The sequence below is a fragment of the Paraliomyxa miuraensis genome (assembly GCF_026337845.1).
Lineage (GTDB): Bacteria > Myxococcota_A > Polyangia > Nannocystales > Nannocystaceae > Paraliomyxa > Paraliomyxa miuraensis.
The window spans coordinates 1-57,671 of sequence record NZ_JAOVZF010000149.1; the positions used below are offsets into that span (position 1 = coordinate 1).

At 70.3% G+C, this 57,671-nt stretch carries 41 protein-coding genes (1 of these 41 running past the window's edge); 21 read left to right on the plus strand and 20 right to left on the minus strand.

Going from position 1 to position 57,671, the window contains the following annotated elements; translation table 11 throughout:
* Positions 1–144: 144 nt before the first annotated feature.
* The 3 genes from OEB96_RS15735 to OEB96_RS15745 all read right to left on the minus strand — a co-directional run bounded on the left by OEB96_RS15735 (position 145) and on the right by OEB96_RS15745 (position 12,427).
* The gene (locus OEB96_RS15735) at positions 145–1,539 is read right to left on the minus strand and encodes a tetratricopeptide repeat protein (RefSeq protein ID WP_266216665.1); all 1,395 of its coding nucleotides are present in this window, start codon (positions 1,537–1,539) and stop codon (positions 145–147) included.
* Positions 1,540–1,699: 160 nt separating this feature from the next.
* On the minus strand, positions 1,700–10,462 hold the full coding sequence (locus OEB96_RS15740; RefSeq protein WP_266216666.1) for a hypothetical protein: 8,763 nt from the start codon (positions 10,460–10,462) through the stop codon (positions 1,700–1,702).
* Between the two features lie 129 nt (positions 10,463–10,591).
* A complete protein-coding gene (locus OEB96_RS15745; RefSeq protein ID WP_266216668.1) occupies positions 10,592–12,427 on the minus strand; it encodes a peptidylprolyl isomerase in 1,836 nt (611 codons plus the stop codon).
* A gap of 430 nt (positions 12,428–12,857) precedes the next feature.
* On the opposite strand from OEB96_RS15745, the gene OEB96_RS15750 reads away from it, so the two are divergent.
* The gene (locus tag OEB96_RS15750) at positions 12,858–13,889 is read left to right on the plus strand and encodes a rod shape-determining protein (protein ID WP_266216669.1); all 1,032 of its coding nucleotides are present in this window, start codon (positions 12,858–12,860) and stop codon (positions 13,887–13,889) included.
* Positions 13,890–13,927: 38 nt separating this feature from the next.
* Here OEB96_RS15750 and OEB96_RS15755 read toward each other — a convergent pair whose 3' ends face one another.
* From OEB96_RS15755 to OEB96_RS15770, 4 genes are all read right to left on the minus strand, one after another.
* Positions 13,928–14,332 (minus strand): hypothetical protein, encoded by a 405-nt coding sequence (locus tag OEB96_RS15755; RefSeq protein WP_266216671.1) that lies wholly within the window; start codon positions 14,330–14,332, stop codon positions 13,928–13,930.
* Between the two features lie 115 nt (positions 14,333–14,447).
* On the minus strand, positions 14,448–15,629 hold the full coding sequence (locus tag OEB96_RS15760) for a hypothetical protein (protein ID WP_266216673.1): 1,182 nt from the start codon (positions 15,627–15,629) through the stop codon (positions 14,448–14,450).
* A complete protein-coding gene (locus OEB96_RS15765; RefSeq protein ID WP_266216674.1) occupies positions 15,626–17,035 on the minus strand; it encodes a hypothetical protein in 1,410 nt (469 codons plus the stop codon). The genes OEB96_RS15760 and OEB96_RS15765 overlap by 4 nt, the downstream gene beginning before the upstream one ends.
* Before the next feature lie 166 nt (positions 17,036–17,201).
* The gene (locus OEB96_RS15770) at positions 17,202–19,178 is read right to left on the minus strand and encodes a sigma-54-dependent Fis family transcriptional regulator (RefSeq protein ID WP_266216676.1); all 1,977 of its coding nucleotides are present in this window, start codon (positions 19,176–19,178) and stop codon (positions 17,202–17,204) included.
* Positions 19,179–19,379: 201 nt separating this feature from the next.
* On the opposite strand from OEB96_RS15770, the gene exaC reads away from it, so the two are divergent.
* From exaC to OEB96_RS15805, 7 genes are all read left to right on the plus strand, one after another.
* A complete protein-coding gene (gene exaC / locus OEB96_RS15775) occupies positions 19,380–20,900 on the plus strand; it encodes an acetaldehyde dehydrogenase ExaC (RefSeq protein WP_266216678.1) in 1,521 nt (506 codons plus the stop codon).
* A gap of 35 nt (positions 20,901–20,935) precedes the next feature.
* Positions 20,936–21,313 (plus strand): DUF779 domain-containing protein, encoded by a 378-nt coding sequence (locus OEB96_RS15780; RefSeq protein ID WP_266216679.1) that lies wholly within the window; start codon positions 20,936–20,938, stop codon positions 21,311–21,313.
* A 135-nt stretch (positions 21,314–21,448) separates the two neighbouring features.
* Positions 21,449–22,336 (plus strand): rod shape-determining protein MreC, encoded by an 888-nt coding sequence (gene mreC / locus OEB96_RS15785; RefSeq protein WP_266216680.1) that lies wholly within the window; start codon positions 21,449–21,451, stop codon positions 22,334–22,336.
* Positions 22,337–22,358: 22 nt separating this feature from the next.
* Entirely contained in the window at positions 22,359–22,904 is a 546-nt protein-coding gene (locus OEB96_RS15790; protein WP_266216682.1) for a hypothetical protein, read from the plus strand.
* Between the two features lie 10 nt (positions 22,905–22,914).
* Entirely contained in the window at positions 22,915–24,972 is a 2,058-nt protein-coding gene (gene mrdA / locus OEB96_RS15795; protein WP_266216683.1) for a penicillin-binding protein 2, read from the plus strand.
* Positions 24,969–26,087 carry a rod shape-determining protein RodA gene (gene rodA / locus OEB96_RS15800; protein ID WP_266216685.1) on the plus strand — a complete coding sequence of 373 codons (1,119 nt, stop codon included), beginning with the start codon at positions 24,969–24,971 and terminating at the stop codon, positions 26,085–26,087. The genes mrdA and rodA overlap by 4 nt, the downstream gene beginning before the upstream one ends.
* Positions 26,088–26,102: 15 nt before the next feature.
* Positions 26,103–27,791 (plus strand): AAA family ATPase, encoded by a 1,689-nt coding sequence (locus tag OEB96_RS15805; RefSeq protein ID WP_266216686.1) that lies wholly within the window; start codon positions 26,103–26,105, stop codon positions 27,789–27,791.
* Positions 27,792–27,801: 10 nt separating this feature from the next.
* Here OEB96_RS15805 and OEB96_RS15810 read toward each other — a convergent pair whose 3' ends face one another.
* From OEB96_RS15810 to OEB96_RS15830, 5 genes are read right to left on the minus strand one after another with little or no spacing between them, the layout of a single operon-like run.
* Positions 27,802–30,339, minus strand: a complete 2,538-nt coding sequence (locus OEB96_RS15810; RefSeq protein WP_266216688.1) for a CocE/NonD family hydrolase — start codon at positions 30,337–30,339, stop codon at positions 27,802–27,804.
* A 48-nt stretch (positions 30,340–30,387) separates the two neighbouring features.
* Positions 30,388–31,092, minus strand: a complete 705-nt coding sequence (locus OEB96_RS15815) for a DUF4336 domain-containing protein (protein ID WP_266216690.1) — start codon at positions 31,090–31,092, stop codon at positions 30,388–30,390.
* Positions 31,093–31,103: 11 nt separating this feature from the next.
* Complete coding sequence (locus OEB96_RS15820; protein ID WP_266216691.1) at positions 31,104–31,688, minus strand: hypothetical protein; 585 nt, start codon at positions 31,686–31,688, stop codon at positions 31,104–31,106.
* A complete protein-coding gene (locus OEB96_RS15825) occupies positions 31,685–32,257 on the minus strand; it encodes a hypothetical protein (RefSeq protein ID WP_266216693.1) in 573 nt (190 codons plus the stop codon). The genes OEB96_RS15820 and OEB96_RS15825 overlap by 4 nt, the downstream gene beginning before the upstream one ends.
* A complete protein-coding gene (locus tag OEB96_RS15830; protein WP_266216694.1) occupies positions 32,254–33,249 on the minus strand; it encodes a hypothetical protein in 996 nt (331 codons plus the stop codon). The genes OEB96_RS15825 and OEB96_RS15830 overlap by 4 nt, the downstream gene beginning before the upstream one ends.
* Before the next feature lie 383 nt (positions 33,250–33,632).
* Here OEB96_RS15830 and OEB96_RS15835 point away from each other — a divergent pair, with 383 nt between their 5' ends.
* Both OEB96_RS15835 and OEB96_RS15840 read left to right on the plus strand, forming a co-directional pair.
* Entirely contained in the window at positions 33,633–34,745 is a 1,113-nt protein-coding gene (locus OEB96_RS15835) for a diacylglycerol kinase family protein (RefSeq protein WP_266216696.1), read from the plus strand.
* Positions 34,746–35,059: 314 nt separating this feature from the next.
* Positions 35,060–36,415, plus strand: coding sequence for an MYXO-CTERM sorting domain-containing protein (locus OEB96_RS15840; protein ID WP_266216698.1), 1,356 nt, complete (start codon positions 35,060–35,062; stop codon positions 36,413–36,415).
* A gap of 131 nt (positions 36,416–36,546) precedes the next feature.
* On the opposite strand, the gene OEB96_RS15845 is transcribed toward OEB96_RS15840, so the two are convergent.
* On the minus strand, positions 36,547–37,017 hold the full coding sequence (locus OEB96_RS15845; RefSeq protein WP_266216700.1) for a DUF2062 domain-containing protein: 471 nt from the start codon (positions 37,015–37,017) through the stop codon (positions 36,547–36,549).
* Positions 37,018–37,144: 127 nt separating this feature from the next.
* Here OEB96_RS15845 and OEB96_RS15850 point away from each other — a divergent pair, with 127 nt between their 5' ends.
* The 4 genes from OEB96_RS15850 (at position 37,145) to OEB96_RS15865 (ending at position 40,334) form a co-directional block, all read left to right on the plus strand.
* Positions 37,145–37,804 carry a TetR/AcrR family transcriptional regulator gene (locus OEB96_RS15850; RefSeq protein WP_266216702.1) on the plus strand — a complete coding sequence of 220 codons (660 nt, stop codon included), beginning with the start codon at positions 37,145–37,147 and terminating at the stop codon, positions 37,802–37,804.
* Between the two features lie 82 nt (positions 37,805–37,886).
* A complete protein-coding gene (locus OEB96_RS15855) occupies positions 37,887–39,041 on the plus strand; it encodes a ferritin-like domain-containing protein (protein WP_266216703.1) in 1,155 nt (384 codons plus the stop codon).
* Between the two features lie 16 nt (positions 39,042–39,057).
* Complete coding sequence (locus tag OEB96_RS15860; RefSeq protein WP_266216705.1) at positions 39,058–39,687, plus strand: HAD-IA family hydrolase; 630 nt, start codon at positions 39,058–39,060, stop codon at positions 39,685–39,687.
* Positions 39,688–39,968: 281 nt separating this feature from the next.
* Positions 39,969–40,334, plus strand: a complete 366-nt coding sequence (locus tag OEB96_RS15865; RefSeq protein ID WP_266216706.1) for an HPF/RaiA family ribosome-associated protein — start codon at positions 39,969–39,971, stop codon at positions 40,332–40,334.
* Positions 40,335–40,459: 125 nt separating this feature from the next.
* On the opposite strand, the gene OEB96_RS15870 is transcribed toward OEB96_RS15865, so the two are convergent.
* The 6 genes from OEB96_RS15870 to OEB96_RS15895 form a co-directional block, all read right to left on the minus strand.
* The gene (locus OEB96_RS15870; RefSeq protein WP_266216708.1) at positions 40,460–42,691 is read right to left on the minus strand and encodes an EAL domain-containing protein; all 2,232 of its coding nucleotides are present in this window, start codon (positions 42,689–42,691) and stop codon (positions 40,460–40,462) included.
* A gap of 207 nt (positions 42,692–42,898) precedes the next feature.
* Entirely contained in the window at positions 42,899–44,221 is a 1,323-nt protein-coding gene (locus OEB96_RS15875; RefSeq protein ID WP_266216710.1) for a glutamate-5-semialdehyde dehydrogenase, read from the minus strand.
* A 23-nt stretch (positions 44,222–44,244) separates the two neighbouring features.
* A complete protein-coding gene (proB, locus tag OEB96_RS15880; RefSeq protein WP_266216711.1) occupies positions 44,245–45,420 on the minus strand; it encodes a glutamate 5-kinase in 1,176 nt (391 codons plus the stop codon).
* Positions 45,417–46,016 (minus strand): hypothetical protein, encoded by a 600-nt coding sequence (locus OEB96_RS15885; protein ID WP_266216712.1) that lies wholly within the window; start codon positions 46,014–46,016, stop codon positions 45,417–45,419. Before OEB96_RS15885 ends, proB begins: the two co-directional genes overlap by 4 nt.
* The gene (gene aroC, locus OEB96_RS15890; protein ID WP_266216714.1) at positions 46,013–47,149 is read right to left on the minus strand and encodes a chorismate synthase; all 1,137 of its coding nucleotides are present in this window, start codon (positions 47,147–47,149) and stop codon (positions 46,013–46,015) included. The genes OEB96_RS15885 and aroC overlap by 4 nt, the downstream gene beginning before the upstream one ends.
* An 89-nt stretch (positions 47,150–47,238) precedes the next feature.
* Positions 47,239–48,318, minus strand: a complete 1,080-nt coding sequence (locus OEB96_RS15895) for a DUF3089 domain-containing protein (RefSeq protein WP_266216715.1) — start codon at positions 48,316–48,318, stop codon at positions 47,239–47,241.
* An 89-nt stretch (positions 48,319–48,407) separates the two neighbouring features.
* On the opposite strand from OEB96_RS15895, the gene OEB96_RS15900 reads away from it, so the two are divergent.
* From OEB96_RS15900 to OEB96_RS15910, 3 genes are all read left to right on the plus strand, one after another.
* Positions 48,408–48,749 carry a KTSC domain-containing protein gene (locus OEB96_RS15900; RefSeq protein WP_266216717.1) on the plus strand — a complete coding sequence of 114 codons (342 nt, stop codon included), beginning with the start codon at positions 48,408–48,410 and terminating at the stop codon, positions 48,747–48,749.
* Positions 48,750–48,949: 200 nt separating this feature from the next.
* Positions 48,950–49,243 (plus strand): hypothetical protein, encoded by a 294-nt coding sequence (locus OEB96_RS15905; protein WP_266216719.1) that lies wholly within the window; start codon positions 48,950–48,952, stop codon positions 49,241–49,243.
* A gap of 118 nt (positions 49,244–49,361) precedes the next feature.
* The gene (locus OEB96_RS15910; protein ID WP_266216720.1) at positions 49,362–50,522 is read left to right on the plus strand and encodes a phosphatidate phosphatase App1 family protein; all 1,161 of its coding nucleotides are present in this window, start codon (positions 49,362–49,364) and stop codon (positions 50,520–50,522) included.
* A 43-nt stretch (positions 50,523–50,565) separates the two neighbouring features.
* On the opposite strand, the gene OEB96_RS15915 is transcribed toward OEB96_RS15910, so the two are convergent.
* Positions 50,566–51,480 carry an alpha/beta fold hydrolase gene (locus OEB96_RS15915; protein WP_323137402.1) on the minus strand — a complete coding sequence of 305 codons (915 nt, stop codon included), beginning with the start codon at positions 51,478–51,480 and terminating at the stop codon, positions 50,566–50,568.
* Between the two features lie 401 nt (positions 51,481–51,881).
* Here OEB96_RS15915 and OEB96_RS15920 point away from each other — a divergent pair, with 401 nt between their 5' ends.
* From OEB96_RS15920 to OEB96_RS15935, 4 genes are all read left to right on the plus strand, one after another.
* A complete protein-coding gene (locus OEB96_RS15920; RefSeq protein ID WP_266216723.1) occupies positions 51,882–52,652 on the plus strand; it encodes a hypothetical protein in 771 nt (256 codons plus the stop codon).
* Between the two features lie 146 nt (positions 52,653–52,798).
* On the plus strand, positions 52,799–55,351 hold the full coding sequence (locus OEB96_RS15925) for a serine/threonine-protein kinase (protein WP_266216725.1): 2,553 nt from the start codon (positions 52,799–52,801) through the stop codon (positions 55,349–55,351).
* A 330-nt stretch (positions 55,352–55,681) separates the two neighbouring features.
* On the plus strand, positions 55,682–56,479 hold the full coding sequence (locus tag OEB96_RS15930) for a hypothetical protein (RefSeq protein ID WP_266216726.1): 798 nt from the start codon (positions 55,682–55,684) through the stop codon (positions 56,477–56,479).
* A gap of 130 nt (positions 56,480–56,609) precedes the next feature.
* Positions 56,610–57,671 carry the start of a serine/threonine-protein kinase gene (locus OEB96_RS15935; RefSeq protein WP_266216728.1) on the plus strand. It continues 1,422 nt past the right edge of the window, so the window shows 1,062 of its 2,484 coding nt (coding positions 1–1,062); the start codon lies at positions 56,610–56,612; its stop codon lies off the right edge, out of view.

Consider the following 57,671-nt stretch of genomic DNA (forward strand, 5'->3'; position numbering starts at 1 on the left):
CACCTCGACAACCTCGACAAGACACGGATCTCACGCCGGCTCGTCCAGCGCCTCAAGGGCCTGGGTTACGAGGTCGAGCTCCGCTCGGCCGCTTGACCGAGCCTCCGACATCCGGTTTCTTGCTAGTTTAGGCCCCCCGCGGGCCTAGCCGTTCTTGTCAACGTAGGCCTGAGCCGTGGCGTTGTCGGGCTCGAGCTCGAGGAGCTTGCGGTAGTAGTCCGCGGCCGCTCGCTTGTTGCCCATCTGGTCCTCGATCTTGGCCGCGAGCCCGAGCGCCTTCTTGTTCTTGCCCGAGCTGCGAAGCACTCGCTCGACCATCGCCCGCGCCGAGGGCAACCGCCCCAGCTTCATGTGCCCCTCGGCCATGCACAAGGTGACCTTGGTGTCGCGCGGGTCCTGATCGAACGCCTTTTGCAGCATCGCAAACCCTTGCTCGGCCTTGCCCCCGTGCACCAGCTTGCAGCCCTCGTCGGCGAGGTCGACCTGCGGCTTGGGCTCTGGCTTGGGCTTGTCGGGCTTGGGCTCAGGCTTGGGCTTGTCTGGCTTGGGCTCTGGCTTGGGCTCTGGCTTGGGCTTGTCTGGCTTGGGCTCGACCTTGGTGTCGACGGGAGGATCGGGGTCGGTCTTGGTGTCGACGGGAAGGGGCTCGGGTTGGGGGTCGATCTTGGTGTCCTCTGGAAGGGGCTCGAGGTCGACCTTGGTGTCCTCGGGCAGGCCTACGGGGATCGGGTCGGCCATGGCCACCTTCACCTCGCCTCGCAGGCGCGCGAGCAATCCCTGGGCAAGGGGCTGACCGGGCGCCTTGACGAGGACCTCGCGGACCAGGGCCTGAGCGCGGCTGCTCTGATCATCGGGCAGCGCAAGCGCCAGCAGCATCCGCTCGAGGGCGCTCGGATCGGGAACGCCTTCGAGCGCCTCGATCAGCGTGCTGCGGTCGGTGTCGTCGAGCTCGCGATCGAACTCCGCGTGCCACAGCGGCTCGGCCAGCAGCACGTTCTGGAGCTCGCGATCGCGATAGGTCGGCAGCAGCACCGCGGGCTGGGTCGAGATCACGTCGTCGCCTCCGGCCAGCGCCAGCCGAGCGCGAGTGGCCAGCACCTGCCCCGGGTCGAGCGCGTCCTGGAGCTCGTCGACGAGCGCGTTGCCCTCGCTGACGTAGTCCTCGGCCTGTCGCCGGGCCGCGGCGTCGCCGAGCACCGACCCGCGCACGGTGGCTTCGACCGCCAGCGTGGTGACCACGTCGAGGCGCTCGCGTTGGGCCTCGAGGGTCTTGGGAACGGTGGTGGTGGCTTCGGCGGCGGTGGCCAGCTCGGCGCTCACCCGGGTGAGGATGGCGACGTCGAGATCGTTGCGGGCCCGGGCGGACCGAGCCACGAGCTCGGGGATGGATGTCGTCGAGCGCGCGGGACCGATCTCCACTGCTTGTTGCGCGCTGGCCTGGGCCTGGTTTTGGTTGCGCTCGTTGGACTGCGAGATGCCGTAGCCCAAGATCGCCCCAATGCCGAGGATGCCGGCGGCGATGACCACCCAGCGACCCATGTTCGGATCTCCCGACCCTTGCTGTGCTTCGGCCAAGCCTGTTCCTCCCCCCAACCTCGTGTCGTGTATGGCGACCAAGAGGCGTCGAGCCCGCAGAATCTTGGCAGGCCCTCCGTTGGTGCGCAACAAGTGCCCCGGGAGGCCACGGGCGCGGCGGGCGTCAGCGCAGGGATAGCGCCCGCAAGAGCCACACGGCATCCGGGAGCTGCAGGGCGCCGGCCGCGTCGACCGAGCCGTCCGCGAACAGGCCGTGATCGCGGGCAAGAGCCAACAGCGCGCCATCGAGCTGACAGGCGAGCCGAGTGGCGAGCAAGAGGGTGGAGCGCCGCAGCATCACGCGCAGTCGGCCCAGCCCGTGCTGGGTGGTGAGCCAGTGGGCGATCTCGTCGAGCACGGCGGCGCGCTGGGCCGTGGTGAGGCCGATGTTCCGTGCGTCCCGAGCGACGAGGATGTCGGACAGGCCCAGGGCCAGGGGTCCGGTGGGCTGGTGCCCTGGGTTGGCGACCTGGGCCAGGGCATCGAGCAGCACGCCGAGGTCGACGGCGTCGTGCTCGAGCACCGTCAGGCCGAGGGCGACCGAGGCGGTGGCGAGGGCGAGGCGGAACGTGAGCTCGGGCAGGGTCAGCGTGGCGGCGAGGCGACCGAGCAGCACGCGGGGCGGGCTGTCGTTGCGCACCGTGACTCCGCCGGCCAAGGGGGCCTCGGTCCATGCCAGCGGTAGGTCCACGCCCAGCGTGGCGCGCCATGGTTCCACGATGGTCTCGGCCAGCTCCATTCGCGTGGGCCACCAGTCGGGCGGTCGAATGCGGGCGGGGGCGGGCTCGGGCGCCCGATCGTGCTCGATGCCGGCGAGGTGATCGCGGAGCGCGGCCAAGATCTCGCGCAGCGTGCTGCGACCCTCCATCGGGGCCGTGCTCACCCGGTGCAGATCGGTGTCGGCCAACCAACCCGCCGGGAGCCGGGCCACCAGGCCAGGGACGGGCCCACGCGGCGCCATGAAGGCCGCGAGCTGGTAGTGGTGGCGCGCCATGTCGCCCGCGCCACGGGCCTCGAGGAGGCGGGCGAGGCCCAGCACCAGACCCGCATCGGGGGGCAGCTCGCCAGCCCACGTGTGCATGGTTTCGTAGAGCTGGCTGCGTCCGCCCAGCAAGGCCGAGCTCGCCGCGAGGACGGCGTCGAGGCGCGGCAGGGGACCGCGCCGCGCGAGCTCCCCCAGGCTCTGCTGGAGCGCGGGCAGCAGCACGCGACGAAGCACCTCGGGCGGGTGACGGAAGCCGATCTCGCGGGCGAGTCGGCGCTCGCCCCGGCGATGAGCCTCGGCGACGGCGGCCAGCACCAAGACTTCCTCGTCGTGGCCCGCATGGGTCGTGATGGCCTCGCCGAGCTCGAGCACCTCGTCCCATCGCGCTTGCCCGAACGAGAGCGGCAGCAGCATCGCCCGCGGCTCGGGGCTGCGCGGCGCGAGCTCGGCCGCTTGCAGGAGCATGCGGCGAGCGAGCCCCGGGCCGTCGCCGTTCGCGGGCAGTTCGGGCCTTCGCAGGTATACGCCCGCGGCGCGGGTGAGCCACATGGCTTGCTCGTCGTCGTCGGTGGCGAGCTGAGCGAGCGTCTCGAGCCGGGCGACCGCATACGGCCAGTCCTCGTCGCGCTCGGCGAGCTCGGCGAGCAAGCGCAGCAGGTCGCGGTGCTCGGGGCAGACCCCGCGCGCCGCCTCGCCGATCCTGCGGGCGGCGGATCGATCGCCATCATTGGCGCCCAGGCGCGCGAGCTCGAGTCCGAGGTCGCCGGTTCGTGGGTCGTTGCGCGCCAGCGCGAGGGTGAGCTGCTGGGTCAGCACGCGACGGCGCTCGTCGTGCTCGCCGCGCTCGAGCAAGAGCGCCTCGAGCCGCTCGAGGGCCCGAAAGCGAATGTCCTCGGGTACGTCGGCCTCGGTGAGGGGACGCAGCAGGGCCAGCGCCTGGTCGTCGTCGCCGCGGGTGTTGGCGAGCACGGCCAGCTGCAGACGCAGCGAGGGCGAGCCCTCCGACACCGAGCCCAGCGCGCGCTGGATCGCCCCCGCCTCCGCGGGGTCGGTGACCTCGTGGGCCAGCTCGCCGAGCATGCGAATGGCCACCTCGTGCTCGGGACGGAGCTCGAGCGCGCGGCCGAGCAGCGAAGCGGCATGGGCCGGCTGCTTCTGGCCGCGCCAGGCATAGCCCGCGGCCTCCACCAGCACGGTGGCTGCACGCTCGGGATCCTTGTCGCTGGTCTGCGAGGCGAGCCGCTCGCTCAGCTCCACCACGGCGCCGTAGTCACCACGCGCCGCGAGCAGATCGCGAAGCACGGCTCCGGCGGCCTGATCGTCGCTCTCGTCGAGCGCCGCCGCCAGCTCGCTCTGCTCGCGGTGGGCCCGCTCGACGAGGCTGGGGTCGTCGAGCGCGACCCCGATGTCGTGCAGTCGTGCGAGCAGCTCGGCCCGATCCGAGGGCGAGCCGGGGGGCTTGGCGTCGAGCTGGGCCAGGAGCGCGTCCCTGGTCTGCAGCAGGCTCGCCGGATCGCGGGTGCGCTCGAGGGTTCGGGTGGCGGCGGCGGTGGCATCCTCGGGGGCGTCCGCGAGCTCGAGCACGCGCCGGGAGGCGGCGGCGGCGGCCTCGCGGTCGTCGGCTTCCATGCGCAGCTCGGCCGCCAGCAGCCACAGGCGGGCCCGGGCCGGGTCGTCGAGTTCGCTGTCGGCTCCGGCGATGGCTTCGAAGCGAGCGGCCGCCATGGCGCGATCCGGCAGGCGCCGCGCGAGCTCACCGAGCTGGCGGGTCACGACCACGTCGGTGGCCGCCTGCTGCAGCGCGCTCTCGATGTTGCGCATGGCGCTGTCCGGGTCGGCGAGCTGCTCGAGGTAGACGGCCGCGAGCTCGAGGTGGACGGTGGCGCGCTGCGGCCCCGGGGGCAGATCCCGAATGGCCAGGTAGTGCATGTGCGCGACGATCGACCACTCGCGCCGCGCGGTGGCGAGCGACAGCAGGGTCTGGCGGGCCGCGGCGTGGCGCGGGTTGGCGCCCAGCGCCTCCAGCATCAGGCTGCGCGCGCGCTCGCCCTGGGGGCCCTGGGGGACGACCTCGTAGACGGGCTGCAGCAGCAGGGCGCGGCGGTAGGCGACCTCGGCCATCGTCGAGCCCGACAGCGGGAGGCCGGCGAGCTGGTCGAGCACCTGCGCCAGCTCTTGGGCTCGCTCGGTGCGCTCGTAGAGGCGCGCGAGCTCGAGCAGCACGCGCGGCGAGTCGCTGCGGATCGTCAGTGCCTGGCGCAGCACCGCTTCGGCGCGTTCGAAGTGCCGCAGCTCCAGGAGGTTGCGTGCAGCCAGGGCCGCGGCCTCGGCCGCGCGCTCGGGTGAGAGACCCGGGCGCTCGATCGCCGCGACCAGGGCCAGCGCGGCCTCGTGCTTGCGCCCGCGTCGCGCGAGCAGGCGACCGAGCCCCTCGTGGGCGGTCGCCATGTGGTCGTCGAGCACCAGCGCCTCGCGGTAGCGGGCCTCCGCCTCGTCCTCGTGGGCCTCGTGGGGAGCAAGCACGTCGGCGAGCAGGGTGAGCAGATGGGGTCGCCGGTGGTGCGGGAGCTCGGCCAGGCGACGCAGCAGGCGGTCGCGCACGTTGACGATCGAGTCGACCGCCAGCAGCAGCACGCGCGCTCGATTGCCGGCGGCGGCGTGGGTCTCGGGATCGGCGAGGTAGGCGTCGAGATAGTGGGGGGCGGCATCGTGGGGGCGCAGCAGCGGCCCGTCGAGCAGCTCGGCGATCCGCAGCTCGACGGCCGCACGACGCTCGCCGAGCTCGGGCAGCGCCTGGGCGCGCAGCTGCAGCACCCGCACCAGCGCGTCGTGGCGACCGTGACGGCTGTACCAGCGCGCGAGCGGGGCCAGGCCCTCGTCGGGCAGGGCGTGCCAGCGCTCGAGCTGCTCGTAGATGCGGGCGGCCTTGGCCTCGCCCTCCTGCCGATCGCGCACGAGCCGGGCCAGGCGCTGCAGCAACGCCAGGCGCGGAGGCTCGGGCGCGGGGGCCTGCGCTGGCAGCTCCAGCTCGGTCGCGAGCTCCTTGTCGAGCCACGCGCACAGGTCCACCGCACGGCCCTGCTGCTCGAGGTCCTCGGCCAGCGCCTCGCGTAGCTGGTCGGCGAGGGCGCGTTCCTCCGGGCTCACACCGAGCTGCTCGATGGCCAGCCGCAGCGCTTGCTCGGCCCTCGACAGATCGTGGAGTCCGTCGCGGTAGATCTCGGCGATCTCGGTCAGCAGCTTCGCGCGCGCCTGCCCGTGGCGCCGGGGCAGCTCGGCCTCCCGCAGCTCGACCAGCTGGATGAAGCGGCCATGCTCGCGGTAGAGCTCGGCCAGCAGCTCGGCGCTCTCGCGACGCTCGGGCGCGTCGGCGATCACCGCGGCGAGGTCCTCCATGGCCTCGTCGAAGCGCTGGAGCTCGAGCAGCAGGCGCGCTCGCTCCTCGAGCGCCTCGATGCGGGCCTTGCCGCTCTGGCGCGTGGCCACCGCGGCCAGCAGGGCCACCCGCTGGGTCGGATCGTCGGTGCGGTGGTGCAGCTCCTCGAGGCGGGTGCCAGCCTTGGCGTCGTCGGGAAGCCGCTCGATGATGCGCTCGAGCAGGGTCGCGGCGCGCTGGGCCTCGCCCTGGGCGATGGCGGCATCGGCCGCGCGGTGAGCCAGGGCGGCGAACGCAGCGTCGCCCATGCGCACGTGGTCGAGCACCCGCTCGCTCAGCTCCACGGCGCGGCCGAGATCGGTCTGCGAGAAGTGATGATCGAGCAGGGGCAGCAGCAGGTCGGGATCGGTGGGAGCGAGCGCCAGCGCGGCCTCGAGGTGTGCCACCGCGGCGGTCGGATCGCCCAGCACGTCCGAGGCCACGTGGGCGAGGTGCTTGAGCGTGCCGACCTTGTCCTGCACCTCGGTGGTTGCCTCGGCGCAGGCGGAGAGCAGGCGCAGCACCTCGGGCCAGCACTGGCGGACCTCGAGCGCCCGGATCAGGCGACCAAAGGCGGGAGGATCGAGGAACGCAGCCCGGGCTCGGGCCTCGAGCAGCTCGGCCGCGCTGCGACGATCGAGGGGCTCGGCCATGCCCACGAACAGCCGGGCGCGATCGGCCCCGGACAGCTCGAAGCGATCGGCGACGGCGTCGAGGTGAGCGATGCGGGCGGCGTGCTGCTGCGGCGGGGCGCCGCCGCGAAGCGCGAGGTGCCGCGCGAGCGCGCGATGCAGGTGGGGCGAGCCCGGGCGCTCGGCCAGTGCCTCGTCGAGGCGAAGCTCGATCGTCTCGTCGATCTGCATGCCGAGCGCGCGAGCGTCGTCGGCCAGGGCCACGAGATCGGCGAGCGCCGCGTCGTCCTTGGTCTCGCTCACCCGCGCCAGCAGGGGCGGCCACGCGGACTGGGCCGCTTCGAGCGCGCCCACCCCGATCGCATGCCGAAGCACGCGCATCGACAGCGAGGGCATGGCCAGCGGCGTGGCCATCACGAGCGCCGGCTCGATGATGAGCCGCGCGATCTCGGGGGGGGCCTCGCGCGCCTGGGCCACCAGGTGCTCCACCGTGGGCTCGCCCGGTCCCACCAACCGGGACAGTCGGCGCAGCAAGCCGAGATCCAGCAGCCCCGTCTGCAAGCGCTCATCGATGCGCCGCAGCTCCTGATCCTCGAGGCCCAGCGTGTGCACGGCCCACTCGCGAAGATCGAGCAGATCCTCGCTCTCGCCGGCCTCGATCGAGCAGTGCTCGAGCGCACGGTAGACCCGGGCTGCATCGCCGAACTCCGCGGCCGAGAGCGCCAGCTCGGTGGCCAGGCGATCGCGCTCGGGCCCGGGCGCCAGGCCCTCGATCGCGGCATCGAGCGCCACCAGATAGGGCTCGAGCGTTCCGCCCAGGTGCATCACGTGCTTGAGGGTCGACAGCAGCAACGGATCGGCGGGCCAGATCGCGAGGCCGTGCTCGAGCACACCCTGGGCCGCTCGTAGATCATCGAGGCGCTCGGCCAGCAGCAGTGCCTCCGCGCGATGCTCCTTGACCGACAGCTCGGGACCGAGGGCTTCGCGCAACGCGGCTCGGGCGGCCGCTTGCTCGCTGGCATCGTCGGCGGTGGTCGCCAGGCGCAGCCACAGACGGGTGGCATCGACGTGCTCGTCGCTCCCGGTGGGCCAGCCCCGGGCCGCGGTCGCGGCGTGGCTCAGCCCCTCGCGCGAGCGGCCGGCCTCGCCGAGCTGCCGCGCCAGCTCGAGCTCGGCATGGAGGCGCTCGGGGCCGTCCTTGGCGTGCACGGCGATGCCACGAAGCGCGCGCAGGCGCGTGGTGGCGTCGCCGAGGGCATGGGCAGCTTCGGCCAGGATCTCGTAGGCCTCGCGGGGAACGCCGCGCTGACCGAGCACCGGCAGCAGCCGATCGCGGGCGGCTTGGGGGTGACCGTTGGCCAGCTCGATCCGGGCCAGCATCACGCTCGGCTCGAGCCGCCGCGGATCGCCCGGAGGAAGCTGGGCCATCGTGCGGATCCACGGCTCCGATTGCTCGAGCTGCGGCGGCAGCCCCAGGCGCGGATCGGACAGCGGATGCGACGACAGCGGCAGGCGCCCGGGGGGAACGGCGACCAACAACGCGGCGGCATCGTCGAAGTGCCCAGCCCGGGCCTCGACCCACGCGTGGGCGATGGGCAGCGCCGGATCGGCCGGATGCAGCGCTCGGGCTCGGGACAGCGACTCGGCGGCGGGATCGAGCATGCCGTGTCCGAGGTGTCGCAGCGCCAGCTCGACGCGCGCCGCGGTCTCCCCATCCACGTCGCCCCGGACCGAGCATGCCTGCGCAAGTGAAGCCCAGGGTTCCGGGTCGTCGGGGGCGGCCAGCGCGGCCAGCTCCCGCAAGGCGGGGAGGGGGTCGTCCAGCCGCTGCGCGGCGGTCTCGAGATCCGCGCGGCGCTGGGGATTGGAGCGTCGGCTGCGACCGCGCTCGAGCAGGGCCTTGCCGCTCCGAGGGCCATCGTCGAGCTCCACGAGCCGATCGATCAGGGCATCGCGGACCGAGAGCGGGGCGATGTCCACCGCCAGATCGAGCAGCTCGAGCTCGAGCTCGGCAATGGGCGCGCGCAGCTCCGGCTCGAGCAGGGCCCATGCGCGTCGGGGCTGGCCGCCCTCGGTGAGCAGGCGTGCCTGCTCCAGCCGCAAGCGCGTCCGATCCTCGGCTTCCTCGGTGCTCTCGGCCAGGCGACCCAGCAGCGCCGCGGCCTCGTCGGGTCGCCCGCCGTGGCGCTCGAGCGCCGAGAGCTCGAGCGCCAGCTCGCGCGACTGTGGGTTCTCGCGAACCAGCGCTCGGAGCTCGGCCAGCGCGAGCTCGTGGCTGGTGGGATCGGTTCGCCCGAGAAGCGTGGTCACCAGCCGACGCCGCAGGGGCAGGGCCGCCTCCGGGGTCGCTCGAGGAATGGCGGTACGAAGGATCTCGATCGCCAGGACATCGTCGCCGGCCGCGTTGATCGAGGCGAGCGCTCGGTCCACCAGCTCGTCGTCGTCCGCAGCCGCATGCACCGCGCGTCGCCATAGCGGCATCGCTTCGCGGTGGTGTCCGTGGTGGGCGAGGGCCGAGGCGACCCCGGCCACCAGGCTGGCCTTGGCGGACTCGCGATCGCCATCGACGGGGATCGTCGCGAGGGCTCGACCGAGCGCGTCCAGAGCCGCGTTGGGGTCCGCGTCGGGCCGGGAGGCCAGGGCGCGTGCCAGGGCGGCGCGGACCGGCCGCTCGAGCTCCCGGAGCGGGGGTTGGGTGAGGCAGCGATCGAGCAGGGGCGAGAGCAGCCCGATGGCCGAGTCTCCGTCGTGAAGCCGGTCCACGAGCACGCAGGCCAGCGACAGCTCGAGCCGGGCTTGACGACGCGGGGAGTGGGGCAGTCGACACTGTCCGGCCAGGCGCTGGGCGAGCCCCCGGTGGCCGTCGGTGCGCCCCAGCGCGATGATCAGGGCGCGCGCCGCCTCGTCGTCGCGGGGCTGGAGGTACAGCCAGGCCTGCAGCGCTCGCAGGGCTCGGGGCGCATCGTGAACCCGGGCCAGATCCACCAGCCATCGCAGCACGGGGAGCCGGGCCGGGTGCTCGGGCGGCAGGCTCTCGGCCAGGCGCTCGAGCTCGGCGCGGGCCGTGGCTCGATTGTCGCGCTCGAGCGCCGCGTAGACCCGCTGCAGGTGCTCGCCCAGCTCGTCGTCCCCTTCGGTCCGGGCGGGGATCGGAGCGGCGAGGAGCCGCTCGCTACGCCGTCCCAGCAGCAGCTCGACGCGATCGGGCGACAGCATCAGCTCGTGCACCACCAGGGCGCCGAGGTCGGGCACGCGCCAGCCGGCCTCCACGAACGGGCGTAGTAGCGTCCCCCGCGCGGGGTCGAGCATCACTTCGCCGCCGTCGGGGTCGAGTCGCAGCCCCATGCGCTCGGCAAGCCCCTCCCACATTGCCTCCGGGCGCGGCGCCCCCCTGCCCATTCGCCAGGTCCGCCACGGGCGGCAGGCCAGCCTTCGCCCGACCGGCCGTAGCCGCAGCACCAGACCCAGCCACGCCCGGCCGCCGTCTCGCGTGCCGCTCAGCAGCAGCAGCGGGCCGTCGGCCCCGAGCCGCAGCGCGACCTCGTCGAGGTGCAGGCCCGCGATCTCGTGGCCTCGCAGGTGCTCGTCCACCCAGGAGCCCACTGCGCGCAGCTCGAGCTCGAGTCGCAGCTGCCCCGCGCGGCAGCGTCGGCGGCGAAACGACGAGGCGCCCTGGGCCCGCAGCGGAAACGTCACATCGGGGACCTCGGCCTCGTACTCCAGCAGGCGAACCCCGGGCTGGAGGGCGCGCCGCTCCAGCCGTAGCAGCGCCTGGCGATCTCTGAGCAACAAGGAGAAGCCGAGCACGTTGCCGACCGCCGGTTGTCCGCCCGCGCTTTGGGGGTGCTCGTCCATCCTGGTTCGAGCGTCGAGGATAACGCAGGCGAGCCGAGCGAGGATGCGCCCCAATTACCGGACGAAGGCGTCGGCTCGGCGGCGCCGCAGAGGCCTCGTTCGGGCCCGGCCATCCGGCTCCACGCCGAGCTACTGGCGAGCGCGGGCGGTCAAGAACCCGCCTCCGCCACCCACGCGATCGCACACGGTGAACGCGGGCTTCTCGGGCTTCTCGGGCTCTTCGCCGTCCTTGCCCTCGCCCTCGCCCTCGTCCTCGGCCGGCGTGTCATACGTGGTGAGGCGCTTGATCGTCTCCTCGGAGACCTTGATGTCGCCGCGCCCCTTGGCGTCGAAGCACCGCCGCTTGGCCCAGGTTCCGACCAGGCGGCTGGCCTCGAGCCGTCGCAGGCGGTCGTACAGCTCTTGCCGCACCTGCGCGTAACCCTCGTCGGTCGCCTTCTCCCGGTTCTCCACCCCCGCCAGCAGCACTGCGCCCTGCACCTCGTAGATCCCGTCGAGCAGCTCCGCATCGCCTTCCTGGGCCCAGGCATCGTCGACCAGCCCTGGCACGGCGCCCAGCTCGGGGATCTTCTGGCCCTTGGCGAATGGGATCGTCGACTGGAGCTCGGCCTTGGGTCGCGCGACTCCGGCCAGCGGATCGGTGGGGGCTGCGGGCGCGCCCTCGGCGGGTGCCTGCGGCGCGCCCTCCGTGGGGGGACTCCCCTCGGGCGCTCCTTCGAGCGGCAGGGCCTCGATCGGCTTGCCCCCGAACAGGGTCGTCTCGCCCAGCGCTCCGGGCCGAGCGAACACCTCGAGCAACGGGGTGCCGCCGGCCACAGCATTCTGATCCTCCTCGGCCGCGCGGCGGGCCAGCTCCCGACCCTGCTCGTCGCGCACCCCTTCCTCGGCCAGCTCGCGCAGCGCCAGCTCCTTGGGCACGTCGCCCTCGCGGCGCTCGGTCACGCGCAGCAGCCACAGCGAGCCATCGGCCTCGATCACCTCCGAGACGGCCTCCGTGGCCAGCCCCGGCACCGCCCGTCGCACCGCATCGGGCAGATCGGACGCCGTCTGGCTGTCTTCGTCGACCCAGCCGTAGTCCCCGCCTCGGCCCGCGGTGTCGTGCATCGAGCGGGTCCGCGCCACCCCCGACAGCCGCTCCGTGCCCGCCTCGATGCCTGCCCGCGCCTGCTCGAGCGCCGCCTTGGCCTCGGGGTTGGCCGCGACCTGCACCAGCTGTAGGCGTGCTTGCTTGGGCAGCGCCGTGAAGCGGGTCTTCTGCGACTCGTAGCGCTGCTCGAGCGCGTCGGCGTGGGCGGCCACGTAGGCGTCGAGCTGCTCGGGGGTGGGATCCACCAGGTCGGCGAACGCCGCGAATTCATAGCGGGCGTAGCGCAGCGTGAGCGTGTTGGCGGTCGCCTCGTACTCGCGGCGCACCTCCGACTCCGGCACCACGATGCTCGCCGTCATCAGGTCCCGCAGCGTCTGCGCGAGCAGCTCCTCGGACTGGTGCTGGAGGTAGTGGTCTTCGTTGATGCCCAGGCTCCGCAGCCAGTTGTTCTTGAAGATGCTGTAGTTGAACTTGTCTTCCTTGCGCAGGAAGTCGTTGCGGATCCCGAACATCATGGCATGGCCATCGAGGACCAGGTCTTCCGCCTCCTTCTGCGTGGCCGCCAGCCCCATCTTGCGGGCCTCGTGGGCCAGCAGCATGCGCTCCACCGCGCCGTCGAGCAGCTCCTCGTTGACCCCGATCATCTCGCGGAGCTCGGCCTCCTTGGGCATGGCAAAGCCCATGGTCGATGCCATCCGCGTCTGGAAGTTGAAGTCCTCCTTGCGGATCTCCTCGCCGTACACCTCGGCCAAGCCGTCGGGTCCCAGGGTCAGGCTGTCGCTGGGCAGGCCGAACTGCAGGCCGAAGACGAGCGCGATGCCACCCAAGATGAACCACGACAGGAAGCTCGTGGACTTGCGGCGGATGAACTCGAGCATGGGGACGGGACCTTAGCCCTGGGCCCGGCCGACATCAATCGCGGGGCGAGAGGACGGGCGGGGCGGCTCGACGGGGCGCGGCCTGACCTGGGCTCGGGGTGGCCTTCGGGTGGCCGCCGCATGGATCTCGCATGGGCGCCGCATAGATGGCTCCCGTTGGCTTGGAGTCGCGTTCTCCCGTTCGCGGCGGGGACTGGCGGCCACGGCGGCGGTGGATCTGCGCTGGCCGGGGGTGGCTTGCCGCCGTGGCGCCCCTCCTGGGGCACGACCTGCGATGATTGCGCGGTCACTCCCACGGCCCGAAGAGCCTCGAAATATCCGGCCCTGGCCCGCGCGTTGGGGCTGGTCCCGCGCTTGCCCGCCGCACGGCCGACGTGTATGTGTGAGCGGCTGCACCCCGAAGGGACGACCTTCTCGCAGCCGGCCATCCATGCTCTTCGACTGGGTATACGGCCTGTTCTCCAACGATCTGGCCATCGACCTCGGCACCGCCACGACGCTGACCTACGTCAAGGGCAAGGGCATCGTTGCCCACGAGCCCTCCGTGGTCGCGGTGCAGAAGCACGCCAACACCAAGCGCGTGCTCGCGGTGGGCAAGGAGGCCAAGGAGATGCTCGGGCGCACGCCGGGCAACATCGTGGCCATCCGTCCCATGAAGGAGGGCGTCATCGCCGACTTCGAGGTGACCGAGGCGATGATGCGCTACTTCATCACGCGCGCGCACAACCGCCAGACCCTCGTCAAGCCGCGCATCATCATCTGCGTGCCCTCGGGGATCACCGAGGTGGAGAAGCGCGCGGTTCGTGACTCGGCCCTGGCCGCGGGCGCGCGCGAGGTGTTCCTCATCGAGGAGCCCATGGCGGCCGCGATCGGGGCGGGCCTGCCCATCACCGAGCCCGGCGGCAACATGGTGGTCGACATCGGCGGTGGCACGGCCGAGGTGGCCGTGATCTCGCTGGCCGGCATCGTGGCGTGCAAGAGCGCGCGGGTGGGTGGCGACAAGATGGACGAGGCGATCGTCCAGCACATCAAGCGCAAGTACAACCTGCTCATCGGCGAGCGCACGGCCGAGAAGGTCAAGATCGAGATTGGCACCGCCGCCCCCACCGACGTGGTGATGACCATGGAGGTCAAGGGGCGCGACCTCGTGGCGGGCATCCCCAAGACCGTGGTGATCGACTCCGACGAGATCCGCGAGGCGCTGTCCGAGCCGGTCAGTGCGATCGTCGACGCGGTGCGGCAGGTGCTCGAGCGGGCGCCCCCCGAGCTGTGCGCCGACATCGTCGACAAGGGCATCGTGCTCACCGGCGGCGGCTCACAGCTCGCCAACCTCGACGTGCTCTTGAGCGAGGAGACCGGGCTGCCCGTGTTCCTCAGCGACGAGCCCGAGTTCGCCGTGGTGCTCGGCTCGGGGGCGGCGCTCGACGAGCTCGATCTGCTGCGCGAGGTGGCGCTGAGCTAGCGCCTGCCTGCGGCCGAACCCCTGCCCACGGCCCGCCCTCAGTAGCACAGGTATCGGATCGCCCCGCCGTCCTCGTCCTGCAGGCACTCCATGCCCTCGGGGCACTGCTTGCCGTCGGAGCAGTCGAGCACGCAGACCCCCGTGTTGCCGTTGGACGGAATGATGCACATGGGCTCGGCCGTGCACAGGCCCACCACCTCGCACTGCTCCGAGAACGTGCAGTAGCCCGTGCAGTAGGCGGGAGATGCAGCTTGGCCGAGCTCCTCGTTGTACGCGCAGACCAAGCCGGTGTTGCACGCCGCGCCCCTGCACGACGCATAGAGCACGCCGTCGGTGGGCTGGGGCTCACAGTTCGCGCCGTCCGCCATGGACTCGCCGTCACTGGCTTCCCCGCTGCCCTCGTCGCCACCGTCGGTGGTGCACGCAGGGCTACTGACCATCATCGTGCTCGAGGCGAGACCGAGGCCAAGGAGCCATGACCAACCGATCCGTCCATGCACCAGCTCAGGCTACCACGGGGTTCGGAGCCCGGTCATGCGGCCCGGTCATGCGGCCCGGTCATGCGGCCTTGGCCCGGCGACGCCGTCGGATCCACGCGAGCAGCAGCAGCACGAGCCCGGCGCGCGGAGATCCGTCGGTGCCGATGCGGCACCCGTCGTCCAGCTCGGTGCCGTTCGCCGAGGCGGAGTCCGCCCCGTCCTCGCTTCCACCATCGCCACCGGTGTCGCTCGAGTCTCCCTCGCCCGAGTCGCTCGCCTCGGCCTCGCCGACCATCAGCGTGAGCTCGGCCGACGCCTCGTTGCCGGCCTGATCGATCGCCTCCACCCGCACCGTGTACTCGCCGGCCGGGAAGCGCAGCTCCAGCGCATCGTCGCTTCCGCGCTGCGACCACGACAGCTCGGGCACCACCCAGCGCCAGCCGAAGTCGGGGTGATCGTCCTCCACGATCGCCTCCACTCGCACCAGCTCGCCCGGCCACACGCGCGTGCCGTCGACGGGCGAGCGCAGCTCGATCACCGGTGGCACCAGATCCGGCGCGGCCGGCCCGCGCAGCGCCAGGATCTCCGCCACCGAGTCCTGCATGCCGGGCTCGGCGCAGAACATCGCGTGCTGCTCGTTGCACTTCGCACTCGCTGGTTCGTCGAGCGCCGTGCACCCCTCACCCAGCATGCGCTCGGCCCCCGAGGTGGTGGGGTTCATGATGAGCTCGCTGGCCGCCACGTGGTCGAGCCCCCAGCTGTGCGCCACCTCGTGCACGATCGTCTGGGCCAGCTCGCGGGGCTCCTCGATGGATCCACCGAACACCAGCACCGTCTCGCGTGCGAGCGCATCGCCGCAGTCGATCACGCACGCATAGCCGCCCACGCCGTTGTCGAGCCCGAGGTCCTGCGGCAGCGCGCCCACCATCACCATGGTGTAGGGCAGGTGCTCGGGCGGTCGCTCGTCGACCACGCGCACCGCATAGGGTTCGAACAGTCCCCGTACTTGCTCGGTGACCTGGTCGGCCACCGCCTCGCTCCCGAAGAACGCCGGGTAGTCGAGCTCGCCGTTGATGCAGCTCAGCCCGTCGTGGGACGAGTCGTCGCCGCCGCGGAGCCGCGCGCCCTCGTAGTTGATGAACACGGTGGTCGGGCGCGGACCCTCGGCCGCCGCCGCGAGGCCGGGGAGCGCGAGCATGCCCACCGCCAGCCCTCCCACCGCCCGCCGTTCGAGCCGGGCCAGACCGCACGCGAGTCTCATCGCAGCGCCTCCTCGAAGCGACCGATCCAGGCATCCTCGTGTTCGAAGCGCACCGAGACCGAACCGCCCAGCCAGATCGCGCCGTCGTCGGTCGCGGCGACCGCCCGGCCCCTGTCCTCACCGCCATCGGGCCCGGCCACCGCCTCCATCCAGCGCGGCTGACCGTCGCCGTCGAAGACCTCGACCCCCAGATCGACGTTGGACGCCAGCTCCGTCGCCGGAGCGTCGACCGTGCCCGCGACCACGAGGCTACCGTCGGGGCTCGCCGTGACCCCGTGCGGATTGAGCCGAAGCGGTGCTTCCCACTGCAGCTGGCCCTCGGCCGAGAACAGCTGGAGCGTGCGTGCCCCCGAGAGGTCGCGTCGAGCCACCACCGGCCGCCCCTCCCCATCGAGCGCGAGCGACACCTCGGCCGTGCCCTGCAGCGGCGTGCTCCACTGCTCCACGTCGTCGGCGTCGAAGCGCCAGAGCTTGCCCTCCGCATGAGCCACGAAGCCTCCGTCGGGCAGGCCCACCGCTCGTCGCACGGCCGGCTCGATGAAGCGCTCGCGGAGGATGGTGCCGTCGTCGTCGAGCCGAGTGATGAGGGCCTCGTACTGATCGGTGCCGACCTCCATCATCGCGGCGAAGACGATCTCGTCACCGGCCCGGGTCACCCGCGCCGTGAGCGGGGTGCCCTGGGCGCTGGTACGGATGGTGTGGTCCCATCGCAGATCACCGGCCGCATCGAGGGCCAGCAGCTCGACCCGGTCGGCCACGATCTCGCCGGGGTCGCCCACGAACAGCCCCAGCAGCACCCCGTCGTCGGCCGCGGTGACCAGGCTCGGGCTGAGCCCCGAGTAGATCTGGGGACCGGGCAGGGCCCTCGACCACGTGCGGCTGCCGTCGGCCTCGTAGCGCTCGACCACGACCTCCGGCTCCCCTTGCTCGGTCCACATCTGGCGCACCACCACCACGGCCCCGCCCGTCATGGCGGTGAGCGCCGAGGTCAGATCGTAGCCGTGGGCGGGGCCGGCGATCGTCGTCGACCAGCGCAGGCGCGTGGGGATCGTGCAGGCCGCGGTGCAGGTGGAGCCGCCGTTGGCCTCGCCCTCGTCGCAGGTCTCGTCGGGCGCGAGCAGGCCGTCGCCGCAGAACGGGAGGGTACAGGCCGGGGTGCAGGCGCCATCGATCGCGTTGGCGAAGCCCAGATCGCACTCCTCGCCGGCCTCGACCAGACCGTTGCCGCAACCCGATGGAACGTCGGACGGTGCATCGCTGGTCGAGCCCGACTCGTCATCGCCACCCGAGCCGGTCCCCGACGAGCCCGGGGTGACGGAGGTTGGATCGCCGCAGGCCACCAGCAGCGCGGCGCCGATCAGCAGCGTCGCTCCCCGACGAAGGGCAGGCGTCCTCGGGTCGCGCATCCGGGCCATCCAACGGACGGCGGCAGGGACGCTTTCAGGCTCGCGTCCGGGGTCGATGCGTACGTCTTGCCGTCCCATGCCTCCCCCGAGCGTACGGAATTCGGCCGCGCTCGACACGAGTCCGAGGAGCGAAGCCGTGCATGGCCCTGGATGCACGACGACCGAGTCAGCGCAGGCCGTGGCGGGCCAGCAGGCGATAGAGCGTCGAGCGGGCGACTCCCAGCCGCCGCGCTGCCTCGCTGAGGTTGCCGCCCGCATCGTCGAGCGCCCGGCGGATCACCGCCACATCGGCCTGATCGCGGGTGATGGGCTCGGGTCGTACGCTCGCGTGAGGGGTCGTCTCGGGCGTGGGCACCGCGGTGGGCATCGCTGCCGCAGCGCGCCCCGCGGGCTCCAGCACGTCGAGCGGCAGATCGCTCGGCTCGATCCGCTCCCCCGCGAGCACCGTGGCGTGCTCGAGGGTGGCTCGCAGCTCGCGGATGTTGCCCGGCCACGGGTGGCGCCGCATCCATGCGCGAACCTCCTCGCTCAGCTCGGGCGGCTCGCGATCCTGCTGGCGTGCGATCTCGGCGACGAACGCCTCTGCCAGGGCGAGCAGATCGCTGCGCTCGCGCAGCGCGGGCAGGCACAGCGTGGCCCCGCGGATCCGATAGTAGAGGTCCTGGCGAAACGCTCCGCGACGCACCAGCTCGCCGAGATCGCGGCACGTGGCGCACACCAGCCGCACATTGGTTCGCCGCGTGCGAGCCTCGCCCACGCGGCCGTAGGTACCGTCCTCGAGCACCCGCAGCAGCATCACCTGCAGCGAGGCCGGCATCTCGGCCACCTCGTCGAGGAACAGCGTGCCGCCGTCGGCATGGGCCAGGAGGCCCGGCGACCCCTGGCGCAGCGCGCCCGTGAACGCTCCGCCCACGTAGCCGAACAGCTCGCTGGCCATCAGCTCGGGGGCCAGCGCGCCGCAGTTGACCGTGACCATCGGCTGGTCCTTGCGCGGGCTCTCGGCATGGATCGCACGGGCCAGCAGCTCCTTGCCCGTGCCGGTCTCCGCCAGCAGCAACACGGGCACGTTGGTGCGCGCGAAGCGAGCCGCGTGGTCGAGCACCGCCCCAAAGCGCGGGTCGTGCCCCCATAGTCGCGCGAACGCGGGGGTCCGCGCGGCGCGAAGGTGGCCGCCAGCACGGGGGCCACCACGAGCCGTGGCGGTGCACCGCTCCAGCAGCACCAGGTGCCCCACGGTTCGTTCCGCCTCGATCGCCTCCACCTGCAGACGGTAGGCCTGCTGTCCGAGCACGACCGGCGACACGGCCGTGCCGCGGGCGGCCGCCTCGATCGTGGCGCGCTCGAGCCCGGCCGGGAGCCCATCGGGGCCGCACAGCAGCGCCTGGGCGGCCTCGTTGCCATCGAGCACCGCCCCCTGGGCCGAGACCAGCAGCGCGGGCCCTCGGTGGTGGCGCAGCAGCATGCGATAGGGCTCGAGCCCACCCCGTGCGCGCGACCAGGCGTGATGCTGCAGCAGCAGCTCCATTCCGTCCACCGCAGCCGCCACCGCCAGCCGCACCCGGTCGTCGGCGCGGGCGAGCGCCGACGTCACATCCAGCAGACCCGCGATGTGACCGTCGGGGTCGCGGATGGGGTGGCCGTAGCACACCAGCTGGTGGTTGGTCCGCTCGAAGTGAGCACATCCCACCACCGCCACCGGGCGCTCCTCGTGGAGCGCGGTGCCGATGGCATTGGTGCCTCGCACCGGCTCTCCCCAGTGGGCGCCCTCCATCAGCCGCGCCTCGCGGGCATCCGGGGCAAAGCGCCCGCCGCCCGCCTCCCACAGGATCACGCCCTCGGGGTCGGTCAGCAGGCTCACGTAGTCCTGCTCGGCCAGCCGGGCGGCCACCCGCTCGAACAGCGGCCGCAGCAGGTGCCAGGTCTCGGCCGCCCGCTCGCGCCGCAGGGCGAGTCCTCGTCGGGCCTCGATGTGGTCGACCCGCGTGGGCCCTCGCGGATCCACCTTGAACCCCAGCGATCGGCTCCAGCGGGCAATCACGGGCGAAGGAGGCCGTTCCCGCTCGCTCGACGGGTGTCCCTCGAGGAATTGCTCCCACCGCTGCGGCGAGCGCTCCTCCAACACCAGCGACTCCTGCGAGCCCACCTTCCCAGGATATCCCGAGCGCAGCCGATCGCGATCGTATCGAATCGCTACAATTGCCGGCCGATCGTCCGAGCCTCGGACACGAGGTCGGAGCGATACGAGACGGTCGATCGGTGAAGCCTCGGATAAACCCCCACGAATTCAGGAAAATCGCCGCGGGTACATCCCTTGCTCGATGGGGGCCGGCCCAGAGCCAGTGCCATGACGTACGCCAAGCCCAACACCGAAGGATCCCCCGCCAAGTTTCGTGCTCGCTACGACAATTACATCGGCGGCGAGTGGGTCGCCCCCAAGGGGGGCGAGTACTTCGAAAACCCATCCCCCGTGACCGGCAAGACGTTTTGCGAGGTGGCGCGCAGCAAGGCCGAGGACATCGAGCTCGCGCTCGACGCGGCCCACCGGGCCAAGGCCGCCTGGGGAAGCACCAGCGTGGCCGACCGCGCGGCCGTACTCAATCGGATCGCCGATCGCATGGAGCAGAACCTCGAGATGCTCGCGGTCGCCGAGACCTGGGACAACGGAAAGCCGGTCCGCGAGACCCTCGCGGCCGACCTGCCCCTGGCCATCGATCACTTTCGCTACTTCGCCGGCTGCATCCGCGCCCAGGAGGGCAGCCTGGCCGAGCTCGACGCCAGCACGGTGGCCTACCACCTGCACGAGCCGCTCGGGGTCGTCGGACAGATCATCCCGTGGAACTTCCCGCTGCTGATGGCGGCCTGGAAGGTCGCGCCCGCGCTCGCGGCCGGCAACGCGATCGTGCTCAAGCCGGCCGAGCAGACCCCGGCCACCATCATGATGCTGATGGAGCTGGTGGGCGACCTCATCCCGCCCGGCGTGCTCAACGTGGTCAACGGCTTCGGGGTCGAGGCCGGCAAGCCGCTGGCTCGCAACCGTCGGGTCGCCAAGGTGGCGTTCACCGGTGAGACCACCACCGGCCGCCTCATCATGCAATACGCCTCGGAGAACCTGATCCCGGTCACCCTCGAGCTCGGCGGCAAGTCGCCCAACCTGTTCTTCGCCGACGTGTTCGACAAGGACGACGACTTCGCCCAAAAGTCGCTCGAGGGCTTTTGCATGTTCGCCCTGAACCAGGGCGAGGTGTGCACGTGTCCATCGCGGGCCTTGATCGATCAGCGCATCGAGGGCCAGTTCCTCGACCGCGCCATCGAGCGCGCGCGGCAGTTCGTGCCCGGCAATCCGCTCGATCCCAGGACGACGGTGGGGGCCCAGGCCTCCAACGATCAGCTCGAGAAGATCCTCTCCTACATCGACATCGGCAAGCAGGAGGGGGCCGAGGTCCTGCTCGGCGGCGCGAGGGCGGAGCTCTCGGGCGACCTCGCCGGCGGCTACTACGTGCAGCCCACGGTGTTCCGCGGCAAGAACTCCATGCGCGTGTTCCAGGAGGAGATCTTCGGACCCGTGGTCTCGGTCACCTCGTTCGATGGCTTCGACGATGCGATCGCGCTCGCCAACGACACCCTCTACGGCCTGGGCGCGGGCGTGTGGACCCGCAACGTGCACACCGCCTTCCGGGCGGGGCGGGCGATCGAGGCCGGTCGCGTGTGGACCAACTGCTACCACCTCTACCCGGCGCACGCGGCCTTTGGTGGCTACAAGCAGTCGGGCATCGGCCGCGAGACCCACCGCATGATGCTCGACCACTACCAGCAGACCAAGAACCTGCTGGTCAGCTATGATCCCAAGCCCATGGGGTTCTTCTAGCCTTGGCCAGCGAGCCAGCAGACGTGGAGCGGGTCGTGGCCACCGAGGCCGCGCTCGCGCTCATCCGGCGGCTCATCGCCATGCACGGTCCGCTCATGTTCCACCAGTCGGGCGGCTGCTGTGATGGCAGCGCGCCCATGTGCTACCCGCTCGGCGAGTTCCGGGTGGGGCAGTCCGATGTGCACCTCGGGCAGCTCGAGGGCTGCCCGGTGTACATCGGCGACCAGCAGTACGAGCGCTGGCGTCACACCCAGCTCATCCTCGACGTGGTGCCCGGCCGTGGCTCGGGCTTCTCGCTCGAGGCGCCCGAGGGAGTGCGGTTCCTGACGCGCTCGCGGGTGTTCGGGGAGGAGGAGCTGTGCCGGCTGGATCTGCATGGCGGCGCAGCGGGGGCGCTCCGTCGGCCTCGGTGACGGCGGAGACTGCGCGTCTGCCCAGTCGGTCGACCATCGTTTGCCATTCGCGCCAAAGCTGGCACCGTTGCACGACACGGCCCCGGGGCGCTCCTGGAACAAACGGGCGTACCAGGGCCGTCGTCCGCCGCCGCCATGGCCCTCTCCCTGCGCAGCATCCGAAACAGCGCCCTCATCGTGGTGCTGCTGGGCATTCCGGTGCTGCTGCTGCGCAGCTCGGCCCAGGACCCGCATCGAATGAGCGCCTTCGATCGCGCGGTGCGACGGATCGGCGCCCCCCTCGAGGCCGCCGTGTCCTACAGCGCGGGCATGCTCGGTGCCTTCTTCGAGCGCTGGGTGCTCCAGGCCCGGCTGCAGGACACCAACGAGCGGCTCGCGGGCGAGAACCGCGAGCTCCGCCAGCGCCTGCGCGAGCTGGTCCACCTCCAGGAGGAGAACCAGCAGCTGCGCCGCGCCCTGCAGATGCGCGAGAAGGTCCCCGAGGACATGATCCCGGCCGAGCGCGTGGGCGTGGACCAGAGCCCGTTCTTTCGCGTGGTCAACATCCGCATCGATCGCGGCCGCGAGTACGCTCGCCCCGGCATGGCCGTGCTCTCCCCCGACGGGGTGGTGGGCCGCATCGACAAGGCCCTCGACGACTACAGCGACGTCATGCTCATCACCGACCCGCGCTCCAAGATCGCGGTCGAGCTGTCGCGGACCAAGGCGCAGGGCATTCTCGAGGGCCGCACCGAGGACAGCTGCACCCTCGAGGTCTCCAAGGACTACGACGTGGAACTCGGCGAGCTGGTGCTCACCTCGGGCGTCGACGAGCTGTTCCCCAAGGGGCACCCGGTGGGCCAAATCATCGAGATCGAGCCGCTGGTGGGCGACCAGCAGCGCCTCCACGTGGTGCCCTCGGTCCGCTTCGATCGCATCGACGTGGTCTGGGTGGTGCTGGCCAACGCACCGCACGCCGATCCCCGGGGCGAGCGCGAGGGCCCGGCCGTGCAGGCCCGCGGTCTGCAACCGGTGACCCCCTGAGGAGCCGGCGGGAGACGGACCCATGCTGCGCGCCTTCGTCTACTTGATGGTCGGCTGGATCCTCATCGCCGTGGTGGGTGGCATGGCCGACGTGCTCTCGCTGACCATCATGCTGCCGGCGACCAGCGTGGTCATCCTCACGCATGCGGCATTCTCCCAGAGCACCACCGTACCGCTGGGGCTGTTCGTCGCCATCGCCCTGGGCTACCTCGAAGACCTCCACCAGGGCGCGCCCATCGGCACCCTCTCGCTGGCCCATGGGCTGTGCTACCTGGTCCTGCGGTGGGCATCGGGACGGCTGGCGATCACGGGCTTCGTGCTGCGCGCCGCGGCGGGCCTGGTCTCCGCCCTGCTGCTCGACGGCCTGACCCTGGCGATCCTGTTCGTGCTCGCCGATCCGCTCGGGGTGCCGCGCGAGGCGCTGCTCGGGGCCACCGGCGTGCTGCACTGGCACGCGCTGGCCACCCTCCTGGTGGCTCCTCCGCTGTGGTCCGGTCTCGATCGCCTGCTCGTCGCCCTCAAGCTGGACGACCGCCCCCCGCAGCAGGCCTACTGGACCGGCAAGTGAATCGACCACCATGATCGGCTTGCGCCAGCGCGACGACCTCCGCGACCTGCGGCCCCGCTTCCAGGCGATGGTGCTCGTGGTGCTGCTGGTGTTCCTGGGCTTGCTCGGGCGCCTGTGCCAGATCCAGATCCTCGAGGGCGATCACTACACCCGCCGAGCCGAGCGAAACTTCATCGACGTGGTCGACGTCGAGGCCCCGCGCGGCCGCATCTTCGACGTCGAGGGGCGGCCGGTGGCCACCAATCGCCCCGCCTACACCCTCTACGTGACCGCGTGGGCCCGCTTCATGCGCGACGGCGAGGCCGGGGTCGTGCCCACGCCCGAGGGCAAGCGCATCGTCATGGACGACGAGACCCGCGACCTCATCGCCTCGCTCATCGACTTCGTCGACGCCGCCGATCGGGCCGAGTTCATCGCGCGCATCGAGGAGCTGCGCGCCGACGAGCTGGAGGGCAAGTATGCCCAGATCGCCCGCCGCAACCTCGACTGGGACGAGTTCGCCCGCATCCAGGCGCGCCTGGACACCATCGACCCGTGGGTGGAGATCCGCGAGAGCTCCAAGCGGTACTACCCCGAGTCGCAGCTGGTGGGCTTCGTCACCGGTCACATGGGCAACATCGGCCCCAAGACCCTCGAGCGCTCGCGCCACCTCAACTATCGCCCCGGCGATCGGATGGGCAAGACGGGGATCGAGCGGCAGTGGGAGAACTACCTGCGCGGGCGCCTGGGTCGTCGGGCGCGGGTGGTCGATGCCCGCCGCCGCGAGGCGCAAGACGCCCCGCGCGAGGCGATCGAGGCGCTACCCGAGGACACCGATCCGATTCCCGGCCAGGACATCTACCTCACCCTCGATCTCGATCTGCAGCGCGTGGCCTACGACGCGCTGTCCGAGAAGCTCGCGGGCGGGGTGGTGGTGATGGAGGTCAAGACCGGGAAGATCCTCGCCATGGTCTCGGTGCCGGCGCTCGACCCCAACCTCTACGAGCAGCCGATCCCCAGCGCGCAGTGGCAGGCGTGGGCCAAGAGCCCGCTCAAGCCGTTCATCGACAAGACGGTGCAGGAGCACTTCTTCCCCGGCTCCACCTACAAGGTCGTGTCGGCGATCGCCGCGCTGTCGCACCCCGAGTTCGACCCCGACGAGCTCATCGAGTGCCAGGGCTACATCAAGTACGGTGGCCGTCGCTTCCGCGACACCCACGTGCACGGCGAGATGAACCTCGAGTCCGCGATCGTGGAATCGTGCAACACCTACTTCTACCAGCTCGCGGTCGACAACATCCTCAGCCTCGATCGCATGGAGCAGGTGGCGCGCTCGCTGGGCCTGGGTGAGCGCTCGGGCCTGGGGCTCAACGGCGAGGTGCGGGGCACCATCCCCACCGAGGAGTTCGAGGCCCGCGAGGGCACCTACCAGGGCGGCGTGCGCCTCAACAGCGCCATCGGCCAGGGCAACGTGAAGGCCACCGTGCTCCAGCTCGCGGTGCTCTACGCCGCCATCGCCAACGGTGGCTACGTGATGACCCCCTACCTCGTCGACCACATCGAGACCAACGAGGGCAAGCTGGTGTTCACCAGCCAGCCCCAGCGGCGCAACGATCAGCCCGTGATCGATCCCGTCGACCGCGAGCGCATCCACCGGGGGCTCGTGGGCGTGGTCAACCACGAGGACGGCACCGCCTACTCCGAGCGCCTGCCCAACATCGTGGTGGCCGGCAAGACCGGCACCGCCCAGGTGGGCCGTGAGAAGCGGCGGGTCGATCCCGAGGCCGACGAGCAGGAGGAGCAGATCGAGGGCTGGGACACCACCCAGGATCACGCCTGGTTCGCCGCCTATGCGCCCGCGGGCAGCCCCTCGATCGTGGTCGTGGCCATGGTCGAGCACGGCGGGATCGGGGCCGATGCCGCCGCGCCCATCGTGATGAAGGTGACCAACCACTACATCGGCTCCACCCTCTCGGAGACCGACGTGCCGCTGCGCGCCTACGGCGAGCCGCCCCCGCTGCCGGGGCAGGCCCGCCGCGACGAGGCGGCGGCGCGGGCCGGGATCCCCACCAGCGGAGCGGCCCCATGAGCGGCCTGCTGGGCCAGCCGCGCGACACCTGGGGGCGGGTGCGTCACTCCATCGACTGGGTGGTGGTGCTGCTCGCGTTCGGGATGATCGCGCTGGCGCTCATCAACCTCAACAGCGCCGGCAAGGGCGACTGGACCGGTCGTGTGGCGACCCAGCTGCGCTGGGTGGCGCTCGGCACCGGGATCATGTTCGCGGTGACCGCCATCGACTACCGCGTGATCTACCGCGTGGCCTACGCGACCTACACGTTCGCGGTGGGCCTGTTGATCCTCGTTCCGCTGGTCGGCATCAAGGTCAACGGAGCGCGGCGGTGGCTGGGGACCATCGACTATCGCATCCAGCCGTCCGAGCTGATGAAGGTGCTGCTGGTGGTCGCGCTCGCGCGCTACCTCCACGACGTCCACGCCAAGGAGGTCAGGGGCATGCGCACCCTGGTGATCCCCTTTGCCATGGTGCTCGTGCCCGCGGCGCTCATCATCAACCAGCCCGACCTCGGGACCGGCGTCATGATCCTGCTGGTCGCGTTCCCGGTGCTCTCGGTCACCCGCATGCACCTGCGCACCATGCTGGGGGCCGGCCTGGCGGGCCTGATCTCGTTCGGGCTCGGCTGGCGCTACCTGGCCGACTACCAGCGCAAGCGCATCGACGTGTGGCTCGACCCCGAGCTCTACGCCGACGACGAGGGCTACCAGACGATCCAGGCCATCATCAGCGTGGGCAACGGCGGGTTCTTCGGGCGCGGCGTCGACCAGGGCACCCAGAACGTGCTGGGCTTCTTGCCCGAGCCGTTCACCGACTTTCCGTTCGCCGTCTATGCCGAGGAGTGGGGCTTCGTGGGCGGGGCCATGGCGCTCACCCTCTACCTGTGCATCACCCTGTGGTCGATCAACATCGCCAGTCAGGCCCGCGATCGCTTCGGGGCGCTCTTGTGCACGGGGGTGGCGGCGCTGTTCTTCTGGCACGTGGTGATCAACATCGGCATGGTGCTGCAGCTGGTACCCGTGTCCGGCATCACCCTGCCGTTCTTCAGCGCGGGCGGCAGCAACGTGCTGACGATGATGATCGGGCTCGGGATCCTGATGAGCGTGTCGCGCTCACGGCAGTGGCGGAGCTGAGGGGAGCGGGCGGGCATGCAGCTACCGATCGGCATCAGCGACTTCCGCGAGCTGCGAGAGAAGGGGCTGACCTACGTCGACAAGTCGGGGCTGATCGTCGAGATGCTCGATCACGGGGGGAGCAAGGTCCTGCTCCTGCCTCGTCCGCGGCGGTTCGGCAAGACGCTCGCGCTGTCGATGCTGCGGTGCTTCTTCGAGCGCCAGCGCGACGACCTGCGCCCGTTGTTCCACGATCTCGCGGTGTGGCGAGCCGGGGATGCCTATCGGCAGCACTTCGGCCGCTATCCGGTCGTGTACCTCACGTTTCGCGACGCCAAGGCCAGCACGTTCGAGGCGTGCCAGCAGGACCTCTTCAAGAAGATCCAGGTGCTCTACCGGGAGCACCGGGCCGTGCTGGACGGAGGGGTGCTCGAGGTGGGGGAGGCTCGCGACTACCAGGCGATCCTCGATGACACGGCCGAGCCCGTGCTCTACCGGAGGGCGCTGGGCGAGCTGTCGCGTTACCTGCACCGGGCAACGGGGGAGCGCACGATCGTCCTCATCGACGAGTACGACGAGCCGATCCATGCCGGGTTCGTGCATGGTTACGGGGCCCAGGTCATCGAGCTCTACCGGGCGTTCCTCACCAACGGGCTCAAGGACAACCCGCACCTCGAGCGTGGGGTGGTCACCGGGGTCCTGCGAGTGTCGCGGGAGAGCATCTTCTCGGGGCTCAACAACCTTGCGGTGCATACGCTGCTGCAGCGCTCGTTCTCCTCCTGCTTTGGCTTCACCGAGGCCGAGGTCGTGGCGCTCATGGCCCAGGCAGGGCGCTCTGGCCAGCTCGAGCTGGTCCGCACCTGGTACGATGGCTACGACTTCGGGGGAGCGGTGATCTACAACCCCTGGTCGGTGCTGTGCTACTTGGCCGACGACGATGCGCAGCCCCGGCCGCACTGGCTGAACACCAGCTCCAACGACCTCGTGCAGCGGCTCTTGCAGGGACGGGCGGCCGAGCTACACGAGCCGTTCTCGCGCCTGCTGGCAGGCGAGGGGGTCGAGAGAATCCTCGACGAGAACGTCGTGCTCGATCGTCTCGACGACAACGACGATGCGCTGTGGAGCTTGCTGGTGTTCTCGGGCTACCTCAGGGCCGAGCGTCGTCCTCCGGTGCAACCCTCGTGGCCGCCGCCCCATCGCTTGTCGATCCCCAATGCCGAGGTACGCTTGCTCTACACGAGCACGTTCCAGCAGTGGATGAAGGCGCGGATGAAGGGCCACGGGGGGCAGCTCGAGCGGCTGCTGTCGGCGCTGCTGTCGGGCGATGCGCTCCGCTTCGAGCAGCAACTGTCCGCGTTCGTGCTCAACGTGCTCTCGTACCACGATCTACGCCCCGACGAGCCCGAGCGGATCTACCAGGTGTTCGTGCTGGGTCTGCTCGCAGCGCTCGAGCCTGGCCATCGCGTGCGATCCAACCGGGAGTCGGGGAAGGGGCGCCCCGACGTGATGGTGATCCCGGTGGTTGCGGGGCAGCCGGGGGTCGTGCTCGAGCTGAAGGTCGTGCGCAAGGGGCAGACCCTCGAGCGGGTGCTCGACGACGGGTGGGCGCAGGCGCACGCGATGGACTACGCGGCCGAGCTGCGCGCCGCCGGGGCCGAGCCGGTGCACGTGTTGGTGGTGGCGTTCGACGGCAAGACGGTACGGGTGCGAGGGGCCGAGGGGTGAGCGTACCGTCTCACCGCGGGTTCTCGACCCTCGGCAGCAGCACGTACGACGGGTAGCGCTTGGAGTGGTGGATGGTCTGCGTCGCGCTCACGTACTCGGTGCCGGTCCCGTCGTCCCCTCCGGTCCCCAGGTTGCGCGCCCACGTGGGGAACGAGGCCGAGGAGACCTCGACGCGCAGCCGGTGTCCCCTGCGCACGGTGATGCCGGTGTGCCACAGGTCGAGCGTGTAGCGCTCGATCTTGCCGGGGCGCACGGGCGTGCGGCGCTCGACCGACTTGCGGTAGCTGGCGCGCATCGTGCCCAGTACCAGTGGGTTCGGCCGGCCGTCGGCATCGAGCTCGCAGAGCCGCACGAACCAGTCGGTGTCCTTGGCCGTGGTGGCGGCGTGGAGTACCGCGGACACGGGCCCGACGAAGGTGGTGTCTTCGGAGAACGGCTCGCTCTCGTACACGAGGATGTCCTTGCGCTCGGCCAGCAGGCGCTCGTGCCGGGCCTGACGCCGCACCCGAGCCGCGACCGGATCGGAGGGCTCGCCCGCGATGTCGGGCCACTCGTCGGGGATGCGAAATTCGAGGTCGGGCGTGGCGTCGGCGGGATCGTAGACGTAGACGTCGGAGGCGGCGCCACTCGGCTCGCGTGACAGCGTTCCGTCACCGCTCGGGCCGTTGGCGTGACCCTCGTTGCCCAGGTACCACTTCTCGAACGAAGTGCCCTCGAGGGGGTAGGCGTTGCCGCTGACCCACCGATTGGAGCCCATGGCGAACATTCGCACCCGCGGCTGCCGGTCGATGCCGTTGTCGATGCCCTTGAGCCAGTGATCGAACCATCGCAGGTTCTCGCGCCAAAGATCGATCGCGACTGCCTCGGGGCCGTAGTCGACGCCCGCAAACTGCCGGGTGGCCACGTCGGTGTGCCCCCACGGGCCCAGGATGAGGTGCTGGTGCTCGCGCCCGAGCGCGCTCATGCGCTGCATCGCGAGCTTGCTCCCGATCGTATCGTCGTCGAACCATCCCGATTGATTGAGCACGGGGATCTCGACCCGCCCGAGCTGGTCGAGATAGCTGGCGCCGGCCCAGTAGTCGTCGAGGGTCGAGTGGGCGACCCACTCGTGCCAGTGGCGGCTCGTACCCCCGAGCACGGTCTGGTCGAGGTCGATGACCGGCAGCGTGCGCAGGAGCTGGTCATAGGGCTTGGTGTTCACCGCGTGCAGGGCCTTGCCGGTGAGGTCGGCGTGGGCCTCGGTGGCGACCACGTCCAGCCACCACAGCGAGCCCATGGTGTGCATCACCCCGTGCTCGTAGGGGATGTTGTAGAGCGGGTCGGGGGGCGCGACGTTGGGGATGATGGTCACCAGGTGCGGCGGCTGCTCGACCGCGGCCAGCCACTGCACCCAGCCGAGGTACGACGGACCGACCATGCCCACCTTGCCGGTCGACCATGGCTGCGCCGCGGCCCACTCGATGGTGTCGTAGCCGTCCTTCTTCTCGTTGACCATCGGCGTCCACTCACCGGCCGACGCGAAGCGTCCGCGGACGTCCTGCGCCACCACGGCGTAGCCCCGGCGCGCGTAGTAGCTGGCCCTCACGTCCTCCAACTCCTTCTTGTAGGGCGTGCGGATCACGATGGTGGGCCAGGGGCCGTCCCCGGCGGGATGGTAGACATCGGCTCGCAGCGCGGTGCCGTCGCGCATGGGGGTGACGACCTCGTCGTCGACCACCACCTGATGCTCGGCCTTCGACAGCAGCGGATCGGGATCCTCTTCGACGGGCATCAGCGGCTCGTAGCCCTGCCGTACGAACACCAGCGGTCGACCGATCACCTGGGCCAGCACCACGCGATCGTCGGGCTCGGTCCACAGCTCAAATGCAGCGCCGGGCAGCTCGAGGTGCCAACGGTGGAGCGCCACATCGCGTCCGTCCCCGCGCCGCGTCTCGTCGGCCTCTCGCGTGAGGACGGCCTCCACCGGAGGCGATCCGGGAACGAGGGCCGGGAACGTCTGAGCCCCGCCTGCGGCCACGTCGTAGCGTCGCAGCACGTGGCGGACGAGGGCTGGGCTGAAATCCTGGAGGCTTCCGAAGACGACCGTGCCCGGCGGGAGCTCGAGCGCCGCCGTGCCATGCGGGCCGGTGAACGTGACCTGCGAGCCATCACGGACGAACGTGCTGACCTGCCCCTGCGACTTGGCCTCGATGCGGGTGAAGGCGCCGGACTCGTCGACATCGATGTGCAGCGACTGCTCGATCGTCTGGCCGCCGAGCTTCAGCGTGGTCTCCGCTCGGTAGCGCCCGTCGGCCTGCCAGTCGTGCGCGATCGTTGCGAGTGGGTTGCCGTCGACGTAGAAGGTGAACGTGTCCGTGTCGGCCAGGCCGTCGAGCGGGGCGGGGGCGTCGTCGTCGTGGTGCTCGGCCTCGGCGGGCGCGGTCGGGGAGGGAGCGTCGGTCGTGCCATCGGGCGTGGCCCGACAGGCCAGCATCGAGAGGCCCAGGACCGCGATCGAACGAACCACGGCATGGGGGCCGCGAGGCGGCAGCGGGGGTGCAGTGGCCATGCATCGATAGTAACGACCGCCGATGAGCGGGTTTCCGAGGGCGTCGCTTCACCACTCGCGCACGAACCCATAGGCCCGTTCGAACACCGCCTTGGCCCCCGTCGGCACCAGCGCGCCGTGGGCCACGATCATGCGGTCGAAGTCCCACGACAGGATCGTCTCGATCACACGCTTGCACTCCGCTCGGTGGCGGCGCAGCAGCCAGCGAATGTCGCGGGGGGCGGCGTGTCGTCCGTAGAACCCGGCCAGGCGCGCGGCCAGGCGGGCGCTCAGCGGTGAGCCCTCGTCGGCCTGCTGACACATGTCGGTCATGATCAAGGTGCCGCTACGGCGGTGATGAAAGACGACCTCGTCGAGCATCGACGCGCCGACGGCCACCTGATCGAAGTCGTCGGCCCACAGCGGCTCGGGCGTATCGGTGAGCACCCCCGCGAATGCGAGATCGGGACGCTTGGCGGGCAAGCGACGCGAGCCGTAGGCGGGCACGTCGTAGCGGGCCACGAAGTCGCCCACGTAGAGGTGATGCAGGAAGTTGGGGGCCACGACCGCGATGGGCGTGCCGATCGCATCGAGGCCAGCGCACAGCGCCGGGGTGGGGCGCACCGGCGAGTGGATCCACAGCCCGCCGCTGGCGAGCCGGCACACCGTCATGCGCGTGCCCATCTGGACGCCGATGAACCGCAGCGGCGCACGGGCGATCCAGACCTCACCGGGGACGAAGGGGACGAGCTCGGGGTCGGGTGGGGTGGACATGGTTCGACTGCCTACGCGGGGGCGGATGGCTCGCCCTTGGTTCGCGGCTTGCGATCATCAGGGGGGATCGGGGGAGCGAGCAGCAAGTCGATGAGCTCGTGCGGAGCGAAGATCGGTGATGGGAACTGGAGATCGTCGCTGCTGGGGTGGAAGTGGGCCCGTAGACCTCGATGGTCGTTGTCGTGGCCCGATGGGTTGAGGTCGAAGCGAAGCCACCTCGAGGCCCTGGCGTCGTAGACGCGCTCGAAATTGTAGGCGAGGACCTCAACCTGGCTTTCGTATGGCCGCAGTACGGCCGAGAACGACAGCCAGCCACCGTCTGGTGTGTGCAGGACCGCATCGTCCTTCCTGCGCCGGAAGTTCTTGGGACCACCGATGAGATCCTGGGCTCCTTGCTCGGGCACCTGCGCGCTGCGGCGGTCGAGGCGAATGTGCCGAGAGATGGTTTGCGATCCACCCTCGAGCCAGCCCTCGATCGTTGCGCGTTGCAGGCAAGAGCGGATGACCTTCTCGAAGTAATGCCCTGGCGAACGGCAGTCGATGAGCGGTGTCGTCCGGGCAATGCGCTTCGCGAGCGGCGGGACCCACTCCTTCATCGGCGGGCCTCCAGTAGATCCGACCGGTCGAGGAGAACCAGCCATTCGGCATGATCTGGCTCGAGCGCGAGCTCGGCGAACTCGACCTCCGCCAGGAACTGCTCGTCGCTCATCCCGTAGTGTGTGCGGAGGGCCTCCAGGCGCTTCTCTCGTGCCTCCTCGTCGAGGAAGCGATCGTCCTCCACGAGGAAGACTCGGTTGCCCGCCCAGCTCGCGAAGTGAGGGGCGATGCTCGCAAGATGGGCGAGCTCCGCAGGCAGCACGGCCAGGACCGCGGCGTGATCGCGTTGGAGGAGAGAGCGTACGTCGTCGAGGTGCAGCGATTCGAGCCCTTCGGTCGCGTGGAGCAGCACCAACCGGCTTGCGTGCTCGCGCGAAGCAGCGACCAGCAACTCTCGATCGGCCACCTGCACGATCGCGATCTCGTAGTCGACGAGGCTCTCGATGTCCTCGGCGAGGAGTGAGGCTCGTTGCTCGTCCTCTATGCCCACCACGAACCACGAACCAGTCGTTTCGTCGAGTGCGATCCGCGACGCCAGTTCGAAGCGTCCGAGCGACGAGATGTTCACGCGGCCACCGTGATGAGGTCGAGCAAGGGGGCGAGGGTGGGGTGGACGACGAAGCGGCCGTTGCCGTAGTCGAGCACGCGGCGGGTCTCGAGCAACGCCAATTCGCGCTCGCCTCGAATTACCAGGGTATCCGTTTCTCGGATCTTCTTGAGCACCTGGATCTGCTCGCTGTCCAGGCCAACGGCCCGCACGCGGCCGAACTGCTCCGCGGCGCGTGCAACGTGATCGGGTTGCACTACGTCCGAGCCAACGACGTAGGCTTCTTGCGCAGAGCTCTTCGCGAGCGCAATCAGATCACGCAGCACGCCTCCCGAAGCACGCGCAATGTCGAAGCAAGACCGTTGTGGCATGACTTCGGGTGCCGCACGTCGTGCCAGCACCTCGACGAGGAAGTCGAGCCCGTCTGCCGTGGGGTCCACGTCGGAGAGCACGAGCACGTTCTGGTCGAATAGATCGGCGGTGGTGGGAGGGGAACGGTAGCTGAGTCGCATCGGGCCCACCACCACCACTCCGATTCGGGCGCGCTCGAAGACCTGGAGGTCGACTCGAAGCGTACGCTCGAGCCGTTCGATGTCCGTGATGCGATCCAGGCTATCGAAGAGCACTACACAGTGTCCGTGCTCCGTGACGATGGCATCCTGTAGTACTTGGAGATGAGGAGCCTGATCGAGTATGAAATCCTCCCAGGTTCCGGGCCCGTGCCACTGGTCGTCTGTTTCGAACCCTGCTCTGAATTCGTCGAGCGCATCGATGGCTCGCACGACCTCTGTAGAAGGCGACCTGCCTCCACGGGCCTTGCGCACCCGTTCCTCGTACCCGATCAGTCGCATCCCCGCGAGCAGGACGAGGCGGCCGGACCACAACCACTCCAACGTGGTTTCCGCGGCCACATCGATGTAGTGCGAAACATCCCCCGTCTCGCCTCCGAGCTCCCGCAGCCGGTGATGGATCCTCCAAAGCTCCGTCGTCTTCCCCGACCCGATGCCCCCCACGATCAGATGGCTCGACCACGGTTCGATCTCGATCCTTCTCGCGATCCGCTCGGCCGTCGCCGATCTCGGTCGCTCGACGCCCCACCCCATCTGCACCGCCGTCCGCGGATCCCCGCTCGGGTCGAGCGTCCGCATCAGCTCCCGGTAGCGCTGGAGGCGGTTCATCGCTTCCAAGTATGGAACACCTCCCATCCCACCGGGAGCGCCCTGTGCGCATTGCCGGGCCCGGTGGCTGGGACACCGCGTCCGACCCTGCGCACCGGGTCCGTCCAATGTTCCGTCCCGGTCGGCTCCGGCTCCGTTTCGAAGCAAGGTGTGCAACCTCCTTCGCACCGTGCCTGCATCGTGACGCGCCCGTACGCCGTGGTAGACCGCTCGGACGCATGGCGAGCCTCATCGGAGTGGTGACCAACCCCAATTCCGGCAAGAACCGGAAGCGAGGAGGCGATCGCAAGCGCGCGCTCGAGCGGGCGGTGGGACGCCACGGGATCGTGCGGCAGACCCACGACACCCAGGAGCTGCGGGCGGTGCTCCACGAGCTGTTCGATGCGGGCTGCGATCACTGGGTGGTCGATGGCGGGGATGGAACCCTGCAATGGATGCTCAGCGAGGGATATCGGGTGGCGTGCGAGCGCAGCGGTGAGGGGCGGGCCCGGCTGCCGCGCGTGGTGCCGGCCAACGGCGGCAGCATCGACTTCGTGGCCCACAAGGCGGGGATCCGGGGCGAAGCCACCGAGGTGCTGCGGCAGCTGGTGGCGGCGTTCGAGCGCGGCGAGGTGCTCGAGGCGATCTCGCTCGACACGTTTCGCATGCGCGGGCGCCTGTGCGAGCCAGCCGCGGGCGAGGTGAGCCCCGTGCAGGCGAGCCCGGACGAGCGGCTCGGCTTCGACCGCCTGGGCTTTGCCAGCGCCATTGGAGGCGTGGCCCAGCGCTTCTTCGAAAAGCTCTACGAGCACAAGCCGGTCGACTCCAGGACCATCGTGGCGGTGCTGGGCCGATCGCTGGGCGGCGCGGTGGTCCACAGCACGCCCCGACCGCTGCGCGACCTGATGCCGGATGCACTTCGCAACTATCTGAGCGGCTACCTGAGCGGCTACGCCGACTCGCTGTTCACGCCCACGCGTGCACGGGTGGAGCTCGACGGCGAGCCGCTGGCGTTCGACGACTTCGCCTCGCTGCAGGTGGGCGCGATCGACATCAACCTCGGCGGCGTGGTGCGAACGTTCCGGCACGCGGCCACGCCCGGGGTCTTGCACGCGCAGGCCATGAGCATGCCGCCGTGGGGGGTCGCCGCGAACATCCCGAACATGGTGCTCGGCACTCCGTTTTGGGGGCGCAAGGTCTACGACGGCCCGGCTCGGCACCTGCGAGCGGTTGCACCCCCAGGGGCCGCGCTCGATCCGGTGATCGATGGCGAGCTGTTCTTCGGCTTGCGCGAGCTGACGGTCGAGACCGGTCCGCGCGTGGAGATCCCTGCCGTCTGTCGGGCCAGTTGATCGGGCCGGTCGACGCCGGCCCGATCGTCGCGGCTCGACGCGACCGGTCGATCCCAAATCGGGCTGTACGGCCGAGGACGTTCCTCGCTGGGTCGAAGGTCATCGGGCGCCTCACACGAACCGCGCAGCCGTGGCCCGGGATGCTGTTCGGTCGCCGGCCCATTGAGGCAACGCACGGCTTCACCGTGCGGCCGGACAGCAAGGAGCGCGAGCGCGCGGCGTTGGGTCACGGTCGTCGTCGGGCGAGCCCGGTTGACACGAGCGTCACCCCGGGCGAGCGTCCCCGAGATTCGCGGAATGCGAGGAGAGAAGTGATGAAGCGGACTTGCTTGATTTCCAGCGCCCTGGCCCTGCTGACCCTTGCCCCCTCGGTGGCCTCCGCCGAGCCCGGCATCCTCTACGTCCCCACCGAGGACATCACGCTGTACCCCACCAACATGGCGCCGTGCGGCGCCTCGGTGAACTCCGCGTTGGGTTGCTACGGCGTGAGCGAGGAGACGGTCGAGCCCCCCTACGCCGACGCGGACAACCTCACCACCGCCCTGGCCAACAACCTGGTCGAGTACGACGTGATGGTCACCAACGTGCGGCCGCCCGAGTACATCTCGTACGTCATGCACCTGGCCAGCGACGATCCGGCGGACATGAGCACGAGCTTCTCGTGCGCGTTTGGTGGCATCAACTGCGAGGCCCGCAACCGCAATGCCATCACCTCCACCTCGGGCACCACGATGAACTGCATCGATCCCGAGGTCGTGCACGCCTCGACCTATGCGTTCGGCCGGGTCTCGGGCCTCGAGGGCGTGGACAACCCCGAGGACTGGATGAACTACGTGGTCGACGTGGGCCCGCTGGCCGGCCCCGACTACGCCATGGCTCCGCTGGGCTTCCAGGACGTGTGCAACGATCGCGTGCAGCAGCAGGGCTTCAACGATCGCGGCATGCAGGTCAGCCTCCCGCTCGAGTGCACCAGCGTCGACCACTTCACCTGCGACGGCCCGGGCGGCATGCAGGGCCAGAACAGCCACCAGGACCTCCTGATGTACTACGGCGCTCGCGTCGAGGACACCGAGGCGCCCGTGCTCTCCAACATCGTGCCCGAGGACGGCGCGGTGCTCATGGCGGGCGACGACCTGGTGCTCGACGTCGACATCTCCGATGGCGACCCCATCGTGGGCGTGCGCTGGACGGTGACGTCGGAGGTCTTCATCGACATCATCGGCTCCGACACCGTCACGCAGTGCACCAACGACGTGTGCGACGCCAACTGGATGGACGCTTCCCCCCTCAAGGCCACCGACAGTGACTGGGAGGTCACCTTCGCCGGTCTGCCGCCGGGCGAGTACGCCATCACCCTCGAGGCGGCCGACTACCACGGCAACATCGCCGACATGGTCAGCGCCACCGTCACCATCATGGGCGAGGACAGCGGCACCAGCGGGCCCATGACCACCGGGGCCGATTCCTCCGGGGGCAACGCCACGAACGACGACAGCAGCGTGTTCACCACCGGTGAGGACGAGAGCGGCGATGGCACCAGCACCAGCTCGCAGGACGACACCGGTGGTGGCGGCTGCAGCTGCCGCACCACGCCCGCTCCCGGCGGCGCGATGCTGATGCTCCTGGGCCTGATGGGCCTGGGCACCCTGCGTCGGCGCCGGCTGTTCTAGGCTGCCCCCGCATCCAGCGGCAGGCAATCAAGCACCCAGCTCGCCCTCGATGAAAGGGCGCGTTGGGTCGGGAAAGCAGCCAGTGAGGGCACGGTTCTCCGCGCGGGGCCGTGCCCTCGAGTGTTGGTTGACTATGGCTCGGATGCGTCGCCGGTCACGACCCGAGCGCGGCGCGATCCATGCTTGGCTTGCCACCGCGCCGACGACCAGTAGAGCAGCGGAAAGGTCAGCACGAAGCCCGCGGCGCAGCAAAGGGCCGCGCCCAGCATGAACGGACCCACCGCGTCGGTGAACAGGTGCCACCAGCCGGGCAGGTCGAGCGCTTGCATCCGAGCCCACGTTGGCAGCTCGCGACCGAGCACGGCCAGGCCGATGTAGAGCTCGGCGAAGTAGAACAGCGGGCCGGTCACCGGGTTGACGACGGCGGTCCCCAGGTACGTGGCGGGCAGGTTGCAGCGCAGCAGCGGCGCCGTGGCCAGCGCCACGAACATGCCCGCGAACGGCACCGGCAGCAGCGACAGCGACAGGCCCAGCGAGAAGCCACCCGCGATCCCACGGGGGCTGCCGTTGAGGGTCATCAGCTTGCGGAGCCACTGCCGCACGGCCTGCCCACCATGACACAACGCCGGTCATCTGCATGACCTGCGTCACTTGCGCGAATTTAATCGACTGATGAGTTCATTCTTCTCTTGCATTCGACTCGCGAGTCGATGAATCTGACCTCCAACGATGGGCCGCCCCCTCGCCAGTGCCAACGCGATCGCCACCCCCGAGCGGGTGCTGGCTGCCGCCGAGCTGGCGTTTGCGGCGGTGGGCTACGGGGCGGCCAAGCTCGCCGACATCGCCAGGCGAGCGGGGATCGGGCGTCCGTCGCTGCTCTACCACTTCGGCAGCAAGGAGGCCCTCTACGCGCGCACCGTGGAGCGCTGCTTCGGCCGCCTGCGCGACGCGTTGGTCGAGTCGATGACGGCCGAGGGCAAGCTGTCCCAGCGCATCGATCGCACGGTGGCGCGCTACGTGGAGTTCCTCGACGCCGAGCCCCAGCTCGCCCGCATCGTGCTGCGAGAGCTGCTCGACGGCAAGGGGCCCGGGCGTCAGATCCTGCTGCGTCAGGTGGTGCCGCTGCTGCACGTGCTCGAGCGCTTCATCCGTGAGCAGGGTGGAAGGGAGCAGGACGGGGCCGCGCTCCGACCCAACGTGCCCATTCGTGCCGCGCTCTTGCAGGTGGGGTCCGACGCCCTGCTGCGTGCCGCGGCTGGGCCGCTACGGCGGCCGCTGTGGGGCTCCGAAGATCACACCGCCGCGCTCGCGCAGCTGCTGCTGTTGCGCGATCCGGTCGACCACGCCCATCGGGCCATCACGACGGCCGCCGATGGCACCGCCGGCTGACGCACCACCGGACTTCACCACCGGACTTCACCACCGGAACTCACCACCGGATCTTCACCACCGCACGCTCGAGGACGATCGCATGCTCACCACCGCCCCCTCTGCCCTCGGCCCCCTGGGCCGCAGCCGCAACCCTCGCGTGTTCCTCGATCTCGCTGGGCCGGCCGTGCGCGGTCTGCTGCTCAAGAAGGGCAAGCGCGATCGTACGGCCCAGATGCCGGCCCACCACCAGGCCCACTTCGACTGGGACTATGAGCGCAACCGGCCCGAGCTCGCCAAGCTCTACGACGCGGCCAAGCGCGACCAGTGGGACGGCGCCACCGCGCTGCCGTGGAGCACCGAGGTCGATCCATTCGACGAGAGCCGCGAGCTGATGCCCGAGCACACGCTGCCGCTGGCCGAGCTGCCCAGCTACCGCTCGCTGCCGCGCCGGCGTCAGGCCGAGCAGCGCGCCGATCTCACGTCGTGGCTGCTGTCGCAGTTCCTGCACGGCGAGCAGGGGGCCCTGTTCGCGGCCTGCCAGGTCACCGAGGCGGTCCAGTGGATGGACGGCAAGCTCTACGGCTCCACCCAGGTGGTCGACGAGGGGCGCCACGTGGAGGTGTTCCACCGCTATCTCGCCGAGAAGCTCGGCAAGGTCTATCCGATCAACGACAACCTCTACACCATCATCGATGCGCTCATGACCGACGGGCGCTGGGACCTCAAGTTCCTGGGCATGCAGATCATGATCGAGGGGCTGGCGCTGGGGGCCTTCGGCACCATGCGTCAGTCGACCCGCGAGCCCCTGCTCAAGGAGCTGCTCCAGTACGTCATCACCGACGAGGCTCGCCACGTGACGTTCGGGGTGGTGGCGCTGCGCGACTACTACGCGGCGCTGCCCGAGCACGAGCGGCGCGATCGCGAGGACTGGGCCTACGAGATCTCCGTGCTGCTGCGCAATCGCTTCCTGGCCCACGAGTTCTATGAGGAGCACTACGCCCACTGCATGTCGCGACGCGAGTGGAACGCCGCGGTGCTGCGCTCGGAGTTCATGGGGCGCTTCCGCAACACCCTGTTTCGGCGGCTCATCCCCAACCTCAAGAGGATCCACCTGCTGTCCGATCGCATACGGCCGCACTACGGCGCGCTGGGGCTGTTGGTCTACGAGCACGACAAGCCCGCCAGCGAGCTGCGGCCCATCGATCTGCTCGAGTGCGATCCCGCCGAGGCCGAGGCCAAGCTCCTTCGCGTCTAGGTGTGGGGTGCCGGCCATGCCGAAGTCATCGCCCCGCGTGCTCCTGCTCGACGTGATGGACACGCTGGTCCACGACCCGTTCTTCGCGGAGATTCCTCGGTTCTTCGGCACGAGCCTGCGGCAGCTGCTGCCGCAGCTACGCGCGGGCGCGTGGGTGGAGTTCGAACTCGATGCGCTCGACGAGGCCACGTTCCTGTCGCGCTTCTTCGCCGACGGGCGTGCGTTCGACGGGCCGGGACTGCTGGCCACGGTGCGCGCGGGGTATCGACTGCTGCCGGGGATCGAGCCGCTGCTCGCGGAGCTGCGCGGGCGCGGGGTGCCGATGCACGCGCTGTCGAACTATCCCCGCTGGTATCGCTACATCGAGGAGGAGCTTCGGCTGTCGCGCTATCTGCAGTGGAGCTTCGTGTCGTGCAACACGGGCGTGCGCAAGCCCGATCCGCAGGCGTACCTGGGCGCTGCCGCGGCGCTGGGCGTCGAGCCGTCGGCGTGCACGTTCGTGGACGATCGGCAGAGCAACTGCGCGGCCGCCTGCTCGGTGGGGATGGACGCGGTGTGCTTCTCCGATGCCGCCTCCCTGCGCTCGGCCCTGGTCGAGCGCGGCGTGCTGGCCGAGGCGCATGCCGTGCTGCCCGACGAGGGGTGAGCGCCTCGCGCCACCTCTCGTGTGTTCATGTCGCTTGATGTCGCACCAAGGATCATGGATCCCTTCAAGTGGCGGGGGACGCCCGTTTGGTCTGGATGGCCGCAAATTTGGGCTCCGGACGCCGGTCCGGTGGGACCGGCCACGGTAACTTTGCTGGCACATTGGCCGGGGTGCCTGTCACACTTGGGGTGTTGCTCCCGACTGGACATCTCACCGCGTCGCGCCGAGCTAGCAAGGGGAGCAACGGTTGGACCTCGGCGCTTCTCAGACAAGGAAGGCCCATGAAGCTCCCATTGGAGATCACGTTTCGCAATGTCGTGCGTACCGACGAGATCGAGGAACGCATTCGGGCGAAGGCCGCCAAGCTCGACCGCTTCTACGACCGCATCACCAGCTGCCGGGTCGTCGTCGAGGCTCCCCATCAGCACCACCAAAAGGGCAACGCCTACCAGGTGCACATCGAGCTGAGCGTTCCGGGGGCCGACATCGTGGTCAACGCAGACAAGCCCAAGCCGGAGCACGCCGACCTCGGCGTGGCCTTGCGTGACGCATTCAATGCCGCGCAGCGGCAGCTCCAGGGCTTCGCCGAGCGCAGCAATCCGGCGCAGTCCGGCGCCCACATGCGAATCACCGACGTGGTGTCCTGAGAACGGCCCTCGAGGGTCCGGCTCGCGCCCGCGGGCCGCACGAAGACCGACGGTGCACCCCGCCGTCGGTCTTCGCGTTTTCCTGGGGCCCAGCCCCAGCGGGGCTCCGCCGCTCCGAGCGAGGCCTACGTGGCGCTGGAGACGGTCGCGCTCGAGTGGGTCTCGGCGCACCGCTGCATCACCACACAGTTGCGTCCGCGCGCCTTGGCTCGCGCCAGCGACTCGTCGGCATCACGGATCATGCCCTCGATCAGCGCATCGAGCTTCTCGCCGTCGCGCATCTGAGCGACCGGGATGCGATCGACGAAGGCACCACCGATGCTCACGGTGGTGCTGCAGCGCTCCTCCACGTTGCTGCGGATGCGCTCGGCCACCTGCAGGGCCCCTTCCTCGTCGACGTCGGGGAGCACGACCACGAACTCCGCGCCGCCAAAGCGCGCCACCAGGTCGCTGTCGCGGCTGCTGCCGTCGATGGCCCGTGCGATGCGAGCGAGCATGCGGTCGCCGGCCTGGTGCCCCTCGACGTCGTTGACGCGACGAAAGCCGTCGACGTCGGCGAGCAGCAGGCCGATGCCGGTCACGCCCTGGCGGCTGACCGACTTGACCGTACGCCGCAGCGCGCCGAACAGGAACCGGCGCGAGAGCACCCCGGTGAGCTCGTCGGTCATGGTCACCCGGCTCAGCCGAGCCTGGGCCCGCGCGCAGGTGATCTGCGAGTCGAGCCGTGCGCACAGGAGCATGGTCGAGGTCTCCCAGCCCACCACGTCGCGCCCGCCCGCCTCGAGGGCCTCCACGACGGCCGGGTGGTCCTCGGGGCCGGCCGTGGCCAGCAGCACGGGGATCTCGGCCGTGTCGGTCGAGCTGCGCAGCGTCTCGCAGATCCGTGCGGCGGGCAGGTCGGGCATGCCCAGCGCCAGCACGACGACCTCGGGCTCCTGCTCGGCCGCCAGCGACAGGCACTCGGCCTCGGTCGCCGCCAGCAGCACCTGGTAGCCCTGTTCCTCGAGGCGCAGCCGCTGGAGCCGACGCCGCGCCTCCTGCGGGTCGACCAGCAGCACCCGGCCGCGGGTGTGGCTGTGATCGGGGCTGGAGTGGGGGCGCGTGACGGCGACGACGGGGCTGACGCCATCGGGGTGCCCGCGGTGCAGCATCGCGGTGGCCGCGGGGGCCGGCATCGGGCGGCCGAACAGGTAGCCCTGGCCCAGCTCGCAGCCCAGCGCGCGCACGAACCGGAGCTGCTCGGCGGTCTCGATGCCCTCGGCCGTGGTGCTCTTGCCCAGGCCCGCGGCCAGGTTGACGATGGCGCGCACGATCTCGGCCCCTCCTTCCTGTGGGCCATGGCCCAGGCGTGCGAGGAACGAGCGGTCGACCTTGATGCCGTCGATGGGGAAGCGGTGCAGGCACGACAGCGCCGAGTAGCCCACGCCGAAGTCGTCGAGCAGCACGCGGATCTTCATGGCGCGGATCCGGTGCAGCACCGCGCGGGCGGCGTCGTCGTCCTCGATCAGCAGGTTCTCGGTGATCTCCACCCCCAGCGAGCCGGGAGCCAGCCCCGAGTCGGGCAACTGCTCGGCCAGTACCTCGAGCAGATCGGAGTCGGCGATCTGGCACGGCGAGAGGTTGATGTTCATCAGCAGCGCCGGGTGGCCGTCGCGCTGCCAGGTGCGGGTCTGCTCGAGCACCTTGGGGAGCAGACGACGGAACAGCGACGGCATCAGGCCGGCTTCCTCGGCCACCGCGATGAAGTCGCCGGGCGGGACCAGGCCGCGCGTGGGGTGGCGCCAGCGCACCAGCGATTCGAACCCTGCGATCTCACCGGTGTGGAGCCACACCAGCGGTTGGTAGAACGGCTCGAGCTCGTCGCGCTCGATGGCGCCGCGCAGCTCGTGGTCGAGCTCGAGGCGCTCGTGCAGCACTTGACGACTGGGCAGCGCCGCGGCGGCGTCGTGCAGGGCATCGGGTCGGAGCTGGCGCTCGAACGCCTTGCGCTCCACCGCGCAGACCAGGCTCCGCTGCAGCAGCGATGGCTCGAGCGCCCCCTTGAACAGGCAGTCCTGGGCGCCTTCGCCGATGACGCCGCTTGCGGCTTCGTCCTCGGCCTCGCTCGTCAACACCACGATGGGCAGGCCGGGCATCGCCGTGCAGGCACGACGCACGGTGTCCATGCCGCTGCTGTCGGGCAGGGTGAGGTCGAGCAGCACGGCGTCGAGGGCCTCGGTGCCGGCGAGCTCGAGTGCGGTCTCGAGGCGACCGGCGTGCACGACCTCGAAGTCGCGCTGGCACTCGCGCAGCAGCTCGTGAACCAGCCGAGCATCGGCGGGATCGTCTTCGACCAGCAGCAGGCGCAGGATGCTCATCGACAGCGGGCGGGGCAGCGGACGGCGACCAGGCGGCCCTCGAACACAGTCCGTGAGGATTGCAGTATGGACGATCGCGGCCGGCCGGTACAAGCGAGGTTCACCACGCGCGCGCGCTGGATCTCGGCAACGGGTGATCGGATTGCGTGTGAGGGCGCGGTTGGTGGCGTAGGGGTTTCCCGTGTCGGATGTGGGACGTGTTCGCGCTCAGTCGGGGGGAGTCCGCGTGCGATGGACGAACGCGCGCTTGCCTGGCCCGTAGTCGCTGGCGACCTGTCCCTCGCCGCGCAACAGCCAGCGGTAGGTGACCAGGCCCTCCACGCCCACGGGACCGCGTGCATGGAGCTTGCCGGTGCTGATGCCCACCTCGGCCCCCAGGCCATAGCGGTAGCCGTCGGCAAAGCGGGTGCTGGCGTTGTGGAACACCCCCGCTGCATCCACGGCCGCGAGGAAGGTGGACGCGGCGAGCGGATCGCTGGCCACGATCGCCTCGGTGTGGCGCGAGCCGTAGCGCTCGATGTGGGCGAGCGCGTCGTCGAGGTGCTCCACGCGCTTGATCGAGAGGACGAGCTCGCCGTACTCGGTCGACCAGTCCTCGTCGGTGGCGGGGAGCAGGTCCGGGTGCTTGGCCCGGGTGGCCTCGCAGCCCCGCAGCTCCACTCCATGGCGCCGCAGGGCCTCGAGCGCCGCGAGCAGGGCCGGCTCGGCCCCAGGCTCCCACAGCAGGGTCTCGATCGAGTTGCACGCGGCGGGATAGCTGCACTTGGCGTCCACGGCGATCCGTGCCGCCATCGGCGGGGAGGCCGTGTGATGCAGGTAGAGGTGGCACAGGCCCTCGGCGTGGCCGAGCACGGGGATCGAGGTTCGCGATTGCACGTGGCGCACGAAGGCCGAGGAGCCCCGGGCGATCACCAGGTCGATCCCTCGCTCGAGCTTCAGCAGGGCGTCGACCTCCGCGCGGTCCTCGAGGAGCGTGACGGCAGCCGGGTGCAATCCTTGCGCGTGCAGGGCGTCGCGCAGCCGTCGGACGAGGGCGGCGTTGCTGCGCCGAGCTTCCCGGCCCCCCTTGAGCAGCACGGCGTTGCCGGTGCGCAGGGCCAGCCCGGCGATCTGTGGGACCGCGTCGGGGCGGGCCTCGAACACCACGCCCAGCACGCCCAGCGGGCAGCTCACGCGGCGCAGCACCAGGCCGTCGTCGAGCTCGCGCTCGAGCTCGATCCGACCGATCAGGTCGACCTGATCGGCGAGCTGGCCGAGCCCGTCGCACAGACCGTCGAGCTTCTTGTCGCTCAGCGCGAGTCGGTCGACCAGCGCGGGGGCCAGCTCGCCGCGGTCGCGCAGGGCCTCGGCCTCGCGCAGATCCTCGGCGTTGGCCGCGAGGATCTGCCCGCGGGCATCGGGCCGGGCCAGCTCGTCGGCGAGCGCCAGCAGGACCGAGCGGCGGTCGGGTCCGGTGGCGCGGGCAAGCTGGGCACCGGCCGCCCGCGCAAGGCGTGCGAGCTGGCGGACGTGTTCGGAGGGATCGGCCATCGGCGGTGCTCCCGTCGCCCGTGCTAGACCTCGCCGAGCACGAGGTTGTCGCGGGTGACCAGCGCATCGTAGCCCCGGAATCCCAGGACGCGGTCGATCTCGGAGCTATGGCGCCCTGCGAGCGCTCGACAGGCGTCCGCGTCGTAGTTGACCACGCCGCGCCCATGCACGCGGCCGCTGCCGTCGCGGATTTCCACCACGTCGCCGCGCAGGAACTCGCCCTCGATCCGCAGCACCCCGATGGGCAGCAGCGAGGCCTTGCGCTCGGAGAGCGCGGCGAGGGCCCCGGCGTTGACCACCAGGGCGCCCTGATGCGCGCGTCCGATGGCGATGTGGCGCCGCCTGGCCGGTCGAGGCGCGGGCGACCACAGGATCGTGCCGAGATCCTCGCCGCGGAGCGCCCGGGTGAGCGCGCCGGGCTGCGTGCCATCGAGGATGAGCACGGGCAAGCCGGCCTCGGTGGCCAGGCGGGCGGCCTCGAGCTTGGAGCTCATGCCTCCGGTTCCGCCGCTCGATCGCCCCTGGGTGAGCGCCCGTAGCTCGGAGGCCACGCCGGTCAGCTCGGGGATCCGCGTCGCGCCATCGTCGTGGCTCGGGTTGGCGGTGTAGAGCCCGTCCACGTTGGTCATCAGCACCAGCAGATCGGCGTCCACCGCCACCGCGACCCGGGCCGAGAGCCCGTCGTTGTCGCCGAAGGCCGGCTCGGGAGCGTCGTCGTCGCTCGACGCTCGGATGTGCTCGACCAGCTCCCGCACGCTGACGCTGTCGTTCTCGTTGAGCACGGGCAGCGTGCGCAGCTCGAGCAGGCGCAGCAGCGTGGTGCGCACGCACAGCGCCCGGTCGCGGTCGGCGAGGTCGTCCTGGGTCAGGAGCACCTGGGCGGCCACCACCCCCAGCTGCGCCAGGGCCTGGGTGTAGAGCGCCATCAAGTGACCCTGGCCCACCGCAGCGCACGCCTGTCGCAGGCCCAGCGAGGAGGGGCGCTCGGCCAGTCCGAGCACCCGCGAGCCCATGCCCACGGCGCCGCTGGTGACCAGGAGCACCGCGCTGCCCTCGCGGTGGAGCCGGCCCAGCTCCTCCACGATGCCGTAGAGGCGGCCCAGAGCCAGCTCGAAGCCGTCGCGGGTGACCACGGCCGTGCCGACCTTGACCACGATCCGGCGGGCGCGGGACAGCGCGCTGCGCTGCGTGATGCTCATGGCAGCCACCTCGTGGGATCGTCGATCGAGCCGGGGGCTCGGACGCGGCCGCGACGCTGGCTGGCGATCGCCTGACGAGCATCGTCGAGCAGCGATGGGGGGACCCGAACCCGCCCGCGCTTGCCCTCGAGCACCAGGCCGCCCCGCAGCACGTCGCGTCGGACCGCCGTGATCGCCTCGAGGGGGAGGCGCTCGGCGTGGCCGTGACGATCGACGCCGATGATTCCCGCGTCGGTGACCAGCACGGCGCGCTGGTTGGCACGCTCGCGCAGCAGCACCAGGGCCGCCGGGGACAGCAGCGCCGCGATCGGCTTCCACAGCTCGCGCCAGGGCTGCAGCCAGAAATGGGGCGCCAACACGCTCACGAACCCGAGGATCGCCAGCGCGGCCACGAACACCAGGGCCACGGGACCCACGTGGGTGCGATCCTTCTCGTCCCACCACACCAGCGCCTCGCCGAACACGAGATGGCGGGCGAGGTCGTTGGGCACGGGGCCGGGGGACGGGGGCGCGCCCGGGGCCAATATGCGGGGGCCGCGGGGGCCACCGCTGCCGCCGTCGGGCGTCGGATTGCTGGATACCAGCTGCAAGGTCATGGGAGCAGCTCCTCGACGCGCACGCCCAGGCGCCGCAGTAGGTGATCGCACAGCACCAGCGCGCACATGGCCTCGACCATGGGCACGGCCCGGGGCAACACGCAGGGATCGTGGCGGCCGCGGGCGGTGAGCGTGGCGGCCTTGCCCTGGCGATCGACGGTGTCTTGCGGCTGGAAGATCGTCGCCACCGGCTTGAACGCCACCCCGAAGCGGATCGTTTCGCCGTTGCTCAGGCCGCCCTGGATGCCGCCGCTGCGATTGGTGCGGGTACGGATGCCGACCTCCCCGAAGGGGGTGCTGGGCGGGCGCTCGGGCGCGGGTACGAACGCATCGTTGTGCTCCGAGCCGCGCATGAGCGTCGCGGCGAAGCCTTCACCCAGCTCGAAGCCGCGCGAGGCGGGCAGGCTCATCATGGCCGCGGCCAGGTCGGCGCCGAGCTTGTCGAACACCGGCTCGCCGAGGCCGGGCGGAACCCCCCGCGCCACGCAGCGCAGCACGCCGCCCACGGTGTCGCGATCGTGGCGGGCGGCCTCGATCACCTCGGTCATGCGCGCGGCTGCATCGGGGTCGGGACAGCGGACCTCGTGGGCGTCGACCTCGGCGCGGGTGATCGACTCGGGATCGACGGGCGGGCACTGGACCGCGTGCACCTGGTCGACCCACGCCACGATCGAGATCCCGTGGAGCCGCTCGAGCAGGTCCTCGGCGAGGGCCCCGGCCGCCACGCGTCCCACCGTCTCGCGCGCCGAGGCCCGTCCTCCGCCCGCCACGAAGCGCAGGCCATAGCGGGCATCGTAGGTGTAGTCGGCGTGGGACGGACGGTACAGCCGTTGGAGCTCGTCGTAGTGCTGCGGCTTGGCGTCCTCGTTCCTCACCCACATCGAGATCGGAGTGCCGAGGGTCAGGCCCGACTCGGGGTCGATGCCGCTGCCCACCTCGATCGCATCGGGCTCGCGTCGGCTCGAGCTCAGGCGACTCCGACCCGGGCGACGACGATCGAGCTGCGCCTGGATCCGTGCGTGGGGGAACGGGTGCCCTGCCGGGCAGCCGTCGACGACCACCCCCACGACTCCGCCGTGGGACTCGCCGAAGGTGGTCACGACGAAGCGCTCGCCGAAGGCATTGCCCGGCATGGATGGGCGAAGGTAGCAGGGGCCACGGTGTCGGCGCCATCGTCGAGCGCGATGCCGAAGCGTGGGCGCCGCGGAAGCGGTGGCGGCCCTCAGCGTCCGAAGGCTTCCACCCGCTGCGCCGCGTTGCGGCGCAGGCCCAGGTAGAACATCTGGTACTCGATCGGGTGGTAGTTGTCCGGCCCCATCGTCCACAGCAGCAGCCGGCTCATGAAGTCGCGCTCGGGATCTCCCATCGTGGTGACCACCAGGGCCCCATCCACGCACTGGGCATCGGCGAACGCGGGCTTGATCGCCGGGGCATCGGTGTCGAGGAACAGCGCTCCGGCGTTGGCACTGGCGGGGGCATGGGTACCGTCGGTGGTCCACGTGATCGGGTTGACGCAGAGCCGGTCGCGCATCGGGTCGGGATCGTCGGCGTCGAATTCGAGGCCGTTGGGTCGATACTCCGGTCCTCGAGCGTTCCAGCCGACCACGCATCCGGTCTGATCGGGTCGCTCGCACGGGGGCACCAGGGGCGAGCGCTGGTCGGGACGGAGCGGGGCTCCGATGAGGTACGCGGCGACCATTCGTGCCTGGACCGGCTGGCCCGCGATGCGCTCGCGCAGCAATCGAGCGCCGATGACGGCGCCCTGGCTGTGGCCCGCGAGGATGAACGGGCGGTCGCCCGTGTGGGCGAGGAACTCGTCGAACGCAGCCGAGACATCGGACAGCGCGACCTCGATCGCACGCTCGCTCTCGGCGTCGGGATGGACGAACGCCCGCCCGTTGGCCTGCCGGTAGCGGGGCGCATACACGGCGCAGCAGGCGTTGAAGGCACTGGCCTGGATCAGGGTACCACCACGGGTGGTGGCCTCGAGCGTCGCGGGGTCGTCGACCGAGGCGTTCCACGTCGGCCCCAGCGCCGTCGTGGGGTGCAGGTAGAACACGTCGACCGGCGCGGTGCGCTGATCGCCGGCCGGCAGCTCGGAGATCGCCACGTCGGCGCCATCCTCGAGCTCGGGCCGCGCAGCCCAGGCCTCGGGGCGCCGGTAGTCGGGCGCCGGTGGAGTCGCGGCGGGATCGAACGGCCCCGGGTCCAGCACGCGCATGATCCAGCGGTCCATGGTCGCGAGCGCGACGACCACCGCGACGACCGCCACGCCCACGAGCACGGCGAGGACGCGAAGCATCCGTTTCATCCTCGGCCGCATGCCGCGAGAGGCTACGCCAATTCACGCCGAGGATGCATCGGACCTGCCAACGGTCGTATCGTGCGTCCATGGAGCGAGCCCCCGTCGAGTCCAAGGCGCTGCGTTCGGTCGGCTACGACGCCGAGGCTCGCGTGCTCGAGCTGGAGTTCTCGGGGGGCAAGGTCTACCAGTACCTCGACGTGTCCCCCGAGCTGCACGCGTGGCTCATGCGTTCGAAGGACAAGATGGCGGTGTTCCGCAACAAGATCGATGGTTGCTTCGAGTATCGACGGATCGATCACCTCGACCCGAGCGCGCCGAGCCTCGAAGACGCGCTGCGGGCCTCGCTGGCCGCGGGCCCGCGGCCGCCGGGGGGCGAAGTGCCGCCGGGGGGCGACGTGCCGCCGGGGGACGAGCACGACGAGCCTTGACTTGATCGAATGCGCGCGGTCGATCGCGATCGCTGGTGTCGAGCGCTCGCGCGATCACGAGCCTCGTGCGCGGTCCAGCGCGCATGGGAGCGCGAGGGCGAGCGTCGAGGATCGGCATCGCGCACGCTCGACGCCGATGCGCGAAAACTGGTCGGGTCGTCCTGGACGCGCCGCGGTCGAGGGGCCGCTACCGTCGATGCGTGAAGCGTGGACGCTTGCGACCGGGGGAGGTTCCCACCTCCTACGGCTGGTACGACCGTCGATCGGGCACCATCGATCTGGTTGCTCTGGCGCTCGAGTCGATGACCGGCGTGCGCGCCCGGCCCGTGCTGACCGAGCCGCCGCCATGGATCCTGGCGCTCGAATTGCCGACGCAGGTGCCTCGTGCGTCGCTGGCCGAGCTGGCTCGCGTCAGCGGGCTGGCCTGTCGCGCGTGGGTCGACGCGGGTCGTCCCGGGCTCGACGATCTGCCTCCCGCGGCTCGTCATCCATGACCTCCCGTCGCGGTTCTGCACGGCACCGTACGCAGAGTCCGTGGTCGGTCTTGTGACCACCGCGTGGCGGGTGTCACGATGCTCACCCGTGCCGCTCGTTGCTTCACGCTCGTCGTTGGTGCTCGTCCCTCTGGCCGTGCTGCTGTGCGCGTGTTCCCGAGGGGCCGAGCCCGGTGATTCCGGTGGGCCCGCCGGGGTCGCCGCCCCGCCCGCCTCGACCACGCCACCGAAGGCCGCGCAGGTGCCCCTGGCCGAGGTCGAGCCGAGCACGCTCTCGCGCGACGAGACGGTCGCGTTCTTGCCGACGTTCGCGGTGGTCCGCGACGGGCACTGGAAGGCGCCGGTGGACGCGTGGGTCTACGAGCCCGAGGAAGACGGCCTGGGTCGCAAAGCCCTGATCGAGAGCATGGCCGAGCTGCTCGAGCTGGCCCCGGGCTCTCCCGACGAGCAGCTCGTGGCCAACAACCTCCGGCCGTTCGTGGTGGACAACGAGCGCGGCAAGTGGGTCGCGCTGCGACGAGGGGCCCATGCCGTGCGGGTGGGCCCCACCGAGCCCAACGGCCGGGCCTCGGGAAGCCTCGAGATTCCCGAGGGGGATCCTGCGACCGTGGGCGAGGGGGCGCCGCCCTGGGTGGAGCTCGAGGTCGTGATGCCATCGGGCGACCCGCGGCGCTTCTCCGCGTGGGTGCAGCTGCTGCCCGACGAGGGGGTCTCGGTGATCTCCGACATCGACGACACGATCAAGATCACCAACGTGCTCGACCATCAGGAGATGTTGGCCAACACCTTCCTCCGTCCGTGGCAGGCGGTGCCGGGCATGGCGGCGGCCTACCAGCGCTGGGCCGAGCAAGGCGTGGCGTTCCACTACGTCTCCGCCTCGCCGCTGCCCTTGCTCGGGGCGCTCGGCGAGCTGGCGAGCCGCGAGGGCTTCCCCCGTGGCTCGCTCGCCCTGCGACCGTTTCGCTGGACCGACGGCACCGCGCTCGAGCTGCTCGACCCCTCGGAGAGCTACAAGCGCGCCGTGATCTTCGCGATCATGGAATCGTTCCAGCACCGCGGGTTCGTGCTGGTGGGCGACACGGGCGAGCGCGACCCCGAGATCTACGCCGACGTGGCTCGGCGCTTCCCCGATCGCGTGCGTGCGATCTACTTGCGCGACCCCGTGGCGGGTGGGACGCCGTCGCTGGCCGCGCGGCTCGACGTGGTGTTCGAGGGCCTGCCGCGCCCGCTGTGGCAGGTGATCGCCGACGGCGGGGGGCTGCCCGAGGCGCCGGGTTAGACCGGTCGGGGTCGGCGCATCGGGGTCGGCGCCAGAGTCGGGCTCAGCTGGCCGACGGCTCGTCCTCGTCGAGGAACGCGAGCACGGCCTCGCGCCACGCCGTGGCGGCCTCGATGGGGATGGTGTGGCCCGCGTTGGGAAACGTGACGTGGCGGCCACCGAGGCGCCGCGCGAGCTCGGCGACCTCGGTGGGCGGCGCGAGTCGATCGAGTGCGCCTCCCATCACCAACGTCGGGCACCGCACGCGCTCGGCCAGCGCGGCCGTCGTCCACGGTGAGCCCTCGGGCGCCTCGAGCGTCTGGAGGAACAGCGCGCGAATGCCCTCGAACGAGTTGCGCTGCATCACGGCGGTGACCATGGGTTCCACGAGGTCGGCATGCTGCTCGAGGTAGGCCGGCCCCACGATGTCGGGCAGGCTGATGCGCGCGAGCGCTTCGAGGTTGCCGGTGCCCAGCGCCGCGATCCAGCCCTGCACGATGAGCCGACCGACCACGCCGCGATCGATGCCCAGGCCCGACAGCACCAGCCGGCGGACGAGCTGCGGGCGGCTCGCGGCCACGCTCAGGCACACCCGAGCGCCAAACGAGAAGCCGCAGAGATCGAACGGCGTGGGCAGCTCGAGCGCATGCACCAGGGACACGAGATCATCGACGTGCTGAGCCAGATCGGCTCTCTCGATCGAGAGCACGGTGGACCCTTGACCACGCGCTTCGTAGGCAAGGACGGGGCGCGACTTCGAGAGCGGCCGAATCTGACCACCCCAGCTGGCCAGGGTCTGGGTCATGCCACCGAGGAGCACGAGAGGCGGCGAGGAATTCCCCTTCGTCCGGAGATCGGGCTTCCGATCGAGGGATGGCTCGATCGGGGGCTCGATCGGAGGTCGACGGAGATCGAAGCGCACGCGTCCAGTCGCCGATTCGCCGGCAACGGGGTCGGAAATGCTCACGAAGTCGGGCACGAGGCGCGAATTAGCACGACATGCCCTTGCTCGTCGTGCGCGTGACTACGATCGTGTCAGGGACACTCCGATGGCGATGTGGATGCAATGCAAGCGAGCCAACCCATCGCGGCCATAGTGACACCACGGACCTAACGATTCGGGGTTTTCCGTCGGTGTGGGGTGTAATTTGCGTGACGAAGGGCAGGGGACCAACTTGGTACGCAACAAACTGGGCCGTATCGTCGATCTTCGGTTGACCGAGGGGGGCCATCGAAACTATGTTGATCATAGTTTCGTAACGCCACTGTTTGGCCGGGATCGGGGGATTACCGGGCAAGCGTCGAGTGGCACGATCATCGCCCTTCTTTCGGGGTACGGGGGTATGCACAATGGATACGAGAATTCGAGGCATCGGCCTCTTGATTGGTTCACTGGCACTCTTGCTCACGGCATGTGACACGTCGGACGATGCCTACTGGGACGAGGTGGATGACCTCGAGCTCCGCGGTGATGGCGGCGACGGCGGGCAGATCGTTCCGCCGGGCTACATCTTCAATGGGCTCGAGAATCCGAACGTGACCGGGATCAGCGCCGCCAATGCATTGAGCACCAATGAGGGCATGGCGCCGACCATCGATCTGCTCACGGACGCCAACAAGTACAAGACCGCCAAGTACCTGGTCGAGTGCGCGCTGCCAGCCGGGCAGAGCGTCACCAAGGACCTCGGCGGCCAGTCGCTCGTCTTCAATGGTCACCTTGGCCTTGCGCCCGAGTGGAAGGACGGCGTGTGCGATCAGGACTGCCAAGAGTGGGTCTCGGCCTGCTTGCTCGCGCGTACCAACACCTCCGGCGATACCGTGTTGGTCTACCTGAAGGGTCATCCTGCGCTTGGCTACGAGCCGCCGCCGGGCGCGCTCCTCGAGGCCGGCTTTTGGGGGAACCTCTTCGACGACAACGACGAGAAGTACCTGTGCAAGGGGTCGGGCCACTCCGTGGTCGAGGCCATCCGCAGCGGGCGAACCTGCTTGACCGGCGGCTGGTGCGGCTTCACGGCCTACTCCAAGTGCGATCAGCAAGAGCGCTGCGCCATGGCCGGCCCCAACGATGACGTCCCGTCCGATTGTCAGAGCGGCAGTCAAGCCCAAGGGCCCGCCCAGAACACGATCTCCACGTGGCTCCTCGTTCAGTAGCGGCCGTTCCTGCTGCCGCTGCACCGTGGAGCCCATCATGGGCCACGGAGGAGGGTCTGCGTCACGAGACGACCTCTCCCCACCCTTGAGGGGTTCACTTACGGGGATGCCTTGGTTGGCCTACACTGGAGCGAAGGTCGGGGCGCATGACGCCCCGGCCGGAGCCCTCGGTGTCGACCTACGAGCTACCCACCAAGGAGATCGCGGATGCGGATGCTCCGTCGATCGTTCCGTCGGGTCGCCCGCGATCGGAAGCGAACAAGGCCGCCGAAGAGCCCGAGACCGAGCTCTCGCAGGGCGACTTCGTGGGGCGCTACTCGGTGCTCAGCTGTCTCGGTCGCGGGGGCATGGGCGTGGTCTACAAGGCCTACGACCCTCAGCTCGATCGCAACGTTGCGCTCAAGCTGCTGCGGCGTGGACGTGGCTCGGTCCACGCCGACCTCCGCCTCCTGCGCGAGGCTCAGACGCTCGCCAAGCTCAAGCACCCGAACGTCGTTGCGGTCTACGATGCGGGCCTGACCCATCACGGCGTGTTCATCGCCATGGAGCTGCTCGCGGGCAAGTCCCTCAACGAGTGGCTCGAGGCCACGCCTCGCACCGTGGGTGAGATCATCGAGGTGTTCCGCGCCGCCGGGCGAGGCCTCATCGCGGCGCACGACGCGGGCTTCGTGCACCGCGACTTCAAGCCGTCCAACGTGCTCGTCGAAGACGACGGGTCGGTGCGAGTGCTCGACTTCGGGCTCGCGCACTCGGTCCAGGATGCGCGATCGGACGATGACCTCGCCGCGCTCGGCGATTCCGATCCGTTCGAGCGCGACCTCGGCCAGTACCCCTCGGGGTCGCGCGACGTGTTCGCCACCCAGGCGGGAACCCTGGTCGGAACTCCCGCCTTCATGGCTCCCGAGCAGCTGCTCGGCGGCCGTGGAGATCACCGGAGCGAGCAGTTTGCGTTTGCGATGTCACTCTACGTCGCGCTCTACGATCGCTCGCCGCTGGGCGGCGAGACCTACGAAGAGCGGCGAGCGACCATGGAGCAGGGCCTGCGGGTCCCCGAGCAGCACCTCGAGCGCAGCGCCAACGGCGAGCGGGTTCCGCCGCGCATCCGCCAGGTCATCCAGCGCGGTCTGGCCGACGATCCCAAGGACCGCTTCGCATCGATGGCGGAGCTGCTCGAGCAGCTCGAGCAGCCGCCGTCGCGCTGGCGCCTGATCGCCATCGCGGGGTTCACCCTCCTGGCCGGCTTCGGGGTGGGCGCGATGGTGTTCGAAAAGCCCGAGGAGCAGCCCTGCGCCGATCCGTCGAGCGCGCTCGAGGGCACATGGGGGCCCGCCGATCGGGCGCGGGTCGAGGAGACCTTCCTCGGCCATGGCGAGCTCGTGTCGAGCGCGTTCGTCCAGGTACGCGACCAGCTCGATCGCTACGCGACGGATTGGGTCGACATGTACGGGGAGTCGTGCAAGGCCACCTTCATCAGCCATCAACAGTCGGAGCTGCTGTTCGATCGTCGCATGCGATGTCTACGGCGGCGTAGGAATCGCCTGCGTCAGGCCATCGACTCGCTGGTGTCGGCCGAGACTCCGGCCGTGCTCACCCAGCGTACGATCGTGCCGTTCAAGCTGCCGTCGCTCGATGGTTGTGCGGACCTGGAGCAGCTGACCGTCGAGCAATCGCTGCCCGACGACGAGGAGCTGCGCCGGCGGATCGAGCAGCTCCGAGAGCGGATCGACGAGGCAGATACGCTGTACGATGCGGGGGAGTTCAAGCAGGGGCTCGAGCTCGCAGCGACGGCGGCCGCCGAGGCGCGCGAGCTGGGATATCCGCTCGCGCTGGACGAGGCGCTGTGGTCCCTGGGGCGGCTGCAGCTCGCGGGCGGGTCGGCTCGCGAAGCCCAGACGACGCTCGAGGAGGCCGTGCTGATGGCATCCGAAGCGGGCGACGATCGCAATGCCGCGGCGGCATGGACGGGCCTGGTGTTCAGCTTGGCGATCCAGCGGCGCTTCGATGGCGCCGCCGCGACGGAGCTCGCGGCTCGTGCCGCAGTGGCGCGATCGGGTGACGAGGAGATGCGGGGCTGGCTGCTCAACAGCCTGGGGGTTCTGTACACCCAGCAGGGCGATGCGAAGCAAGGGCAGCAGTACATGCGCGAGGCGCTCGAGGCGAAGGCGAAGGCCCTCGGGAGCGATCACGTCGACGTCGCGATCTCCTGGTACAACCTCGGCAGCTCCGTGGTCGACGAAGATCCCGACGCCGCCCGGGAAGCGTTCGAGCACGCGCGCAGGATCTTCTTGGTCACCGTGGGGGAGAGGCACCCCATGACGCTCTACGTGACCACGGGGCTGTGCAAGGTCGAGCGCATTCGCGGGCATGCCGAGGCCGCGGTCGAGCTGTGCAGCGGGGCACTGGCGCACTTCGAGGCCTATCCCACGTCGTCGTGGTGGATGGGCCAGGTGAGCTTCGCGCTGGCCGAGGCGCAGTGGGATGTCGGCATGCACGAGGCCGCTCGCGAGAATGCCGAGAAGGCTCGAGTCCACCTGCTCACCGACGATCCCACCACGGCTCAGCGCATTGGCGAGTGGATCGAGGATCCCGAGGGGACCGCGGGGCGCAAGCAAGATCGCGAGGTCACGGCCGACGCCGAGGTGGGCAAGGACGAGGAGTCGACCGAGCCCGAGGCGCTCGAGGCTCGGGATCGGCCATGACCCGAGCGGCGCGCGAGAACGATCGGGAACTCGAACACTGCTGTCGAACCAACGCCTCCGCGGGCATCGTGCCACCGTAGTTCCTGGCAACCCGAAATCACGATCGAGTCTCAGGGTAATTCGAGTTACAGCAGATGGTTCCAGTGCTTGGACCGCGAGAGAAAGCGACATCGATGGGTCGATCTACCGTTGACCCCGAGACCCTCATGCTCTTATGGTGCACATGTCGGCTTGCTCGAACCTTCCGTTGGGGGACGGAGGGACGGGGTTTCGAGGCGACGATCCTATTTCGGGGTACGGGGGTACACAGTGAATACGCGAGTTCGAGGCGTGAGCCTCTTGATTGGTTCATTGGCGCTGTCACTTTCTGCATGCAGCGCTGCGGATGATGGTTCGGATTTCGGGCTCGAGGGCGAGCTCGGGTTTCGTGGCGGCGGTGGCGATGGTGGCGTGATCCAGCCGCCCGTCGGCGAGCCCTGGATCCGCAACGGCCTCGAAGATCCAGACGTGAGTGGGATCAATCCCGCCCACGCGCTGAACACCGAGGCCGGCATGTCGACCGCCGTCGGGCTGCTCGAGGACCCCGATGCGTGGAGCACCGCGCAGTACCTGGTGGAGTGCGCCCTGCCGGCCGATCGCAGCATCACCAAGGTGGTCGAAGGCGAGACGCTGGTGCTGAACGGCCTCATCGGCTTGGCGCCGGAGTGGGAGGACGATGCGTGCGACGAGGACTGCCAAGAGTGGGTCTCGGCGTGCTTGCTCGCCCGCGCCAACGAGTCGGGACAGACCGTGCACATCCTGATGCAGGCCGAGCACGAGGCCATCGGCTACGGAGTGCCGCAGGGCGCGGTGCTCGAGGCGGGCTTCTACGGCAACCTGTTCGCCGATGCGGACCAGCAGTACCTGTGCAAGGGCTCGCTGGCGGGACTGGTGGCGGCGCGGCGTGAGGGGCGGACGTGCTCGCTGGGCGCCGGGTCGTGCGACTTCACCACCTACCTGTCGTGCAGCTACAACTCGCGCTGCAATCTCGCCGGCCCCTCGCAGAACGTACCGAGCAACTGCAAGAAGGGCCTGTTCTCCAACTCGGCACCCTACCACACCATCGCCACCTACATGCTTCCGCAGTAGCGACGGCGTCGCAGCGAGCTCGGCTCGACCCTGGACCATCACCGGGGTTCCCTGACGCAGCGAGCCGAGTCGTCATACACTACGCGCCGACCCGAGTCCCCACGAGGGGGCCGAGGTCGGAGCCCACGTGGTGGCCACGCTCGACCTGCCGACCAAGGACCTCGACTCTCGAGCGAGCGAGCAGTGCTCGCTGGTCAGCGACGGACGGCTCGAGCGAGCGGGGCAACCAACCGAGGCGGTCGAAGCAGAAGAAGAGCTGGCCCAGGGCGAGTCCGTGGGGCGCTACTCGGTGCTCAGCTGTCTGGGCCGCGGGGGGATGGGGGTGGTCTACAAGGCCTACGACCCTCAGCTCGATCGCAACGTGGCGCTCAAGCTCCTGCGGCGCGGTCGCGCCTCCATGCAGGCCGAGCTGCGTCTGTTGCGTGAGGCCCAGACGCTGGCCAAGCTCAAGCACCCCAACGTGGTAGCCGTGTACGACGCGGGCCTGGCCCACCACGGGGTGTTCATCGCGATGGAGCTCCTGGCGGGCAAGACCGTCAGCGAGTGGCTCGAGGAGAAGACCCGCAGCGTCCAGGAGATCCTCGAGGTGTTCCGGGCCGCCGGACGGGGGCTGGTGGCCGCTCACGACGCGGGGTTCGTGCACCGCGACTTCAAGCCGTCCAACGTGCTGGTCGAGGACGACGGCGCCGTGCGAGTGGTGGACTTCGGGCTGGCCTACGCGCTCGACGAGGGCGGCGGCGAACCGGGGGGCTCGGCCGTCGCGCCCGATGTGCCCCTTGCCGACGCGCGCATGTCGAGGTCGGGCCGGATCTACGCCACCGAAGCGGGCACGCTGGTGGGCACGCCGGCCTTCATGGCGCCCGAGCAGGTCCTCGGCACGCGGGGTGATCACCGCAGCGAGCAGTTCGCGTTCGCGATGTCGCTCTACGTCGCGCTCTACGATCGCTCGCCGCTGGCCGGCGAGACCTACGACGAGCGCCGCGCCACCATCGAGCAGGGGGTCAGGATCCCCGAGCGCGCGCTCGAGCGCAGCGCCAGCGGCGAGCGGGTGCCACCGCGGGTTCGCCAGGTCATCGTGCGAGGCTTGGCCTCGGATCCCAACGAGCGCTTCGGCTCCATGGCGGAGCTGCTGGCCCAGCTCGAGGAGCCGCCGTCGCACTGGGGACGGCTCGCCATCGTGGGGTTCACCTTG

Excerpts from the sequence above, each read along its gene's own strand:
- OEB96_RS15735 (WP_266216665.1), bottom strand. The coding sequence starts at position 1,539 with ATGGGTCGCTGGGTGGTCATCGCCGCCGGCATCCTCGGCATTGGGGCG.
- OEB96_RS15740 (WP_266216666.1), bottom strand. The coding sequence starts at position 10,462 with ATGGACGAGCACCCCCAAAGCGCGGGCGGACAACCGGCGGTCGGCAAC.
- OEB96_RS15745 (WP_266216668.1), bottom strand. The coding sequence starts at position 12,427 with ATGCTCGAGTTCATCCGCCGCAAGTCCACGAGCTTCCTGTCGTGGTTC.
- OEB96_RS15750 (WP_266216669.1), top strand. The coding sequence starts at position 12,858 with ATGCTCTTCGACTGGGTATACGGCCTGTTCTCCAACGATCTGGCCATC.
- OEB96_RS15755 (WP_266216671.1), bottom strand. The coding sequence starts at position 14,332 with ATGATGGTCAGTAGCCCTGCGTGCACCACCGACGGTGGCGACGAGGGC.
- OEB96_RS15760 (WP_266216673.1), bottom strand. The coding sequence starts at position 15,629 with ATGAGACTCGCGTGCGGTCTGGCCCGGCTCGAACGGCGGGCGGTGGGA.
- OEB96_RS15765 (WP_266216674.1), bottom strand. The coding sequence starts at position 17,035 with ATGCGCGACCCGAGGACGCCTGCCCTTCGTCGGGGAGCGACGCTGCTG.
- exaC (WP_266216678.1), top strand. The coding sequence starts at position 19,380 with ATGACGTACGCCAAGCCCAACACCGAAGGATCCCCCGCCAAGTTTCGT.
- mreC (WP_266216680.1), top strand. The coding sequence starts at position 21,449 with ATGGCCCTCTCCCTGCGCAGCATCCGAAACAGCGCCCTCATCGTGGTG.
- OEB96_RS15790 (WP_266216682.1), top strand. The coding sequence starts at position 22,359 with ATGCTGCGCGCCTTCGTCTACTTGATGGTCGGCTGGATCCTCATCGCC.
- mrdA (WP_266216683.1), top strand. The coding sequence starts at position 22,915 with ATGATCGGCTTGCGCCAGCGCGACGACCTCCGCGACCTGCGGCCCCGC.
- rodA (WP_266216685.1), top strand. The coding sequence starts at position 24,969 with ATGAGCGGCCTGCTGGGCCAGCCGCGCGACACCTGGGGGCGGGTGCGT.
- OEB96_RS15805 (WP_266216686.1), top strand. The coding sequence starts at position 26,103 with ATGCAGCTACCGATCGGCATCAGCGACTTCCGCGAGCTGCGAGAGAAG.
- OEB96_RS15810 (WP_266216688.1), bottom strand. The coding sequence starts at position 30,339 with ATGGCCACTGCACCCCCGCTGCCGCCTCGCGGCCCCCATGCCGTGGTT.
- OEB96_RS15815 (WP_266216690.1), bottom strand. The coding sequence starts at position 31,092 with ATGTCCACCCCACCCGACCCCGAGCTCGTCCCCTTCGTCCCCGGTGAG.
- OEB96_RS15820 (WP_266216691.1), bottom strand. The coding sequence starts at position 31,688 with ATGAAGGAGTGGGTCCCGCCGCTCGCGAAGCGCATTGCCCGGACGACA.
- OEB96_RS15835 (WP_266216696.1), top strand. The coding sequence starts at position 33,633 with ATGGCGAGCCTCATCGGAGTGGTGACCAACCCCAATTCCGGCAAGAAC.
- OEB96_RS15840 (WP_266216698.1), top strand. The coding sequence starts at position 35,060 with ATGAAGCGGACTTGCTTGATTTCCAGCGCCCTGGCCCTGCTGACCCTT.
- OEB96_RS15850 (WP_266216702.1), top strand. The coding sequence starts at position 37,145 with ATGGGCCGCCCCCTCGCCAGTGCCAACGCGATCGCCACCCCCGAGCGG.
- OEB96_RS15855 (WP_266216703.1), top strand. The coding sequence starts at position 37,887 with ATGCTCACCACCGCCCCCTCTGCCCTCGGCCCCCTGGGCCGCAGCCGC.
- OEB96_RS15860 (WP_266216705.1), top strand. The coding sequence starts at position 39,058 with ATGCCGAAGTCATCGCCCCGCGTGCTCCTGCTCGACGTGATGGACACG.
- OEB96_RS15865 (WP_266216706.1), top strand. The coding sequence starts at position 39,969 with ATGAAGCTCCCATTGGAGATCACGTTTCGCAATGTCGTGCGTACCGAC.
- OEB96_RS15870 (WP_266216708.1), bottom strand. The coding sequence starts at position 42,691 with ATGAGCATCCTGCGCCTGCTGCTGGTCGAAGACGATCCCGCCGATGCT.
- OEB96_RS15875 (WP_266216710.1), bottom strand. The coding sequence starts at position 44,221 with ATGGCCGATCCCTCCGAACACGTCCGCCAGCTCGCACGCCTTGCGCGG.
- proB (WP_266216711.1), bottom strand. The coding sequence starts at position 45,420 with ATGAGCATCACGCAGCGCAGCGCGCTGTCCCGCGCCCGCCGGATCGTG.
- OEB96_RS15885 (WP_266216712.1), bottom strand. The coding sequence starts at position 46,016 with ATGACCTTGCAGCTGGTATCCAGCAATCCGACGCCCGACGGCGGCAGC.
- aroC (WP_266216714.1), bottom strand. The coding sequence starts at position 47,149 with ATGCCGGGCAATGCCTTCGGCGAGCGCTTCGTCGTGACCACCTTCGGC.
- OEB96_RS15895 (WP_266216715.1), bottom strand. The coding sequence starts at position 48,318 with ATGCTTCGCGTCCTCGCCGTGCTCGTGGGCGTGGCGGTCGTCGCGGTG.
- OEB96_RS15900 (WP_266216717.1), top strand. The coding sequence starts at position 48,408 with ATGGAGCGAGCCCCCGTCGAGTCCAAGGCGCTGCGTTCGGTCGGCTAC.
- OEB96_RS15925 (WP_266216725.1), top strand. The coding sequence starts at position 52,799 with ATGACGCCCCGGCCGGAGCCCTCGGTGTCGACCTACGAGCTACCCACC.